Source organism: Bifidobacterium sp. UTCIF-38 (assembly GCF_006454495.1).
Taxonomy (GTDB): Bacteria; Actinomycetota; Actinomycetes; order Actinomycetales; family Bifidobacteriaceae; genus Bifidobacterium; species Bifidobacterium callitrichos.
Genome location: NZ_JFAL01000022.1, coordinates 1 through 57,671 on the forward strand (window position 1 = coordinate 1; position 57,671 = coordinate 57,671).

The 57,671-nt window shown below is 63.5% G+C and carries 50 protein-coding genes, 1 tRNA gene and 1 pseudogene; 28 read left to right on the forward strand and 24 right to left on the reverse strand.

The features are described 5' to 3' along the window. The first annotated feature begins 112 nt into the window (after window positions 1-112). The 4 genes from dnaG (at window position 113) to BW11_RS07250 (ending at window position 5,716) form a co-directional block, all read left to right on the forward strand. Complete coding sequence (dnaG, locus tag BW11_RS07235) at window positions 113-2,218, forward strand: DNA primase (RefSeq protein ID WP_140445159.1); 2,106 nt, start codon at window positions 113-115, stop codon at window positions 2,216-2,218. A gap of 160 nt (window positions 2,219-2,378) precedes the next feature. Beyond that, window positions 2,379-3,254, forward strand: a complete 876-nt coding sequence (gene pdxS / locus BW11_RS07240; protein ID WP_140445158.1) for a pyridoxal 5'-phosphate synthase lyase subunit PdxS — start codon at window positions 2,379-2,381, stop codon at window positions 3,252-3,254. Window positions 3,255-3,273: 19 nt separating this feature from the next. Beyond that, complete coding sequence (gene pdxT, locus BW11_RS07245) at window positions 3,274-3,912, forward strand: pyridoxal 5'-phosphate synthase glutaminase subunit PdxT (RefSeq protein WP_140445157.1); 639 nt, start codon at window positions 3,274-3,276, stop codon at window positions 3,910-3,912. Window positions 3,913-4,099: 187 nt separating this feature from the next. Beyond that, entirely contained in the window at window positions 4,100-5,716 is a 1,617-nt protein-coding gene (locus BW11_RS07250; protein WP_140445156.1) for a PLP-dependent aminotransferase family protein, read from the forward strand. Between the two features lie 62 nt (window positions 5,717-5,778). Here the strand turns inward: BW11_RS07250 and phnX are convergent, their stop codons facing one another. From phnX to BW11_RS07270, 4 genes are all read right to left on the reverse strand, one after another. After that, complete coding sequence (gene phnX / locus BW11_RS07255; RefSeq protein ID WP_140445155.1) at window positions 5,779-6,561, reverse strand: phosphonoacetaldehyde hydrolase; 783 nt, start codon at window positions 6,559-6,561, stop codon at window positions 5,779-5,781. A 33-nt stretch (window positions 6,562-6,594) separates the two neighbouring features. After that, on the reverse strand, window positions 6,595-7,803 hold the full coding sequence (gene phnW / locus BW11_RS07260) for a 2-aminoethylphosphonate--pyruvate transaminase (RefSeq protein ID WP_140445154.1): 1,209 nt from the start codon (window positions 7,801-7,803) through the stop codon (window positions 6,595-6,597). A 265-nt stretch (window positions 7,804-8,068) separates the two neighbouring features. After that, a complete protein-coding gene (locus BW11_RS07265; RefSeq protein ID WP_219846736.1) occupies window positions 8,069-10,933 on the reverse strand; it encodes an extracellular solute-binding protein in 2,865 nt (954 codons plus the stop codon). Between the two features lie 5 nt (window positions 10,934-10,938). Next, window positions 10,939-11,739 (reverse strand): ABC transporter ATP-binding protein, encoded by an 801-nt coding sequence (locus tag BW11_RS07270; protein ID WP_107043869.1) that lies wholly within the window; start codon window positions 11,737-11,739, stop codon window positions 10,939-10,941. A gap of 582 nt (window positions 11,740-12,321) precedes the next feature. Here BW11_RS07270 and BW11_RS07275 point away from each other — a divergent pair. From BW11_RS07275 to BW11_RS07310, 8 genes are all read left to right on the forward strand, one after another. Next, window positions 12,322-12,567, forward strand: coding sequence for a type II toxin-antitoxin system RelB/DinJ family antitoxin (locus BW11_RS07275; protein WP_107041492.1), 246 nt, complete (start codon window positions 12,322-12,324; stop codon window positions 12,565-12,567). Then, the gene (locus tag BW11_RS07280; protein ID WP_140445153.1) at window positions 12,554-12,877 is read left to right on the forward strand and encodes a type II toxin-antitoxin system PemK/MazF family toxin; all 324 of its coding nucleotides are present in this window, start codon (window positions 12,554-12,556) and stop codon (window positions 12,875-12,877) included. The genes BW11_RS07275 and BW11_RS07280 overlap by 14 nt, the downstream gene beginning before the upstream one ends. Window positions 12,878-12,946: 69 nt before the next feature. Continuing rightward, complete coding sequence (locus BW11_RS07285) at window positions 12,947-13,162, forward strand: hypothetical protein (protein ID WP_140445152.1); 216 nt, start codon at window positions 12,947-12,949, stop codon at window positions 13,160-13,162. A 140-nt stretch (window positions 13,163-13,302) separates the two neighbouring features. Continuing rightward, entirely contained in the window at window positions 13,303-14,172 is an 870-nt protein-coding gene (locus BW11_RS07290; RefSeq protein ID WP_043166870.1) for a MurR/RpiR family transcriptional regulator, read from the forward strand. 74 nt (window positions 14,173-14,246) lie between these two features. After that, a tRNA-Arg gene (locus BW11_RS07295) sits at window positions 14,247-14,320 on the forward strand. Window positions 14,321-14,565: 245 nt separating this feature from the next. Beyond that, entirely contained in the window at window positions 14,566-15,267 is a 702-nt protein-coding gene (locus tag BW11_RS07300) for an ABC transporter ATP-binding protein (protein WP_258184588.1), read from the forward strand. Window positions 15,268-15,421: 154 nt separating this feature from the next. Next, a complete protein-coding gene (locus BW11_RS07305) occupies window positions 15,422-16,708 on the forward strand; it encodes a CARDB domain-containing protein (protein ID WP_258184592.1) in 1,287 nt (428 codons plus the stop codon). Next, the gene (locus BW11_RS07310; protein ID WP_140445151.1) at window positions 16,705-18,252 is read left to right on the forward strand and encodes an ABC transporter permease; all 1,548 of its coding nucleotides are present in this window, start codon (window positions 16,705-16,707) and stop codon (window positions 18,250-18,252) included. Before BW11_RS07305 ends, BW11_RS07310 begins: the two co-directional genes overlap by 4 nt. Here the strand turns inward: BW11_RS07310 and BW11_RS07315 are convergent. After that, a complete protein-coding gene (locus BW11_RS07315; RefSeq protein WP_375137649.1) occupies window positions 18,236-20,254 on the reverse strand; it encodes a 1-deoxy-D-xylulose-5-phosphate synthase in 2,019 nt (672 codons plus the stop codon). The two genes, BW11_RS07310 and BW11_RS07315, sit on opposite strands and share 17 nt — an antisense overlap. A 436-nt stretch (window positions 20,255-20,690) precedes the next feature. On the opposite strand from BW11_RS07315, the gene BW11_RS07320 reads away from it, so the two are divergent. The 4 genes from BW11_RS07320 (at window position 20,691) to BW11_RS07335 (ending at window position 23,881) form a co-directional block, all read left to right on the forward strand. Further along, entirely contained in the window at window positions 20,691-21,683 is a 993-nt protein-coding gene (locus BW11_RS07320) for a zinc-binding dehydrogenase (RefSeq protein WP_140445149.1), read from the forward strand. A 71-nt stretch (window positions 21,684-21,754) separates the two neighbouring features. Further along, window positions 21,755-22,252, forward strand: a complete 498-nt coding sequence (gene purE, locus BW11_RS07325) for a 5-(carboxyamino)imidazole ribonucleotide mutase (protein WP_043167070.1) — start codon at window positions 21,755-21,757, stop codon at window positions 22,250-22,252. Continuing rightward, on the forward strand, window positions 22,236-23,477 hold the full coding sequence (purK, locus tag BW11_RS07330) for a 5-(carboxyamino)imidazole ribonucleotide synthase (protein WP_258184586.1): 1,242 nt from the start codon (window positions 22,236-22,238) through the stop codon (window positions 23,475-23,477). Before purE ends, purK begins: the two co-directional genes overlap by 17 nt. Window positions 23,478-23,485: 8 nt before the next feature. Further along, window positions 23,486-23,881 (forward strand): Fur family transcriptional regulator, encoded by a 396-nt coding sequence (locus tag BW11_RS07335; protein WP_043167072.1) that lies wholly within the window; start codon window positions 23,486-23,488, stop codon window positions 23,879-23,881. Between the two features lie 96 nt (window positions 23,882-23,977). On the opposite strand, the gene BW11_RS07340 is transcribed toward BW11_RS07335, so the two are convergent. Both BW11_RS07340 and BW11_RS07345 read right to left on the reverse strand, forming a co-directional pair. Continuing rightward, a complete protein-coding gene (locus tag BW11_RS07340; protein ID WP_140445148.1) occupies window positions 23,978-24,679 on the reverse strand; it encodes a DUF4143 domain-containing protein in 702 nt (233 codons plus the stop codon). A 44-nt stretch (window positions 24,680-24,723) separates the two neighbouring features. Then, window positions 24,724-25,071, reverse strand: coding sequence for a lectin-C (locus tag BW11_RS07345; RefSeq protein ID WP_181162536.1), 348 nt, complete (start codon window positions 25,069-25,071; stop codon window positions 24,724-24,726). A 275-nt stretch (window positions 25,072-25,346) separates the two neighbouring features. Between BW11_RS07345 and BW11_RS12050 the strand changes: the two are divergent. Further along, window positions 25,347-25,476, forward strand: a pseudogene (locus BW11_RS12050) (sortase); the annotation flags it as partial. A gap of 282 nt (window positions 25,477-25,758) precedes the next feature. On the opposite strand, the gene BW11_RS07355 reads toward BW11_RS12050, so the two are convergent. Then, complete coding sequence (locus BW11_RS07355; RefSeq protein ID WP_107041517.1) at window positions 25,759-26,262, reverse strand: Fur family transcriptional regulator; 504 nt, start codon at window positions 26,260-26,262, stop codon at window positions 25,759-25,761. A gap of 478 nt (window positions 26,263-26,740) precedes the next feature. Between BW11_RS07355 and BW11_RS07360 the strand changes: the two genes are divergently transcribed. Genes BW11_RS07360 through BW11_RS07380 form a run of 5 tightly spaced genes read left to right on the forward strand, consistent with a single transcriptional unit; the run spans window position 26,741 to window position 33,383 of the window. Beyond that, on the forward strand, window positions 26,741-28,510 hold the full coding sequence (locus tag BW11_RS07360) for an ABC transporter ATP-binding protein (protein ID WP_258184585.1): 1,770 nt from the start codon (window positions 26,741-26,743) through the stop codon (window positions 28,508-28,510). Then, window positions 28,507-30,441, forward strand: coding sequence for an ABC transporter ATP-binding protein (locus BW11_RS07365; protein WP_140445146.1), 1,935 nt, complete (start codon window positions 28,507-28,509; stop codon window positions 30,439-30,441). The genes BW11_RS07360 and BW11_RS07365 overlap by 4 nt, the downstream gene beginning before the upstream one ends. A 26-nt stretch (window positions 30,442-30,467) precedes the next feature. Next, window positions 30,468-31,100 carry an MptD family putative ECF transporter S component gene (locus BW11_RS07370; RefSeq protein WP_140445145.1) on the forward strand — a complete coding sequence of 211 codons (633 nt, stop codon included), beginning with the start codon at window positions 30,468-30,470 and terminating at the stop codon, window positions 31,098-31,100. Between the two features lie 4 nt (window positions 31,101-31,104). After that, window positions 31,105-31,875, forward strand: coding sequence for an energy-coupling factor transporter transmembrane component T (locus tag BW11_RS07375; protein ID WP_107041508.1), 771 nt, complete (start codon window positions 31,105-31,107; stop codon window positions 31,873-31,875). Then, window positions 31,872-33,383, forward strand: a complete 1,512-nt coding sequence (locus BW11_RS07380; protein WP_219846735.1) for an ABC transporter ATP-binding protein — start codon at window positions 31,872-31,874, stop codon at window positions 33,381-33,383. Before BW11_RS07375 ends, BW11_RS07380 begins: the two co-directional genes overlap by 4 nt. A 3-nt stretch (window positions 33,384-33,386) precedes the next feature. Here BW11_RS07380 and BW11_RS07385 read toward each other — a convergent pair whose 3' ends face one another. The 8 genes from BW11_RS07385 to rpmB form a co-directional block, all read right to left on the reverse strand. Continuing rightward, complete coding sequence (locus tag BW11_RS07385; protein ID WP_308810578.1) at window positions 33,387-34,319, reverse strand: TIGR03943 family putative permease subunit; 933 nt, start codon at window positions 34,317-34,319, stop codon at window positions 33,387-33,389. 45 nt (window positions 34,320-34,364) lie between these two features. Further along, complete coding sequence (locus BW11_RS07390) at window positions 34,365-36,032, reverse strand: metal ABC transporter solute-binding protein, Zn/Mn family (protein ID WP_140445143.1); 1,668 nt, start codon at window positions 36,030-36,032, stop codon at window positions 34,365-34,367. An 86-nt stretch (window positions 36,033-36,118) separates the two neighbouring features. Then, window positions 36,119-36,286: a 50S ribosomal protein L32 gene (gene rpmF / locus BW11_RS07395; protein ID WP_140445142.1), complete on the reverse strand. Its 168-nt coding sequence runs from the start codon at window positions 36,284-36,286 to the stop codon at window positions 36,119-36,121. Continuing rightward, the gene (gene ykgO / locus BW11_RS07400) at window positions 36,286-36,408 is read right to left on the reverse strand and encodes a type B 50S ribosomal protein L36 (protein ID WP_043167076.1); all 123 of its coding nucleotides are present in this window, start codon (window positions 36,406-36,408) and stop codon (window positions 36,286-36,288) included. The genes rpmF and ykgO overlap by 1 nt, the downstream gene beginning before the upstream one ends. A gap of 32 nt (window positions 36,409-36,440) precedes the next feature. Then, complete coding sequence (locus tag BW11_RS07405; RefSeq protein WP_107041511.1) at window positions 36,441-36,698, reverse strand: type B 50S ribosomal protein L31; 258 nt, start codon at window positions 36,696-36,698, stop codon at window positions 36,441-36,443. 73 nt (window positions 36,699-36,771) lie between these two features. Beyond that, a complete protein-coding gene (gene rpsN / locus BW11_RS07410) occupies window positions 36,772-37,077 on the reverse strand; it encodes a 30S ribosomal protein S14 (RefSeq protein ID WP_043167078.1) in 306 nt (101 codons plus the stop codon). A gap of 201 nt (window positions 37,078-37,278) precedes the next feature. Then, the gene (gene rpmG, locus BW11_RS07415) at window positions 37,279-37,449 is read right to left on the reverse strand and encodes a 50S ribosomal protein L33 (RefSeq protein ID WP_140445141.1); all 171 of its coding nucleotides are present in this window, start codon (window positions 37,447-37,449) and stop codon (window positions 37,279-37,281) included. Between the two features lie 62 nt (window positions 37,450-37,511). Further along, window positions 37,512-37,751 (reverse strand): 50S ribosomal protein L28, encoded by a 240-nt coding sequence (gene rpmB / locus BW11_RS07420; RefSeq protein ID WP_043167117.1) that lies wholly within the window; start codon window positions 37,749-37,751, stop codon window positions 37,512-37,514. A gap of 8 nt (window positions 37,752-37,759) precedes the next feature. Between rpmB and BW11_RS07425 the strand changes: the two genes are divergently transcribed. From BW11_RS07425 to BW11_RS07435, 3 genes are all read left to right on the forward strand, one after another. Beyond that, window positions 37,760-38,593 carry a hypothetical protein gene (locus BW11_RS07425; RefSeq protein WP_258184584.1) on the forward strand — a complete coding sequence of 278 codons (834 nt, stop codon included), beginning with the start codon at window positions 37,760-37,762 and terminating at the stop codon, window positions 38,591-38,593. Between the two features lie 219 nt (window positions 38,594-38,812). Then, on the forward strand, window positions 38,813-39,751 hold the full coding sequence (locus tag BW11_RS07430; RefSeq protein WP_140445140.1) for a metal ABC transporter solute-binding protein: 939 nt from the start codon (window positions 38,813-38,815) through the stop codon (window positions 39,749-39,751). Window positions 39,752-40,096: 345 nt separating this feature from the next. Continuing rightward, window positions 40,097-42,142, forward strand: a complete 2,046-nt coding sequence (locus BW11_RS07435) for an LTA synthase family protein (RefSeq protein WP_258184591.1) — start codon at window positions 40,097-40,099, stop codon at window positions 42,140-42,142. 221 nt (window positions 42,143-42,363) lie between these two features. Here the strand turns inward: BW11_RS07435 and purD are convergent, their stop codons facing one another. The 3 genes from purD to purF form a co-directional block, all read right to left on the reverse strand. Next, window positions 42,364-43,635, reverse strand: coding sequence for a phosphoribosylamine--glycine ligase (gene purD / locus BW11_RS07440; RefSeq protein ID WP_140445138.1), 1,272 nt, complete (start codon window positions 43,633-43,635; stop codon window positions 42,364-42,366). A gap of 119 nt (window positions 43,636-43,754) precedes the next feature. Then, window positions 43,755-44,801, reverse strand: a complete 1,047-nt coding sequence (purM, locus tag BW11_RS07445; RefSeq protein WP_140445137.1) for a phosphoribosylformylglycinamidine cyclo-ligase — start codon at window positions 44,799-44,801, stop codon at window positions 43,755-43,757. Between the two features lie 70 nt (window positions 44,802-44,871). Then, complete coding sequence (gene purF / locus BW11_RS07450) at window positions 44,872-46,422, reverse strand: amidophosphoribosyltransferase (protein WP_052119266.1); 1,551 nt, start codon at window positions 46,420-46,422, stop codon at window positions 44,872-44,874. A gap of 307 nt (window positions 46,423-46,729) precedes the next feature. Between purF and BW11_RS07455 the strand changes: the two genes are divergently transcribed. Together BW11_RS07455 and BW11_RS07460 are read left to right on the forward strand one after the other, a co-directional pair. Then, on the forward strand, window positions 46,730-48,427 hold the full coding sequence (locus BW11_RS07455; RefSeq protein ID WP_140445136.1) for a type VI secretion protein ImpB: 1,698 nt from the start codon (window positions 46,730-46,732) through the stop codon (window positions 48,425-48,427). After that, window positions 48,414-48,632 carry a hypothetical protein gene (locus BW11_RS07460; RefSeq protein WP_043167092.1) on the forward strand — a complete coding sequence of 73 codons (219 nt, stop codon included), beginning with the start codon at window positions 48,414-48,416 and terminating at the stop codon, window positions 48,630-48,632. The genes BW11_RS07455 and BW11_RS07460 overlap by 14 nt, the downstream gene beginning before the upstream one ends. Before the next feature lie 39 nt (window positions 48,633-48,671). On the opposite strand, the gene BW11_RS07465 is transcribed toward BW11_RS07460, so the two are convergent. Then, window positions 48,672-49,649, reverse strand: a complete 978-nt coding sequence (locus tag BW11_RS07465; RefSeq protein WP_140445135.1) for an aldo/keto reductase family protein — start codon at window positions 49,647-49,649, stop codon at window positions 48,672-48,674. A gap of 171 nt (window positions 49,650-49,820) precedes the next feature. On the opposite strand from BW11_RS07465, the gene BW11_RS07470 reads away from it, so the two are divergent. Continuing rightward, window positions 49,821-50,918, forward strand: coding sequence for a type II toxin-antitoxin system HipA family toxin (locus tag BW11_RS07470; protein WP_258184590.1), 1,098 nt, complete (start codon window positions 49,821-49,823; stop codon window positions 50,916-50,918). Here the strand turns inward: BW11_RS07470 and BW11_RS07475 are convergent. The 4 genes from BW11_RS07475 to BW11_RS07490 all read right to left on the reverse strand — a co-directional run bounded on the left by BW11_RS07475 (window position 50,899) and on the right by BW11_RS07490 (window position 57,434). Beyond that, complete coding sequence (locus BW11_RS07475; RefSeq protein ID WP_375137648.1) at window positions 50,899-51,426, reverse strand: DNA-deoxyinosine glycosylase; 528 nt, start codon at window positions 51,424-51,426, stop codon at window positions 50,899-50,901. The genes BW11_RS07470 and BW11_RS07475 overlap by 20 nt on opposite strands. A gap of 271 nt (window positions 51,427-51,697) precedes the next feature. Beyond that, window positions 51,698-55,459, reverse strand: coding sequence for a phosphoribosylformylglycinamidine synthase (locus BW11_RS07480; protein WP_140445133.1), 3,762 nt, complete (start codon window positions 55,457-55,459; stop codon window positions 51,698-51,700). Window positions 55,460-55,612: 153 nt separating this feature from the next. Further along, window positions 55,613-56,365, reverse strand: coding sequence for a phosphoribosylaminoimidazolesuccinocarboxamide synthase (gene purC / locus BW11_RS07485; RefSeq protein ID WP_140445132.1), 753 nt, complete (start codon window positions 56,363-56,365; stop codon window positions 55,613-55,615). Window positions 56,366-56,465: 100 nt separating this feature from the next. Further along, window positions 56,466-57,434, reverse strand: coding sequence for a sugar-binding transcriptional regulator (locus tag BW11_RS07490; protein ID WP_140445131.1), 969 nt, complete (start codon window positions 57,432-57,434; stop codon window positions 56,466-56,468). Window positions 57,435-57,671: the final 237 nt, after the last annotated feature.

Sequence of the window (57,671 nt, forward strand, 5' to 3'; positions counted from 1 at the left end):
ATGCACGACTGTAAGCTTGGCCAAACGGCCTTGAGTGTGTCGTGTATCGCATATCCCACTCCCCCGCCGGCCGGCTGAAACCAAGCCTTACGGTGAGGTAAGGTAGGAAGCTATGGCCGGAATGATCAAGAAGGAAGACGTGGAGAAGGTGCGCGCAGCCGCGGACCTGTACGACATCGTATCGGCCAGCGTCTCGCTGAAGCCCTCGGGCACCGGCAACTACGTCGGCCTGTGTCCGTTCCACGACGAGAAGACCGGCAGCTTCAACGTGCGCCCGGCGCTCGGCGTATGGCACTGCTTCGGCTGCGGTCTCGGCGGCGACGTGTTCAAATTCGTCGAACAGCAGGAGAACATCGACTTCCGCGAGGCCGTGCAGCTGCTCGCGGACAAGTACCACATCGAACTGCACTACGAGAACTCCGGCGCCGGCAGGCCCGAGCATTCCGGTTCGAAGCGTGCCCGTCTCATCGAGGCGAACGAGGAGGCGCAGCGCTTCTTCGTCTCGCAGATCATGACCAAGGAGGCGCTCGCCGCGCGCAAGCTGCTCGGCGGCCGCACGTTCAGCCAGGCCGACTGCGAGCGTTTCGGCTGCGGGTACGCGCCGCAGGGCTGGGACAATCTCGTGCGCCATCTGGCATCGAAGGGATTCACGCAGCAGGAGATGCTCGACGCGGGGCTCGCCCGTCAGGGCCAGCGCGGCATCTACGACTACTTCCGCGGGCGCGTCACATGGCCGATCCGCGATTCGACCGGGCGCACGCTCGGTTTCGGCGCGCGCAAGCTGTATGAGGACGATCAGATCGCCGCGAAGTACATCAACACGCCGGATACGGCGCTCTACCGCAAGACGCAGGTGCTGTACGGCATCGATCTGGCGAAGAAGGCGATCGTCAAGAAGCGTCAGGTCGTCATCGTCGAGGGCTATACGGATGTGATGGCGATGCATCTGGCCGGGGTCGACACGGCGATCGCGACCTGCGGCACCGCGTTCGGCGCCGAACACGCGAAGATCGTGCGTCGTCTGATCGCCGACGATTCGCTCGGCGCGGTCCAGCTGGTCGGCCCGCTGAAGGTCGAGGGTCAGCCGTTGAGCTCGCGCATCGTGTTCACGTTCGACGGCGACGCGGCCGGGCAGAAGGCGGCGCTGCATGCGTTCGGCCTTGATTCGGCGTTCCTCACGCAGACGTTCGTCGCCGTCGCGGACGACAATCTCGACCCGTGCGATCTGCGCATCGAACGCGGAGACGAGGCGGTGCGCTCGCTGGTGGCGAATGCGAAGCCCCTGTATGATTTCGTCATCGACTCGGCGATCGGCCGGTTCGACACCACGTACACGACCGGTCAGATGGGCGCGGTCAAGGCGGTGGCTCCGCTGGTCGCGCAGATCCGGGACCGTTCGCTGCTCGACATGTACACGCGCAAGACCACGCGTCGCATCGGCGTGGATCTGGACGTGATGCGCCGCGAGGTGAACATGGCGCGCCGCCAGCTGCACGTGCGCGATGACGATGCGTACGCGCAGCGCCGCAGGTTCGGCGATCAACCCGGAACGTTCGGACGCGGGGAGTCGCGTCTCGAGCCGGGGGAGAACCCGTATGCCAATCCCGCCCGCCGGCGTGAGCTCGAGCATCGCGACGCGACCGAGCAGACGTATTTCCGTATCGACGATGCGGTGTTCATCGCCGAACAGCAGTTCATGGCGATGCTGATCCAGGTGCCGCGCGCCATCGACGCGAACTGGTTCGGCGCGCTGACGCTTGCGAACTTCATGACGCCGGTGTTCCGCACGTTGTATCAGGCGATCGCCGCGGCCGGGGGATTGCCGTCCAACGACACCCCGCAGGGCCTGTGGATGCACAATCTGACCAAGGCGGGCGGACCGATGCTCGAACCGGTCATCAACGAGCTGGCCGTGATGCCTCTTCCGCTGCCGCCCTCGGGACGCGCGGGCGCGGGGTCCGGTTCGGATGCGTCGGGTGACGTCGATTCCGCCGACGCCCAGTTGCGCCCGCCGACCAAGGCCGAGACGCAGTACGCCAACGAGCTGCTCGCCAAGTTGCTCGACATGGGCCTGATGCGCCGCATCGGCGCCGCCCGCCGGCGGATGGCGATGCTTCCGGACGGCGAGGAGAAGATCGCGCTGCTGGGTGAGATCACCAAGCTCGAAACCTCCCGTAAGGATCTCCAGGCCCAGGTCTACGGCAACACCGTCGACTGAAGCGCATGGCAGCATCGCGATTGGATGGGTGAGGAACTTGCCGATTGGCCCCATCCAAATTGGACTGGCTTGGATGGCCGCATGGTCCTGCGATCGATAATGAACGCGACGGAACGAACCAACGATCGTTCGCACATTATCACACACGAAGGGAACACTCATGACGCAGGATCGTGCGGAACTCAATCGTAATCTGGCCCAGATGCTCAAGGGCGGCGTGATCATGGACGTGACCACGCCCGAACAGGCGAGGATCGCCCAGGACGCCGGCGCATGCGCCGTCATGGCTTTGGAGCGCATCCCGGCCGACATCCGTGCCGCCGGCGGCGTGAGCCGCATGTCCGACCCGGCCATGATCAAGGGCATTCAGGAGGCCGTGTCCATCCCGGTCATGGCCAAGGTGCGCATCGGCCACATCGCCGAGGCCCGCATCCTGCAGGCCATCGACATCGACTACATCGACGAGTCCGAGGTGCTCTCCCCGGCCGACGACGTCTACCACATCGACAAGCGCCAGTTCGACGTGCCGTTCGTGTGCGGCGCGAAGAACCTCGGCGAGGCCCTGCGCCGCATCGCCGAAGGCGCCGCGATGATCCGTACCAAGGGCGAGCCCGGCACCGGCGACGTGATCCAGGCCGTGCGCCACATGCGCACGATGAACAAGCAGATCCACGAGCTCGTCTCCCTGCGCGACGACGAGGTGTATGAGGAGGCCAAGCAGCTCTCCGTGCCGTATGACCTCGCCAAGTACGTGCACGACAACGGCCGTCTGCCCGTCGTCAACTTCGCCGCCGGCGGCGTGGCCACCCCGGCCGACGCGGCCCTGATGATGGAGCTCGGCGCCGAGGGCGTGTTCGTCGGCTCCGGCATCTTCAAGTCCGGCGACCCGGCCAAGCGCGCCGCCGCCATCGTCAAGGCGACCGCCAACTGGCAGGACGCCGACCTGCTCGCCAAGCTCTCCGAGAACCTCGGCGAGGCCATGGTCGGCATCAACGAGGACGAGATCAAGACCATCATGGCCGCCCGAGGCGAGTGACGGGGGAGCGGAAGACAGCATGGTCGTAGCCGTTGAATACATCTCCAAGGAGGAGTCCGACGACGCCGAACACGCGAAGCATGGCGTGACCGGCATCCTCGCCGTGCAGGGCGCGTTCGCCGAACACGCCGCCGTGCTGGACAGGCTCGGCGCCCCGTGGAAGCTCCTGCGCGCCGCCGAGGACTTCGACGAGTCCATCGACCGGGTGATCCTGCCCGGCGGCGAATCCACCACGCAGGGCAAGCTGCTGCGTTCGACCGGCCTGTTCGAGCCGATCGCCGAGCACATCAAGGCCGGCAAGCCGGTGTTCGGCACCTGTGCTGGCATGATCCTGCTTGCGAAGAAGCTCGACAATGATCCGAACGTCTACTTCGGCGCGCTCGACGCCGTCGTGCGCCGCAACGCGTACGGCCGCCAGCTTGGCAGCTTCCAGACGACCGCCGACTTCGGCGCCCCGGACGACCCGCAGCGCATCGCCGACTTCCCGCTCGTGTTCATCCGAGGGCCCTTCGTCGTCTCGGTCGGCCCCGCGGCAGAAGTCGAGACGGAGGTCGACGGGCATCCGGTCGCGTTGCGGCAGGGCAACATCCTCGCCACCGCGTTCCACCCCGAGCTCACCGACGACACCCGCATCCACGAGCTGTTCCTCTCGCTCTAGCCCTGTTCCCCGTTCCTCATTTCGTCCGATCCTATAGAAACGGACGAAAAACGGGGATGAGGGGTCCTCGTTTCATCCGTTCCTATAGGATCGGACGTGATAGAGGCCCGAATGGGGTGGTATTTCGCCCGATCCTATAGGAACGGACGTTGGCGCGAAGACCGGATATCCAGAAAGGTGGGATGCGATGCGATTGACCGTTGACCGGCATTCGGGCATGCCGATGTACCGGCAGCTTGCGGCCCAGCTGCGCGAGTCGATCGTCTCCGGTGCGCTCGCCGAAGGCTACCGGCTCCCGCCCGAACGCGAGCTCGCAACACGCCTCGAGGTCAATCGCACCACCGTGCTGCAGGCGTACCAGCAGCTGAAGGACGAGGGGCTCATCGCCTCGAAGGTTGGCAAGGGCACCTTCGTGCTGCCGGCTGCGCCTGCTGCATCTGTGGCACCGGGCATGACGGCCGCATCCATTCCACCCGCATCCGTCGATGCCATCGGTACGACTGCGCTGCCCGCAAGTCCGGCGTCGACGCGGGGGACCGGTCCGGTCGCCGATGCCGGCAGTGCATCCGCCGAACCGTCGGCCATCCGACCGCCGTGGTCGATCCTGTTCTCCGACTACTCCAACCGGTTCACCTACCACGACATCGCCGAGGCGGATCGCGCCCAGCGGGGTGGCAGCGGCGGCAGAGGGGAAGGAACCGGACCGCATCCGATCGACTTCGCCACCGGCTCGCCGAATCCGGCCGACATCCCCGACGATCTGCTGCGGTCGGTGAGTCTCGAGGCGTTCTCCTCGCACGAGTTCGACGGCCAGCCCGAATCCCCGATCGAGGGGTTCGACGAGCTGCGCGACCTGCTTGCGAAACACATGCGCGATCGCGGCGTCGGCTGCGACGCGCGCAACGTCATGGTCCTGTCCGGCTCCGAACAGGGCATCGACCTGATCGTGCGCGCGTTCGTCAATCCCGGCGACTGCGTGCTCGTCGAACAATCCACGTTCTTCCCCGCGCTGCAGACCTTCCGCTCGGCGGACGCGCGCATCATCGGCGTACCCGTCGACGGGGACGGCATGCGCACCGACCTGTTGGAGGGCTACTGCGCCCGATTCCATCCGAAACTCATCTACACGATCCCCACGTTCCACAATCCCACCGGTACGACGATGCCGATCGAACGCCGACGCACGCTCGTCGACGTGGCCCGACGCTACCAGTGCCTCATCGTCGAGGATGACGCGTACGGCGATCTGTGGTACGGGCAGGGTCCCCGTCCCATCCCGCTCGCCGGCATGGAGAACACCGGCTATGTGATGTATCTGTCCACGTTCTCCAAGACCGTCACGTCGGGCCTGCGCACCGGATGGGTCGTGGCCGATCCGCACGTCATCGCGCGACTTGCGGCCCTGCGTCGCATGGTCGACCAGCATACGAGCACGTCCTCGCAGCGCATCTGCCTGGAGCTGCTCAAGGAGGGTCGCATCGCGGGGCATGTCGCGTCCCGCGCCTCCGCATACCGCACGCGACGGGATGTGATCCTCGATGCGCTGGAACGGTACATGCCCCACGGCATGCGATGGACGCGACCGCAGGGCGGATACTACATATGGGCAACCTTGCCAAGCGGCGTGCGGGCGCTTGACCTGCTTGCCCGATGCCGCGCGAAGGGCGTCACGTTCATGCCCGGTGGCGTCTTCGACGTCGACGAGAGCGACGACGCCCATATCCGACTCAACATGGTCCGCCCGGATGCGGCCGACCTCGAGACCGGCATTCGGGCGATCGGCGAATCGCTGAACGCAATGTAGCCCGGGGCTGCCGGATGAATGCTCCGGGAGCCCCGGGCTACATCGACATATGTCGGATATGTTCAGGCGATCTGCTTGAGCAGGGTCGGCAGCTCGGCCATCGAGTCGATGACCGCGTCGGCGCCGGCGGCGACGAACGCGTCACGCGCCGCCGCGCGCGCCTTGGCCTTGTCCTGATCGGACAGCGCCTCGAACTCGTCCTGGCTCAGCGCCATCTGCGAGCTGCCCTCGGTCACGCCCACCGTGAACACGCCGGCGTTCTTGCCCTCGCGAATGTCGGAGAGCGTGTCGCCGACCTTGACGGCGCGGCGCACGTCGCTCACGCCGAGCTTCTCGAGGTTCCTGAAGACCATGTACGGGTAGGGGCGGCCGAAGCCGTTCGTACCGTCCGGGCTGATCCAGAAGTCCGGAGCGTAGCCGTTCTCGGCGGCCTTCGGCACGACGATCTCCATCATCTTGTCGGTGTAACCGGTGGTCGAGCCGATCTTCAGCCCCTCGGCGCGCAGCTCGGCGACGGCCTCGATCACGCCCGGCTTCGGATCGGCGAAGCCATCGAGGATCGACAGCAGCTTCGGCTCGAAGTGCGCGTACACGGCGTCGGTGTCGGCGTCGGTCGGTGCGGCGCCGTGCTTGTCCTCCCATGCGCGGGCGATGCGGTCCATGTGCAGCATGGTGTTGATGTGGTCGTGCTTGAGCATGCCCATCGGCTTGCGGGTCTCGGCCATCGTCGGCTCGACGCCGAACTCCTTGAACGCCTCCTGGAACGCCTTGACGGGGGCGAAGCAGCCGTAGTCCACGGTCGTGCCGGCCCAATCGAAGATGACGGCCTCAAAACGGTTGGTCATAATGGAATCTCCTTGACTGCGAACTCGAAAGAATCAGGCGGTGAGCTTGACGTTTGCCGGGGCGGCGGCCTTGATCGGCTCGCCGGCGGCGTCCATCGCGGCGATGGCGGCCGGCACGGAATCGAGACCGGTCGCGGCGGCGAGCAGACCGCGCTCGCCCATGTACAGGGCCAGCAGCTCGGTGACCTTCTCGATGTCGTCGGTGTAGATCTCGCCGATGTTGCCGAGGCGGAAGGTCTCCTCGTCGGTCAGCTTGCCCGGGTAGATCGCGTAGCCGCGCTCCTTGATGAACTCGTACATGTCGTGGAAGTCGAACTGCGTGCCCTCCGGGTAGAGGAACGTGGTGATGATCGGGCCTTGGTGGTCCTTGAGGAACACACGGAAACCGAGCGCCTTCATACGGGCGATGAGCAGGTGGTTGTTCAGGGCGTAACGGGCGGAGCGGGCCGGGATACCGCCTTCGGCGAACATCTCGTCGAGGGCCTTGGAGAAGGCGAGCACCACGTGGGTGGGGGAGGTGTAGCGCCACTTGCCGTTGGCCTTCTCGAGGGTGTTCCACTGGTCCCACAGGTCGAGGGAGAGCGAGCGGGCCTTGCCCTTGGAAGCCTCGAGCTTGGCCTTGTCGCAGATGATGAAGCTGAAGCCGGGCACGCCCTGGATGCACTTGTTGGCGGAGGAGACGAGGAAGTCGATGCCCCAGTCGGCGACCGGGATGTCGACGCCGCCGAAGGAGCTCATCGCATCGACCATGAACGTGCAGCCGTGCGCCTTGGCGACGGCGGCCACGGCCTTGATGTCGTTGAGCAGGCCGGAGGTGGTCTCGGAGTGGATCATCGAGACGTGGGTGATGGACGGGTCGGCGTCCAGGTACTCGGCCACGCGCTCGGCGCTCGGGATGCGGTCGTACGGCTCGGCGTACTGCGTGTAGGCGATGCCGGCGTGCTCGCAGATCTTGACCTGACGGTCGCCGTACGCGCCGTTGGTGCACAGCAGGACCTTCTCGTCCTTGCCGATCACGGAGGTCAGCACGCTTTCGACGCCGAAGGTGCCGGAGCCCTGCATGAGCACGACGGTGTGGGCGCCGTCGTCGGCGTGGGCGAGCTCGAGCAGCTGGTGGCGGATCTTCTGGGTGATCTGCTGGTAGTCCTCGTCCCAGGTGCAGTGGTCGAAGAGCATCTCCTCCTTGACGGTGCGGGTGGTGGTCAGCGGGCCGGGGGTCAGCAGCTTGTATTCGTTCGCCATGATGGTGGTTTCCTTTCCTTGTCGATGTCCTTCGCTTCTCGTCGTGGAATCGGGGGAGCGGGGTGTTGTTTGTCGTGATCTTGGTTGTTGCGATATTCAGTTATGAAGCTTGGGTTTGTGAAGCGTTGAAGCGCTGAAAATGTGTCCGAATATGGCTTCCGCCCGCAGAGTGTAATCACGAAGAGAGTTTTTGAAAATTTCTACGTAGATTTCGCCCTGCGGGCGGAGTGTCGAATCTAGTTTGCTAGTTGCGTTTGCTTTGCGTTTACTCGCCCTGCGCGATCCGCTTGCATTCGGACGAGAAGTCCTGATGCTGCTGAAGCAGGTCGACGGTCAGCGGCTTGGGGAACGACTTGGAGCGCTTGGAGGCGTTCGCAGGAGCCTTCTCGCCCTCGTACAGCGGGGTCGGGTAGGTCTGGAGCAGCTCCTTGCGGCCCTTGTCGATGATGATTCCGGCCATCTTCTGCGCCTTCGGGTTGGTGGCGTTGCCCTTGTCGAGCACGGCCACCGACTCGGTGAGCGAGTAGTTGCCTTCGGTCGGGTCGACGTAGTCGATCGGCAGGCCCTTCTTCTTGTCCGCGACCGCCTGGTGGCGCAGGCCGAAGCCGATCGCCACCTCCTTGGCGCGCACGGCCTTGAGCGGGCCGGAGCCGGACTGTTCAAGGTGCGGACCGGCGTTGCGGTAGATGTCGGTGAGAATCTGCTTGCCCTTCTCGCCGGTGCCGTAGGCGTCGACGATGGCCTGAATCATCAGCCAGCCGGTGGAGGAGCCCTCCATGTCCGGCACGGAGATGAGTCCCTTGTATTCGGGCTTGGCGAGGTCCGCGTAGCTCTTCGGGGCCTCGACGCCGGCGGCCTTGAGGGCCTCGGTGTTGATGATGATGGCGCCCTCCTGCGCGGTGGTCGGGGAGCGGTAGGCCGGGGCCTTCGAGTTCTCCGTGTCGCCGAGCAGCTTGGTGTGCACGTCGGTCAGGTTCGCGAACATGTGGTTGCGCTCCTGTGCGGAGTCGACGTAGTAGGAGCTCATCGTCAGCATGTCGGCCTCGAGGGCCTTGCCTTCGGCCAGCATCTTGCCGCCGAGCTCGGAGGTGCCGAACTCCTGGATGATGTACTGGTCCTTGTAGCCGTTGTCGTCGAGCGCGTGCTCGAAGGCGGTGACGGCCTCCTCGTCGGCGTTCGTGTAGATGACGACCTTGCCGCCGGCTGCGGCCGCGGAGGTCGAGACCGCGCCGAAGGTGACGAGCAGCGCCACGCACACCGCCGAGGCGATGCCGGTGAGCAGGCCCTTGGCCTTGCGGTTGCCGTCGTTCGGCAGCTGGAAGGTGGCCGCTGCGGTCGTCAGCTGGCTGCTGGGCCTGACGGTGCTGAACGAGGCTGCGACCTGCGGGGTCTTCACGGCGGCGCGCTCCTTGGCCTTCGCCTTCGCGCGCTCCTTGGAGCGGTCGCGGGTGAACAGGGCGATCAGGCCCTTGACCACGAGGTTGACGACGAGGATGAGCAGCGAGAGCACGAACACGTCGTCGAACTTGGCGATGTGCTGCAGGGCGGAGATCTTCGTGGTGATGACCTGCGTGCGGGCGCCGGTGAGGAACACGACCGCGGAGATCGTGACCATCGCGTTGACGAAGTAGTAGCCGAAGATCTGCAGCAGCGTCGGCCACGCGTTCGGGGTGACCACGCGGATCAGCGTCTTGATCCAGTTGTCGCCCATGAGCTTGGCGGTGGTCTCCCATCCCGCGTTCATCTTGGTCAGGGAGTCCTTGATCATCTGGTACGGGGTGGCGAAGTAGTGCACGATGTTCGCGATGATCAGGATCCAGAACGTGTTCTGCAGCGGGGAGCCGGAGAAGGCGAACAGGAAGGCGATGCCGAGCACCATGCCCGGGACCGTGTTGATGATCGCGGAGATCGCGTCGACCGAGCGGCGGGCCCAGCCGGGCAGCTTCGAGCGGGAGGTCACGAGGCCGGCGGCGTAGACGAACACGCATCCGAAGATGGCGGTCATCGCGGCCACGTACAGCGAGTTGACGAACACCTGCGTCAGCTGGGAGTCGACGAACAGGTTCGCGATGTGCGAGAAGGTGAAGCCGAGGTGGTCAGGCCATTCCTGAACGAACGGGATGAGCAGGATCACGAGGAACACGGAGAGCACGCACACGAGGGTCACCACGGACAGGATGCCGCAGATCCAGTCGCGCTTCTTGCCCTTGGGCAGGTCGACCTGACTGATCTGCTTGTAGCGGATCGCGAAGCGCTCGAGCACGGTCATCAGGATGATCGAGATGATCGAGGGGATGAGCATGAACACTGCGATCACGGCGCCGCGGTTGAAGTTCGGGATCGAGCCGAGCATCTGGTTGAACAGCGTCATGGCCAGCACGTCGTACTCGCCGCCGACGGAGGTCGGGATGCCGTAGTCGGTGAACGCGAGGAAGAACGACTGGATGAATGCGACGGCCATCGTGCCGACCAGCGGGCGCAGCACGGTGTTGAGGAACGTGGTGATCGGCTTGTCGCCCATGATGTGGGAGACGATGATGAACTTCTTGTCGACGAACTGGAAGCTGTTGTTGATCAGCAGGAAGCAGGTCGGCAGCGTGTAGATCACGTAGCCGATCAGCAGGCCGTTGAAGCCGTAGATGTCGAACAGCGGGTGGCCGATGAGCTGCGTGATCAGGCCGTTCTTGCCGAACGAGTAGATGATCGCGAAGCCGTAGGTGATGGTCGGCAGGAGCATCGGCAGCTGCGCGAGCAGGGCGATGGCCTTCTTGAGGCCGCGCGGCACGTTCGTGCAGTTGATGGTGTAGGACAGCAGGAACGCGAGGACCACGGCGACGAGCGCGGAGACCGCGGCCACGGTCAGCGAGTTGGTGATCGACCGCCCGAATTCGGGCCTGGAGAGGATCGTTGTGTAGTTCTCGAGGGTGGCGGCCCCGCCGGCGGTGGTGAACGAGCGGATGATCACGAGGATCATCGGCACGACGAGGAAGCCGAGGAAGCACACCGCCACGATCACGAGGAGGGTCCACAGCTCGGTCTGCTTCGGCTTGGACGGCCGGGATTCGTAGTTGTGGATCTCGGGGCGGATGTTGGGCAGCTGCTTGCCCGCCTGGATGGATTCAGCCGACATGGATCTCAGGCCTCCTGACCTGCGGCGGCGAGCTGGGCGTTGGCCTTGGCCGCGTCCTGATCGCCCTCGTTGAACAGGGTGTAGATGTTGTTGCGCTTGACTTCGAGCTGGTGGAGGATGAACTTCCTGACGAAGTCGGACGCCGGGTGCTCGATGATGTTCTCCGGGCTGTCGTACTGCGCGACCTTGCCCTGGTTGATGATGAGGACCTTGTCGCTCATCGTGCAGGCCTCCTCCGGATCGTGGGTGACCATGATCGTGGTGAGGTTGTACTGTTCGACGATCTGCTTGATCTTGGCCTTGATGGACTCCTTGATCACGCCGTCCAGGGCGGACAGCGGCTCGTCGAGGAGCAGCAGCTTCGGCTTCATCACCAGCGTGCGGGCGAGCGCCACGCGCTGCTTCTGACCGCCGGAGAGCTCGTCGATGTGCTTGTTCAGGTGCTCCTCGAGGCCGAGCAGGGAGATCATCTCCTTGATCTCCTTCTCGGAGGAGATGCCAGGGTTGTTGCGCAGACCGTAGGTGATGTTCTCGTAGGCGGTGAGGTTCGGGAAGAGGGCGTAGTCCTGGAACACGATGTTGAAGCCGCGCTTCTCCATCGGCACGTGGGTCAGGTCCTCGCCGTTGTAGATCAGCTTGCCGCTCGTCGGCTCGGTGATGCCGAGGATGATGTTGAGCAGCGTGGTCTTGCCGCCGCCGGAGGGTCCGAGGATGGACATGATCTTGCCGTTGTCGAGTTCCAGGCTGATGCCGTTCAGGACGTGGGTGTCGCCGAACGACTTGGTGATGTTCTTGAGTTCGAGCATATTCTTCGACTGCCTCTCATCATGCGGCCCGTTGTTCGGGCCCGCTCTATGGTGTGGCTCCGTTCCCGCGTGGCCGGATCGGATTGATCGGTCCCACGGGTTCATCGCCGTGATCGATGTTCAGTTGTTGTTCAGTTATGCAGGTATGCACTGTGTGTCAGCACTGTGTTGTCACGGCTAGAGACTGCTCGCCGTCGCGCCCCGCGTTCGGTCGTGTCCGTTCGGTCGTGTCCGTTCGGTCGTTGCCGTCCGCCGTGCGCAATTTCCATGATGGTTCCGTTTCGGCGCCGCTCTGCCGCATACCGGGGAAACCTGACTGAAAGTACGGTGAACAGCGAGTGAAACTACCTTTGGCGGATGTAGTCCACGTAGTTTTGGGACGATGCGATGTGCGTATTGTGCATGTGAGCGCGGTCACATAGCGGTTTGCGGTGTCCTCTTTGACTTGCTGCGACTGTGTGCTACGTAGTTTACGGTTTCCTGATGTCGGTGATGGACTGCGTCGCATGACTGGTTGTTAAGCTCAATTGCATTGAATGCAATTTGGTATAAAATGATACTAAATAAAAATAAGGAGTTAGCATGAGCATGCAGATTGCCACTCGCGTTGACGATGATCAGGCGGCGCTTTTCAGGGAGACCACCAAGCGGCTCGGCATTACCCCGGCCGATGCGCTGCGCATGTTCATCAGCGCGTTCAATGATTACCGCGGTTTCCCTTATGCGGTGCGTGTGCCCCGTGAGGAGGCCGAGCCGTTCGCCTCCGAGCGGGAGGCCACTGACTATGCCAGCGAACTCGCGTTGAGGATGTCCGATGAGGCGCGGTGAGATCTGGACTCTTCATGCGGACGGATATGCGAGCAAACTCAGACCGGTCGTCATCGTGCAGAGTGACGCGGTCGACAGGTTCGATTCCGTGGTCACCTGCCTGCTGACGTCGTATGACTCGTCTGAGATCGGCACGAGAGTGCGTCTGGAGCCCACGGCCGAGAACGGTCTCAACAAGACCAGCTACGTGATGACGGACAAGATCGTCACGGTGAACCGCAAGCTGCTCGGCTATCGCTTCGGCGTCGTGGGCGACGTTGCCATGCGCGAAGTCGATCGGCAGTTGGCGGTGGTGCTTGGCTTGGGATAACGGTGTGGGGCGTCCGTTCCCGATCCGGCTCTTACGTGTGGTGTAACGTTTACGGGCTACTCGTCCTGGGTGGTCGACGCCGTCACCCGATACGCGGTGACGTACTGGCGTCTGACCGACCTGCCGGTCGGTGGCACCACCGTCGACATCTACTACTACTACGATTTATTGGGTGACCGATACGGACACGGTTCCGGACTCACCGTTCTCATCGATGGTCGTACACTCCACGATGACTCCGACCATCCCTCGATCACCGTCTCACTGCCTGCCTACGTGCAGTGATGCGGAACGTAGTCGACCCACGGAAAAGTTAACGGACGGTTCACTTGGAAGTCGGCTGATATCACCCGTCGACACACCCATTCCGGTTAGGCTACGACAGTGTAGAGCATCATAGGCGTGACGTTGTAGGAGATGGGACCGTGCAGTCTTCGGTGGGAATCCGCGAGCGTATCGATCACGTATACCCTTCGCTTCGCCCGGCCGAACGGGCCGTCGCGCGTTACATCCGCGATCATATCGAGGAGGCGGCGGGATTGACCGTCGGCCAGCTCGCGGAGGCGACGCACGTAAGCCAGCCCACGGTCATCCGCTTCTCGCGCAAACTCGGTTTCGGCGGCTATCGCGAACTGCGATACGTGCTGCGCCATCCCGAGGCGGAACATCAGGTGACGTTCGATCCGCTCGAAGGATTCGACCTCAACCCGTGGGACAGCCCCGAGGATGTGCCGGCCAAGGCCGCCGCTGGGGCCGCCTCGCTCATCGAGGAACTTCGCCGTTGCCTCGATGTCAAGGCGTTCCGCAAGGCGACGGCGCTGCTGGCCGACGCGCATGCCATTGATATCTATGGTGTCGAGAACTCGCTGGTCCCGGCTACCGATCTGTTCACCAAGCTGATGTATCTGGGGCTCGATTGTCGCCTCAACACGGACGCCTACCTGCAGCAGATCGGAGCGGGGCACCTGCGTGATCAGGATGTGGCCATTGCGTTCTCGCATTCCGGCTCATCCGCGGACACCGTCAAAGCGTTGCGTCTGGCCAAATCCGCCGGCGCCCGTACCATCGCCGTGACCAACCATATCGGCTCGCCCCTTGCCGGGTCCGCCGACGTCACGCTGATCACCGGTTCGAGTACGCAGACCATCTACGGCAATGCGATCTTCTCGCGCGTGGCCCACATCGCGCTCGTCGACATGCTGTACATGGGCGTGATCCTTTCCGATTACGGTCGATTCTCCACGGCGCTCGACCAGTCCGGTCGCATGATCGCCGACCGTGAATACCGCAGCTGACCTGTAATCTGTAGGTGATCTGTAGGTCGCCGATTCGTGTCGTTCCACCCCGGCTATTACAATGTCACGAGTTTGGCCCCGTAGCTCAGCTGGATAGAGCAACTGACTTCTAATCTGTAGGTCGCCGGTTCGAGCCCGGCCGGGGTCACCGGCAAAGCCCTTGGAATCACTGTGTTCCAAGGGCTTTTTTCATTCTTTTAATCGGATTGCTTCGATTACTTCGGGATTGCTTCGGGACAACATCGGACAACATCGGCAACTGTTTTTTCCGGAAACACCCCTAAGGGTGTAAGGGGTGCAAGAGCATCCTTCACGCTATAGACTGACCGTAAGTGTGCGCGACGAGAGATGCGCCGATGTCCGCCAATGGCGACGAATGCAAGGAGAAGGGTCATGCCACCATCACATCCGATGATCGAGGTGCGGCATCTGCGCAAGGAATATCCCACCGCGGATGAGACCGTAGTCGCGCTTGAGGATGTCAACCTCGCCATTCCCCGCGGCCAGATCTGCTGCATCTACGGCGAATCCGGCTCCGGCAAATCCACGCTGCTCAACCAGCTCGCAGGCATGGAGAAGCCCACGCGCGGAGGCGTGCGCATCGGGGGAGTGGTCGTCTCCGCACTAGATGAGAACGAACTCGCCGCCTTCCGTCAGCGTCATCTGGGATTCGTGTTCCAGTCGTACAACCTGCTGCCGAACCTCAACGCCGTCGAGAACGTCGCGATGCCGCTCATGTTCCGAGGCGTGCCGAAGGAACGGCGTGAGGCGGCCGCGCGCGGCATCCTCAAGCGCGTCGGCCTCGGCAAACGACTCACGCACTATCCGACGCAGATGTCCGGCGGCCAGCAGCAGCGCGTCGGCATCGCCCGCGCGTTCGTCGCCAGACCCGAGGTGGTGTTCGCCGACGAACCGACCGGCAACCTCGACTCGAAGACCAAGGTCGACGTGATGGAGATGATCTGCTCGTTTGCACGCGACCTCAACCAGACCATCGTGCTGGTCACGCACGACGACAACATGGCGCAGTACGCCGACCGCATCGTCACCCTGCTTGATGGACGGGTCGTCGATGATCGACTCACCGGAAACTGACCGAATACGGAAACACAGGCACACGAAGCCAAGGAAGCAACCAAGGAAGCAACCAAGGAAGAAGGAGAGACACACCATGACCACACGAGGAACGAAGGGCCCGGACTCCGGAGCCGCAGTGCCGATGGCGTCGGCATCACGTTCGGGCGCACGCATGCCGCGCACGCTGATCGCCCTGCTCATGACGCTCGCCATGGCGCTCATGCTCGCCGCCTCCCCGCTGGCGCCCGCGGTGCGCATCGCCCATGCGGAAGGCACGAACGTCGCCGCCGGACAGACGGCGTCCGGCAGCTCTGGTGCCGCCTCGGGAACCTCCGGAGCCTCGGGCGGTGAATCCACCACGCCGATCGCCGGGCCGGTGCCCAACGTCATCATCACCAACTTCACATACGGCGAGGGATCGGTCGCGGTCGGCAGCGACTTCACGCTTTCGTTCACGTTCCAGAACAAGGGCAAGGTGGCGGTGAGCAACATGGTCGTCACCGTGGACGGTGGTGAGAACTTCGCCATCGCCGGCGGCACGAACACGTTCTACTTCGACGCGCTCTACGCCGGCCGTTCGGCCACGCAGAGCGTGCCGATGCAGGCACTGCCGGCCGCGAAGAGCGGCGCGCAGGGCGTGACCGTGAGCTTCCGCTACGAGTACGTGGACTCCGGCTCGCGCTCCTCCAGCTCCTCCGACATCAGGATCTCCGTACCGGTCTCCCAGCCCGACCGGTTCCAGCTCGACGCCCCCGTGCCGCCCGAGGACGCGACCGTCGGCAACGAGACCACCATCACGATGAACTACGTGAACAAGGGCAAGGGCGACATCGCCAACGTCGAGGCGTCGATCGAGGGCGACGGATTCGACACCACGGCCAAGACCCAGTACATCGGCAACGTCGCCTCCGGCGCGAACGGTTCGATCGGCTTCGCGTTCACACCCACGCAGTCCGGCGAGCTCCAGGCCAAACTGCACATCGCCTATGAGGACTCCGACGGCAAGGCACAGTCCAAGGACTTCCCGGTGACCGTGAACGTCGCCGACGCCGCCCCCATGCCCGACGACACGGCGATGGCCGTTGACGAACAGTCGCAGCAGGGCATGCCCGCATGGGCGTGGGCGGCCATCGCCGTGGCCGTGATCGTCGTGGTCGTCCTCATCGTCGTGCTCGTGCGCCGCCGTCGCAAGAAGAAGGCGAAGAAGAACGAGATCGACGAGGAGTGGGATGAGTGGAACAAGCCCGACGGCGACGGCACGACGGGCCCGTCCGACCACGCCGACGGCGTTCCCGGCTCGTCTGCGACAACGGCGCCGACCGTCCCCGTTCCGGCACCGTCCGCCGCCGACCCCGAGGCGACCAGGCTGATCGCCACGCCGCAGACCCCGACGTCCGCCGCAGAGGGACAGTCTGCCGATCAGGCTCAGGCGCGCCGCGCTCGCAGGGGTCGCGCATGAGTTTCGCCGACATCCTCAGACTGTGCGTGCAGAACCTGTTCCGCCGCAAGTCGCGTACGATCCTCACCGTCCTCGGCGTGATCGTCGGATGCTGCTCGATCGTGCTCATGGTCTCGTTCGGCCAGGGCATCACCGAGCAGAACGAGCGAAGCCTCAAGGCGATGGGTGATCTGTCGGTCGTCACCGTGTACACGTCCGGTGGCGGCGGTGGCATGGGCATGATGGGCGGCATGGGCGGCGCCTCGTCGTCCTTCGCCGGGTCCGGCTCGGTCAAGCTCGACGACAAGGCGGTCGAATCCTTCCGGAGCCTCTACGGCGTCGAAGGGGTCACCCCGGTCAGGAACCTGCAGTACAACGCCACCGCCAAGGCCGGTGCCGGCGGACGCTACATCTACGACAGCATCCAGATCATGGGCATCGATATGAGCCAGCTCGACACGATGGGTTACACCCTCGAAGGGGGCGAGAAGCCCGTCGGCGACGATCAGATCCTCGCCGGCGAGAACGTGGCCTATGGCTTCATGGACTCGCTGCACAACGGTTCGCAGCGAACCCGTTACGACGACGGCTCCTGCGTCTTCAACGAGTCCACCGGACAGTGCGAGACGCCCGAAGGCGAGCAGCCGTTCTTCAACCCGCTCACCACGCCGCTCACGCTCGTCACCGGAGCCGACTATCAGGGCGATCCGTACGTGCAGCGATTGTACGGCGGCGGTTCGGGCGCGTCCGGCGCGTCCGGCGCGTCCGGCGCGGCGTCCCAGTCGCAGAACGTCACCGTCGATCTCAAGGTCACCGGCGTGCTGAAGGGCGACTACAACAAGGGCTACGCCACCAGCGACGGACTGGTCATGGACCTGAAGACCATGCAGGACCTCATCAAGAAGATCGACCCGTCCGCCGCCTCCAAGTCCGTCACCTACGATCAGGTGCTCGTCAAGGCCGCAGACCTGTCCCAGGTGCCTGAAGTCGAATCGCAGCTCAAGTCGATGGGCTACGAGACGTCGTCGTACGAGGACCTGCGCAAGTCGATGGAGGAGGGCACGCGTGTCATCCAGCTGATTCTCGGTGGCATCGGCGCGGTGTCGCTGCTCGTCGCCGCCATCGGCATCGCCAACACGATGGTCATGTCGGTGTCCGAGCGCACGCGCGAGATCGGCATCATGAAGGCGCTCGGCTGCTACGTGCGCGACATCCGCGTCATGTTCCTGACCGAGGCCGGTGCGATCGGCTTCTTCGGAGGAGTGATCGGCGCCGCGCTGAGCGCGTTCGTCTCGCTGGGCATCAACGTGGGCGGCATGTGGCTGTCCAGCATGTCGTCCTCCTCGTCCGACGGCTCAGGGTCAGGCGGCGGCGCGTCGTTCGGCACGATGGTCTGGCAGGCGATCGTCGGAGGCGAGGACGTGACCCGCTACTCGGTCATTCCGTGGTGGCTGTACCTGTTCGCGATCCTCTTCGCGACCTGCGTTGGCCTGCTGTTCGGATTCGGACCGGCCAACAAGGCCGTGAAGATCCCCGCGCTGGACGCCATCAAGAACGACCAGTAGACGCCAGCGCCTCGCGGATGCGCGCGGTGATGTTCCCGACGGTCAGGCCGTAGCGTTCGTTCAGTTCGGCGAGCGGGATTCGGTCGGTGAACTCCTTGTCCGCGCCGAAGTTGAGGACGCGCGGGGAGTGCGGATCCCGGGCGGGATCGGATTGCGGCGCGCGGTGATTCGCGTAGTACGCGGTCACCTTCTCGCCCCAGCCGCCCTCGAGCTGCCCGTCCTCCAACGTGACGACGAGCCGGTGATCCGCACGCAGCGATTCCAGCGTCACCGTGTCGAGTGAAGTGCACTGGCGTGGGTCGATGAGCGTCGCGTCGATGAGCGTGTCCGCGTGGGCCAGCGCGTCGACCGCCGCTTCGGCCAGCGGATGAGTGTTGCCAAGCGCGATGATCGCCACGTCGGCTCCCTGATGGTCGATACGGTATCGCAGCATCTGCGCGGCATCGCCCGCCTCCGCAGTCGCGGATTCGCCGCGCAGCACCTCCTCGGGCGTCATCTCACGCCCCATCGCCCGCTCGCGCTCGAGGATCGCCTGACCGGGCACACGGATCACCACAGGGCCTTCCGGCGCCCCTTCCGCTCCCGTCGCGCCACCCGGCGTGGTCGCCCATGCGAGATCGGCCAGATAGTCGCGCGTCGAGGTCGGCACGAGCATCGTCACGCCGGGGATGTTCGCGAACATCGTCACGTCGTACGCGCCCGAATGCGTGTTGTCCGAACCGGACAGGCCGCCGAGGAAGTCGAGGACCGTCATGCGTGAGCGGTTGAGGCTCATCTCCTGGAAGAACTGGTCGTACGCGCGCTGGAAGAACGACGCGGTCGTCGCCACCACCGGCGTGCCGCCCGCCTTGGCGATGCCCGCGGCGAACGTCACCGCATGCGCCTCGGTGATGCCGGTATCCACGTAATGCGCGCCGGCGCGCTCGCGGAACTCGTGCGTGATGCCGTTCGAGCCCGGCGTCGCGGGGGAGATGACCACCAGCCCCGGCTCGGCGGGGAAACGGCGCTCCAGTGCGGCCATCGCGAGCTTGCCGTAATGCTTGCGCGGATCGTCCGGACGCCCGATCGCCTTGTCCGGCGTCTGCCAATGCGACGCCTCGCACTGTCCCTCGTGCGGCTCGTGGTCGGACAGGTTGCAGTGGTCCGAATGCCACGGCTCGACGTGCGCGAGGTTGAAGGTCTCATTGACGCCGGTATCGGTCGCATGCGCGACCTCGCGGCTGCCGTCGTCGCCGGATTCGAGCCCCGCGCCCTTGAGCGTGTGGATGTGCACGACCACCGGGTGATCGATGTCCCTGACCTCCCCGAACGCGGCGACCAGCGCGTCCACGTCGTTGCCGTCCGCCACATAGCGGTAGTCCAGCCCGAACGTGTTGAAGATGTTCGGCTGCGCGGTGCCGTTCGATTCGCGCAGCCGCGCCAGCGGTCCGTACATGCCGCCGAAATCGCCCGCGATCGACATTTCGTTGTCGTTGAACACGATGATGAGGTTGCCGCCCTGCTCGGCCGCGTTGTTGAGCCCCTCGAACGCGATGCCGGAGCTGAGCGACCCGTCGCCGATCACCGCGATCACGTTGCCGATGCCGGCGTCGTCGTGGTTCGCCGCGGCCCGCATGTCGCGCGTCTTCGCCAATCCGCACGCCAGCGAGATCGACGTGCCGGTGTGACCGAGCACGAACTGGTCATGGACACTCTCGTCCGGGTTCGTGAATCCCGTCACTTCGTCGAAGTGCGACGGGTCGAGATACGCCTGCGCGCGTCCGGTGAGCATCTTGTGCACATAGCTCTGGTGCGAGACGTCGAAGACGATACGGTCATACGGCGAATCGAAGACGCGATGCAGCGCGACCGTCGCCTCCACCATGCCGAGATTCGATCCGATGTGGCCGCCGTGCGCATGCCCGTACGCGATCAGCGTGGAACGGATCTCGCCGCACAGCTCATGCAGCTCGCTATGGGACAGCGCCTTGACGTCGTCGGGGCCGATGATGCGGGACAGCACGTCGCAGCGCCCGGCGACCGCCGCATCGGGCCCTCCGCCAAGTCCGCCGTTGGCATCATCCACCGTACCGGTCATATCCATCCCCATACCTACCGTGCGCCCTTCCTCTCGAATGTCTTCCGAGGGCAACAGCCTAGACGATTCCCTCCGGCATTACACGGACGCATCGCAATGCGCCCAACATCTTCGTATATACATACACCCGCCGCATGTCTGGGCTGTCTGAATCGTTTGGACCGTCTGGACCCGTACATGGATCGAAACGGATCCTTACACGGCATCGCGATCGGACGTGAGACAATGAAACGGCAGGGTGCGGCACCGAAGTCGCGCCGCACGCCGGAGTCATGCCCCCCATGCGTCCCGTGTGCGGACATGCCGATCCGCCGCGCGATCGAAGGGCAAAGCCGAACGCACTCGAACGAAAGGAACGCCGATGAAGGCCGTATACGCCGCCACCGTGGACAACGACAACCCGCTCTCCGCACTCGCCGTGGGCGATATGCCAGCCCCCGAACCCAGACCGTACTGGTCCACGATCTCGGTCAAGGCCGTGACCGTCAACCACCACGACCTGTGGAGTCTCAAGGGCGTGGGACTCGCCGCCGAACAGACCCCGATGATCCTCGGCACCGACGCGGCCGGCGTCCTCGATGAGGACATCCCCGTGCGACACGGGCTCAAGGCCGGCAGCGAGGTCGTGCTCTACACGTTCGTCGGCACCGACGGCGCCGGCGTCATGCCGGGGGAGCGGCGCACGATCCTGTCGGAGAAGTACGCCGGCACGATGGCCGAGAAAACGCAGGTGCCCAGCGCCAACGTGTTCGCCAAGCCGGCGAACCTCACCATGGTCGAGGCCGCTGCGCTCGGCACCAGCTGGCTGACCGCCTACTCGCTCGTCTTCACCGCCGCAGGAGTCAAGCCCGGCGACACGATCCTCGTGCAGGGTGCGGGCGGCGGCGTCTCCACCGCGGCGATCCAGCTCGCGCACGCCGCCGGACTCGAGGTGTTCGTCACCTCACGTTCCGCGGACAAGCGCGAGAAGGCGCTCGCGCTCGGCGCCGACGCCGCGTTCGAGACGGGCGCGCGGCTGCCGCGCAAGGTCGACGCCGTCATCGAATCGGTCGGCGCCGCCACATGGTCGCATTCGGTGAAGTCCGTGCGCCCCGGCGGCACGATCGCCATCTGCGGGGCGACCACCGGCGACCAGCCCGGCGCCGAACTGACCCGCGTGTTCTTCCAGGACATCCGCGTGCAGGGCAACACGATGGGCTCGCGCGAGGACTTCGCCCGCCTCCTGCGCTTCGTCGAGCACGCCGACCTGCACCCGGTCGTCGACTCGACCTTCGACGGCCTCGAATCCGCCCCCGAGGCGTTCGCGCGAGTGGTCGGCGGCGACATCTTCGGCAAGGTCGCGATCAGCCTGTAGGGCGCTTCCGCGCGGACCGCATAGAGGAGTACAGTAAGACCGTATTCTCAATAACGCGGAGGTAAATGATAATGACGGACACCAAGCCCGAAGTCGCCGTCGTCATGGGCTCTTCCAGTGACTGGGAGACCATGAAGCGCGCCTGTGACATCCTCGACCAGTTCGGAGTCGCCTACTTCAAGCAGGTGATCTCCGCGCATCGCACGCCGGAGCTCATGGCCGACTTCGCGCACAACGCGCGCAAGAACGGTCTCAAGGTCATCATCGCCGGAGCCGGCGGCGCCGCCCACCTGCCCGGCATGATCGCCGCACAGACCACCCTGCCCGTCATCGGCGTGCCGGTGCGTTCCCACGCGCTGTCCGGCTGGGACTCCCTGCTCTCCATCGTGCAGATGCCCGGCGGCATTCCGGTCGCCACCACCGCCGTCGGCAACTCCGGCGCCACCAACGCGGGCCTCTTGGCCGTGCAGATGCTCTCCGCATTCGACGAGGGGCTCGCCGCCAAGCTCGAGGACTACCGCAACGAACTCAAGGAGAAGGTGGCCGAATCCAATGCCCAGCTTGTTTGAGGAAACCCACGGCGCCACGCAGATGCTCCAGCCGGGCGCGACGATCGGCATCATCGGCGGCGGCCAGCTCGGCCGCATGATGGCGCTGTCCGCCAAGTACATGGGCTTCCGCATCGGCGTGCTCGACCCCACCCCGGACTGCCCGACCGCGCAGGTCGCCGACTTCCAGGTCGTCGGCGAATACGACGACAAGACCGCCATCCACGATCTCGCCGAGAAGTCCGACGTCCTGACCTACGAGTTCGAGAACGTCGACGCCGAATCGATCGACGAGGTGCGCCATCTGGTCGCCGCCCCGCAGGGCACCGACCTGCTGCGCGTCACGCAGGACCGCATCAACGAGAAGACGTTCATCAACAAGCACGGCATCGAGACCGCTCCGTGGCGCGAGGTCAACGACTTCGACGAGCTCGAGGCCGCCATCGACGACCTCCACTACCCGTGCGTGCTCAAGACCCGCTCCGGCGGCTACGACGGCCACGGCCAGCATGTGCTCAGGAACGACATGGATCTGGAGAAGATCCGCGCCCGCGGCGATCGCGGCGGCGGCTTCCCCCCGTCCATTCTCGAAGGCTTCGTCGACTTCGCGTTCGAGGCGTCGATCCTCGTGTCCGGCAACGGCAAGGACTACGTCACCTTCCCGATCGTGCGCAACGACCACCGCAACAACATCCTGCATATGACCATCGCCCCGGCCGAGGTCTCGCCCGAAATCGCGAAGACCGCGCACGAGATGGCGCTGGCGCTCGCGAAGGGCTTCGAACTGGCCGGCACGCTCGCCATCGAGCTGTTCGTCACCAAGGACAACCGCGTCATCGTCAACGAGCTCGCCCCGCGCCCGCACAACTCCGGCCACTACACCATCGAGGCGTGCTCGATCGACCAGTTCGACGCGCACATCCGCGGCATCGCCGGATGGCCGCTCATCCAGCCGAAGCTGCTGAGCCCGGCCGTCATGGTCAACGTGCTCGGCCAGCACGTCCTGCCCACGCGCGCGCAGATCGCCACGCATCCCGAGTGGAACGTGCACGACTACGGCAAGGCGCAGCTGCGCCACAACCGCAAGATGGGCCACATCACCGTCCTGACGGACGACACGGCCCGCACGGTCGCCGAGCTCGAGGCCACCGGCTGCTGGGATGATCTTCAAGCTTATGCGCGCCCGTTCGTCAAGCCCGTGCCCGCTGGTGCTCCGGCCGCCGGGAAATCCGGGAAAGAGGCGTGACGGTTCGCATGGTTGAACACATCGAACGTCAGACCAAACAGAAGGACGCGATCCGAGCCGCGCTCGCCGACTGCGACGAGTTCATCTCCGCGCAGGACCTGCACCGTCGGCTTGAGGATTCGGGATTGCGGATCGGGCTGGCCACCGTGTACCGGCAGCTCAACGCGCTCGCCGACTCCGGCGCCGCCGACACGATCCGCCTCGACGGCCAGCAGCTGTTCCGCCTGTGCGGCGACGACGGGCATCACCATCATCTGGTGTGCCGCAAGTGCGGGCGGACCGTCGAGATAGACCCGCCGAGCGAGGCATGGCTGCGCAAGGTGGCCGAGGGCCACGGCTTCACCGTCGAAAGCCACACGCTGGAGGTCTTCGGCCTGTGCCCCGAGTGCCAGCGGGAGCAGTAAGCGACGGTCAGATAGCGGCATTAAACAGCGAGGCCTCGGCCATATGGTCGAGGCCTCGCTTATGTGGTGTGCAGTGCGGATTCGGACGATACGCGATTATGGCTCCTCGATGATGATGTGCTCGGGCTGCGGCTTTTCGATGAACATCGTCATATACCAAGGCATGTAGGTGATGGCCGGTTGATCGTCGTCGACGGATACGTTGTCTGCGCACAGCACGATCGCTTGGCCCAGCCCCCATTCCCTGACCGCCAGCAGATTGTTCAGGGCCGCATGCCTCGTGTAGCCCTTGCCTGATTTCGCTTCGATGGGAATGACCTGTCCGTTTTGCTCGATGAGAAAATCCGCTTCGCCAATCCGGGCGCGGTCGTAATAGTAAGGCTCGAGCCCATGGGCGAGCAATTCCTGGGCTATCAGATTCTCCAGAAAGCTGCCCCAGTTGATGCCGGCATCACCGGTAAGCAGTTCGCGGCGCGCGTCTCCCATACCGAATGCGCTCAGCAGGCCGACATCCGCCATGAACACCTTCATCAGGCTCCGGTGCTCGTTGATCTTCAGAGGGCTGACCGGTTCGGTCACGTTGCGGCAGGGAATGACCACGCCGGCGTCCGCGAGCCACCTGAAATCGCTGGCGTAGCGTTCCATGCGTGCGCTTTTGGACAGGTCGGCGAGAACGAACCGCTTGTTCTTCTTGTCGAGCTGAGAGGGGATCGCGTCGAAGATGGAGCGGATGTGCATCTTGGTGGCGGCGTATTTGGCGATGTCCTGACGGTACAGATCGAGAATGCCGCGCTGCACACTCCCCACTTTCGTCGAAGCCGTTTCGTGGCTTGTGCCCGAGATCAGGCGGCGAGCTCGGCTTTGAGCTCCTTGAGATCGGCGAGGATCTCCTCGTGGCACTTCTCGTTGGTGTCGAAGGCGAGGTGGCAGAAGGCGCACTCGTGGCCTTCGCGGTTCTCGTGGCAGGCGTGGATGCAGGCCTTGCCCTCGCACTGCTCGTCGGAGCCGTGCATGCAGTCGTTGTCGTCGCAGCAGTCACCGGTCAGGCAGCAGCCGCAGCATCCGCATGCGGCAACGCCGTGCTCGTGCTTGGTGACATCGAACTTGGCCAGCGTGTCCTTGCAGACGGCGAAGGTGCCTTCTTCGGTGACGATCTCGTAGGCGTGCTGGTCGATGGTCTTGATGGTCATTGTTTTTCCTTTCAGTGTTTGTTCGTCTGCGACTATAGGGCTGCAGGTGGCAGCGGCGAAAGTTAGTGAAAGTGATTATCAGGCCCATTGGTGCCGTCTTCTCGTGCGTCCGTTGCCCAGCCGGGCCTCTCGGCTGGCGCTCTGGGTGCCGCCACCCCATGCATTCCGGCACACCGCCCGGCCAGTTCTTCCGTCCGGTGCGTCGAGCGCCTCCGCCACCGTGAGCCCAGACACGTCGAATTTGACAATAATGAGAATCGTTATCATAATGTGTGCTGACGATAATTAATCCCGATGATGTATCAAAGCTGCTGATTCTGCCGGGTGAGGACCGCGTCACGTTGATGACCTGCACGCCCTACGGAGTGAATACGCAACGATTGCTGGTATCCGGAATCAGAGTGCGCGGCATTGCGAAGCGAAGTTCGGGCATCTTAGGGGAGCGTGGTGTCTTGGCGGGATTTGGCGTTTTTGCCGCCGTTGGCACGGTCGGCATAACATGTGTGGTCGTGCAAGTGCGTGGGCGTCGAGTATGCGAAAACGTGCAAATGAGACATGGACGGCGATAGGCGTCGGTGTGGGTACAGGTGTTGGTCTGGTTCCGACGCAAATGGGACTTTTATCGTCGGTGTTGGGACAAATTTTGACCCAGTGCCGACGCTGGAGGCCAGTAGCGTCGGTGTCGAGTCACGATTCGGCGGGCTGCCGACGATTATCGTCGTCTGGCGTCGTCAACGGTTTATTCTTTGGAGCGGTGCCGACGCTGAGTGATGGTTCAATGTCATGCTTCGCCGCGCACTTGGGGCACAGGCCGAAAATCTCCAGTTCGTGGGCGATGTCCTGATACTTCAGTCGCTTGGCGGCGTTGTCAATCCACTGCTCAAGCCCCGGAATCTCGATTTCGATGGTCCGCCCGCATTCGCGGCACACGATGTGATGATGGTGATGTTGGTCCGAGCATTCGCGGTAGAAGGCCTCACCATTGACGTGGATTACGTCGAGCTCGCCTTGAGAGGCCATCATCTGCAGATTGCGGTAGGCGGTGGCCGTGCCGATGCGCGTGCCGCGCTCGCGCAGGATATCGGTGATTTCCTGTGCCGTGGCGAATCGGGACAGTTCCGCCAAAACCTGGGTGATGAGGAGTCGGGGCCGCGTCACACGCCGGGTGGTCGCGGTTTGCTCGATACTCATGACGTTCTGCCCCTTTCCGGTAATAAATGATACTCATTATCGTTATTAAAGCAAACTCGGTGAGTCGTCATCAGTTTGTCCAGCATCGCGTCTATCAATGATATTGATATTCGTTATCAGAATAGACGTAGAAAGAGGCATATTGACTGCGGACGAAGTGTGCGGAAAACCGGGCATAGTGGCCGAATGATTTCGGCCGATGTGCCGGCTGCGTGCCGAATCGCGGACCAAACATTGTAAGCGTTTTCCAGAAAAAGAACGGTCTTGTTCTTCATGAAATTAGTCAATACCGTGGTTGGCGATAGCCATGAATCACGGCGCAGTAGCGCATGCCAATCGACATGGCTGGCGGAGAAAGGGAAGCATAATGACGGATACTGGTCCGGTCGTAGAACAAACGGCGGCAAACAGGAAAAACAAAGCCAAACAACGATCCTCGATTGCGCAGCTGCTGGACTACGCAGGTTCATACAAAGCGTTGACCATATTCGGCTGCGCGCTGTCCGCAGTGCATGCGGTGCTGGACATGCTGGTGCTCATCTGCATCTGGTTCGTGGTGCGTGACCTGCTGGCCGTGGCCCCCGACTGGAGCCGCGCAGCCAACGTAGGCCGCTACGCCTGGTGGGCCATGGGATTCGCCGCCACGGCGCTCGTCATCTACTTCTTTGCCTTGGCCTGCACCCACTTGAGCGCGTTCCGCACCACCTCGAACATTCGCAAGGCATGCATGCGCCACGTGATGAGCCTGCCGCTCGGCTGGTTCGACTCGCATCCCAGCGGCGAGACTCGCCGCATCATCGACGGCTCGGTCGAGGAGACGCATGCCGTGATGGCGCATCGATTGCCGGACCTGGCCGCCGCAATCACCACGCCGGTGGCGTTCATCGTCGTCTCCTTCATTTTCGACTGGCGCATGGGAATCGCCTGCATCATCCCGATCATCCTCTCCGCCGTGCTCATGGGCATCATGATGGGCACCGGTGCCGGCGCGAATTTCATGGAACGCTACCAGAAAGCGCTTGACACCATGAACAAGTCGGCCGTCGAATACGTGCGCGGCATCCCCGTGGTCAAAACCTTCCAGCAAACCGTGTATTCCTTCCGCGCCTTCAACCAGACCATCAACGAATACCGGCAGATGGCGTTCCGCTACTCGAAGTTCTGCCAACCGGCGCAGGTCGCGCAGCTGGTGGCCATCAACGGCACCTTCGCGCTGCTGGTGCCGCTGTCGATCGTCATCGCCTCGAACGCCGGCGATTTCCGCGGATTCCTGGCCGATTTCCTGTTCTACTGCCTGTTCAGCACCATCACGGTGCCGATGATGACCAAGGTCATGTACTCCACGCAGTCCTTCATGCAAGCCGACGATGCGATGCGCCGACTGAACGGCATTCTCTCCGCCGAGCCGCTGCCGCAACCCGACGCCGCGCATGTCGGCAAGCCCCAAGACAACAGCGTGGAATTCCGCGACGTGACCTTCTCCTATGACGGTGCCGATCGTCCCGCCCTCAACCGCCTGAGCTTTACTGTGCCGCAAGGTTCCACCGTGGCAATGGTAGGCCCTTCGGGCTCCGGCAAGACCACGGCCGCCAGCTTGGTGCCCAGGTTTTGGGATCCGCAATCCGGTGCGGTGCTCATCGGCGGCGCGGACGTGCGCAGCATCCCCGAAACCGAACTTATGAAACACGTGGCGTTCGTCTTCCAGAACGATCACCTGTTCGCCGAATCGCTGATGGATAACATCCGCCACGCCCGGCCCGAAGCCACGCGCGAGGAGGTGCTGGCCGCCGCGCACGCCGCCCAATGCGACGACATCATCGCCAAGTTCCCCGACGGACTGGACACGATGATCGGCACCGGCGGCGTATATCTGTCCGGCGGTGAGACGCAGCGCATCGCCTTGGCCCGGGCCATCTGCAAGGACGCGCCGATCATCGTGCTCGACGAGGCCACCGCATTCGCCGACCCGGACAACGAGGTGCGCATCCAGAAAGCCTTCGAGCAGCTTGCCAAAGGACGTACCGTGCTGATGATCGCTCACAGGCTTACCACCGTGCGCGATGCCGACAACATCATCGTGCTCGACCACGGGCAGGTGGTCCAGCAAGGCACCCACGACCAGTTGATTTCCACGAACGGACTGTACGCGCGCATGTGGCGCGACTATGAGACTTCGGTGACCTGGACCGTCGCGGCGGGCGATGCCGCGAACGCCGACGCCGAGACCAGCAAGGAGGTGCAGCGATGAGCACGCGCGACACGAAAACCGCCATTGACCGGTCCATCGACGAAGCGATCAAAACCGCCGCAGTGGGTGGCACCGATACGGCGACGCCGACCATCGACTACCGGCAATTGGTCGGCAGGCCCGCGAAACCGGGCAGCTTCCGCGACCGATTCGTCCTGACCCAAACCGGCGGCAAGGCACTGGTTTCCGGCGCCATCGCCTGCGCGGTCGGCAACTTCAGTCTCATGCTGTCCATGGGCGTGATCTATCTGGCTGTGAACCGCTACGTGAACCATCTGAGCGACCCCGGCGCGCCATTGCCTGAATTCTGGCCATTCGTAGCCATGAGCATCGCAGTGCTCATCGTCATGTTCCTTGCGCAATGGTGGCAATACGATTCCACCTATAACGAAATCTACGGCGAATCCGCGCGCACCAGATTGTCGTTGGCCGAAAAACTGCGCATGCTGCCGATGTCGTTCTTCTCCCGGCGCAGCATCGCGGACCTGACCACCGCCGTACTCACCGACTGCGCGTCGCTTGAGCAGCTGTTCTCGCACGTCATGCCGGAACTGTTCGGCACCACGGTCTCCACCATCGTGGTATCGGTCGTGCTGTTCATCTACGACTGGCGCATGGCGCTCGCCATGATCTGGGTGCTGCCCATCGCCGTTCTGCTGCTGCTGCTCAGCCGCAAGCTGCAGCAATCGCTGACCAGCGCCTTTACCAAGGCGCGCCTGTCCGTGGCTTCCGGCATTCAGGAAAGCCTGGAATGCGCGGCCCAGCTGCGCGCCAGCGGTCAGACGGACCGCTATCTGGAAGGTCTGGATCGCAAGATCGACGCCGCCGAACATGCGCAGGTCCGCAGCGAACTGATTCCGGGAACTATCGTTTCCGGTGCGCAGATCCTGCTCACGGTCGGCAAGGCCTCGATCATTCTGGTCGGTGCGAACCTCATCGCTGCCGGCGAGACCGACTTCGTGACCTACATGATGTTCCTGCTGTGCGCGGCCCTGATCTACGCGCCCATCGCCGTGATCTTCGAATCGATCGCCGAACTCATGGAAGTGGATATGCATGCCGCACGTCTGCGTGAAATCCACCGCGAACCGGTGCAGCAGGGCTGTGAGCGGTTTGAGCCGAACGGTCACGATATCACCTTTGCGCACGTCACGTTCTCCTATGAGGGCGATGCGGATGGCGCAAGCAAGGTCAGCGCGGATGCCGTTGATTCCTCGACCGATGAGGACGCCGTACTGTCCGACGTGTCGTTCACCGCGCGTCAAGGCGAGGTCACCGCACTCGTCGGCCCGTCCGGCGGCGGCAAGTCCACGGTGACGAAACTTGCCGCTCGCTTCTGGGACGCCGATTCCGGTACGGTCACGGTCGGCGGCGTGGACGTATCCGGCGTGGCGCCGGAAACCCTGCTTACCGATTACGCGATCGTTTTCCAGGATGTGGTGCTCTTCAACGACACGATCCGTGAGAACATCCGACTGGGACGCCGCGGCGCCAGCGACGCCGAAGTGCTCGCCGCAGCGCAGGCAGCGAACTGCGACGAATTCGTCTCGTTGTTGCCCGACGGATACGACACGGTCATCGGCGAGAACGGTTCGACCTTGTCCGGAGGCGAACGCCAACGCATCTCCATTGCCCGCGCGCTGCTCAAGAACGCGCCGATCGTGCTCCTGGACGAAGCCACCGCCTCGTTGGACGTGGAGAACGAAACCAAGGTGCAGGGCGCGCTCTCCCGCTTGTTGCGCGACAAGACCGTGCTGGTCATCGCCCACCGCATGCGCACGGTGCTGAACGCCGACAAGATCGTGGTGCTCGACGGAGGCCACGTCGTGGAGGAAGGCACGCCGGCCCAGCTTATCACCGCCGGCGGCGAATTCGCCCACATGGTCGCCCTCCAGTCCGACGCCCAATCCTGGACCCTCCACAAGCAGTGAATTCAACCAACAGAAAGAAGCCACAGATGACCCAGTCATCAACCTCAACAACTCCAACCACATCCCAGCCGCACGCCCCCAAGCGCAGCCTCGGCCTCAAGCCCAAGGACTGGATCTCCGTCGGCGTGTACGCCGTCATCTACATCGTGCTCGGCTATGCCGTCGCCATGCTTGGATACATTCCAGTGCTCATGCCGTTCTCCGGCGTATTCATCGGCATCGTATGTCAGACCCCGGTGATGCTGATGGCCCTGAAGGTGCGTCACATCGGCGTATTCACCGTGTTCGGCATCATCACCGCCCTGCTCATGGGCCCCGGCCAGATTCCCACGATGGTATGCGCCGTGATCGTCGGCATCCTCGCCGACCTGATCTGCCACTTCGGCAGCTTCACAAACCGGAACCTGCTGATTCTGGCCGTCGGTGTGTTCAACATCTGGAGCTACGGCAAGTACATCCCGTTCTTCTTCACCCGTGACGCATACCTCGCCCAACTGGCCAAAGGATACGGCCAAAGCTACGTGGACCAGGTCTCCGGTCTGTTCCCGATGTGGATGGCGTGGCTGATGCCCGTCCTGCTGTTCGTCTCCGGCGTAATCGGCGGCTGGATCGCCTCGAAACTGCTTGCCAAGCACTTCGAAAAGGCTGGTCTGGTCTGAGCTGATGGGTGGAACTCAACCGGAATCCGCAGCAGTTTCAGGTATCGGCGTCCAGCCGTATCGGGGCTGGCTGCGCTGTGATCCGCGCACCAAGATTACGCTGGTGTTCACGGTCGGCTGCTTCTGCGTGACGCTGATGGGCGGTGATTCGCCCTCGGTGTACGTGATGCGACTGCTGCTGTCCCTGACGCCGATCCCGTTGCTGCTGCTGACCCGGCATATCGGGGCCGGTATCGGCTACGCGCTGTGCGTGGTCGGATTCACCGCGCTCGCGCGCTTCGCCCTGCCGCTGCTGACCGGTGAGGTCAGCTGGCTGCTCTACGCCAGCATCGGCATGATGACGCAGATCCTGCCCGGTGCGATGATCGCCTACTGGATGCTGGCCACCACTACAGCCAGCGAATTGATCGCTGCCCTGCAGCGGATGCACGTGCCGTTGGCCATCACGGTGCCGATTGCCGTGATGTTCCGGTTCTTCCCCGTGGTGGTGGATGAGCAGCGTTCCATCAACGACGCGATGCGCATGCGCGGCGTGCGGTTCGGCGGCGGCAAGATGTCGCAGATGCTCGAATATCGCGTAGTGCCGTTGATGACCAATTCGGTGCGAATCGCCGACGAGCTAACCCAATCCGCACTGACCCGCGGCCTGGGATATGCCGACCGGCGAACCAGCATCGCGCGAGTCGGTTTTCGTTTGACCGATGCGGTGCTGCTTGCCCTGTGCGTGGCCTGTTTTGCAGTCTGGGGCCTAAGTGTGGTGGGAGTGCTGCCATGAGCATGATTCAGTTCAAAGACGTGACCTTTTCCTATGGCAGCGAGGATGGCGATACCGATGCCGGCAGTGGCAGCGGTAGTATCGCGCCCGGTGTAAGCCATCTTGACCTCACTGTGGAACAGGGGCAGACCGTGCTACTGTGCGGAGACTCGGGCTGCGGCAAGACCACGGTGACCCGGCTGATCAACGGCCTGATTCCACACTATTTCGAGGGCACGCTGTCCGGCCAGATACAGGTGGACGGGCTTGACATCGCGACTACCGAACTGGCCGAAATCGGCCGACACGTGGGCTCGGTGTTCCAGAACCCCAAAAGCCAGTTCTTCACCCTTGACGTGACAGGTGAACTGGCGTTCGGCTGCGAGAACTTCGTCATGCCGCCCGACGAGATTCGTGCCGACATCGCCCGCGAAGCCCGCCGATTCGGCATCACCGAACTGCTGGGCCGACCGCTCGCCGACCTGTCCGGCGGGCAGAAACAGAAAGTTGCCTGCGCGTCCGTATGCACTGCCGGACCTGACGTGCTCGTATTCGATGAGCCGTCCAGCAACCTCGACGCCTCGGCCATCAGCGAACTCGCCAAGGCCATCGGCCTGCTCAAAGCCCAGGGCAAGACCATCGTGATCGCCGAACATCGGCTGTATTGGCTGGCCGATCTGGTGGATCAGGTGTGCTACATGCATGAGGGCCGCATCGAACGGACGATGAATGCCGAACAGTTCCTGGCGTTGTCTGACACCGAACGGCTGGAGATGGGATTGCGTCCAATCAGCGTTGCGCAGATCGCCGACAGTGTGGGAGATCCGAAACTTTCCGACAGCCAGTACATCGTATCCGGATTCCGGTATAGGTACCGCCATCAGCGGCATGATTCACTGGACATCGAGCAGACCGTGATTCCCGCTGGCCGGGCCACGGCCGTGACCGGGCTCAACGGGGCTGGCAAATCCACGTTCGCACGGTGCCTGCAGGGATTGGACTGCCGGTGCAAAGGCGATCTGATCGCACCGGGTGGCGCACGGTTGAACCACGAGGCGCGTCTGGATGATTGCTTCACCGTGATGCAGGACGTCAATTGCGAGCTGTTCGCCGAATCCGTGCTGGACGAAATCGAACTCGCCCAGCCGGTCGAAAACAAGGACGCTGCACTGGACGTGCTACGCCGGCTCGACTTGGACCAGTTCGCCGACCGACACCCGCTCTCCCTGTCCGGTGGGCAGAAGCAGCGCGTCGCCATCGCGGCCGCTCTGGCTTCCGAACGGCGCATCGTCATTCTGGACGAGCCGACCAGCGGACTTGACCTGCGCCACATGCGGCAGGTCGCCGACATCGTGCGCTCGCTGACCGTCGCAGGGCGGACCGTCGTCATCGTCACGCACGACCCTGAATTCGCCATCGCCTCCTGCGACGTCAACATCGGCATCGAACAGGGGCGGGCGGTCGAATCCTATGCATTGGACGTGGCCGGGCGCAGCCGGCTGGCCCGCAAACTTACGGCATCCGTCTGAAAGCTACTGCCAGTAGAAGTAGCCGTTCGGGGCGGTTGCGGCTTTACTGACCGACTGGACCCGCAATATCAGCCCCTGGCGCTCGTGGCCGGCGGAACCGTATCTACCCTGCTTGATGACGGCGTCAACGCTGACCCAGTCGTGGTTGTGCAGAGTGCCGGTTTTGCCAGAGCTGGCCATGAATCCGAACGGGGACATGTCGAGAATGCAGCAGGACATGAACTGGCGTGACAGTTCGAACTCGTCCGCATCGAACGTGCGCGACTTGCTCACAAACCCGGTGACCCGCACATGGTAGTCGACGTAACGCTGCGGATTATGGTCGATTTGTTCAAACCATGAGCCGAACTCATCATCGCTAATCGTGATGGTTTTCTTCGCTGCATCGAGTCCGTGCAGTTGCGAGGCTCCCTCGGGCTTGTGTGAACTGCGCGGGATAGCGATGGCACGGCCACCGGCGTACTCGTCGAAGCCGCCGCTGCCGCTGATGGGCTGGAACGGCACGGCGATCAGCAGTGCCGGAATGATCAGTGCCACCAACAACCGCAATGACGCACGCAATGACGCACGCTCCGTGGTATGAAACAGACCGAGCCATGCTGCAATCGTCAACACAAATAGCAGCACCGCGCCAAAGATCAGGAAAGCGAGCATGGCGGAGACCGGCAGTACGCCGGTCATGCTGGCGGCGATCACCGCATCGGACGTGGAGCACAGCGAGCATAGGAATGCGAGTCCCATTGCTACCAGAATCAGCACTATGGCGCTGGCGTCATCGAGTCTGTTCGATTCGCTGGTCAGTGACGACAATCCGGTGCGCATGATGGAGGCGATAATCGTACCGAACAGCAGAATCGGCATCATTCGCATGAAGTCATCGTGCGTATGCCGAAGAGCCGGAAATATGCGTGTTCCCCGCATACCGACGATACGCATCGATATGCGGGGAACTTTGCACCAATGATTGCTTGGGATGGAGGATTAGTGAGCCAGCATTTCGGTGGCCACTTCCTCCTTGCTCATGGACGCCGGGTAGTAGGTGGGCCAGTTGTCCATCTCCTTCAGGGTCTCCTCCTGCGAGGAGTCACCCATGAAGATGTGGAAGTGGGCGGACTTGCCCGGTGCGATACCGTGATCGGAGAACTGCACGACCTTCGGCGCGCCCTCTGGCACGTCGCCGATGGCGGTGAACAGGAAGCGCACGCCGCGGTTGCCCTTCGCGTAGTCGAGGATCCTGAATCCGTCGTACTTGTAGGTCGCGGTCGCGGTCTTGCCGCCGCGGGTGAAGCTCATCTGGTTGCCCGTGATGACGATCTTCTCTACGTCGGTCTTGTATCCGGTGTCGTAGTACTGCTTGTACTCCTCGGCGGTCATGTCGCCCTTCTTGGCCTTCGCCTCCATCACCGTGTCGAGCGTGCCGTCCTTGAGGAACGGGTACACCGACTGCCATTCGCCCTCGTAATCGGACAGGGTGCGGTCCTTGACGTCCTGCGTGAGGAAGAAGCCGTTCGTGGTGTCGGTCGCCAGCGCCTGCTTGGCGATCAGGGTGAGCCATCCGAGCAACGTCTTCTGGTTCTCGGGCAACTGCTCGGTGGCGGAGATGATCGTCTTGTTGCTGGAGATCGCGGCTTCGTTGAGCTTCTTGGCGAAGCCGCCCATCTCCTGCGGGTTGACGACGAGGATGTCCACATCGTCGCCGGCCACGGTGTCCATCGCGCTCTTCAGATCGGCCGCGGAGGGCTCGGCCTCGCTGTTCATCGCGTTGGTGTAGGTTTCGGGGGTCTTGTCGGTCGCACCGATGTAATCAAGCAGGTAGCTGATGATCGACTCGGTCGCCACGTAGTTGCGTTCGACTCCCGCGGCGCGGCCCTTGTTCACGAGGGCGACGAAGTCGGCGTATTCACCGTTCCACTCGTTGAAGTGACGCTGCACGGTGGCGGCGGTCTTCGAGTTCTCTCCGGCCTCGGCGACGTAGGCGTCGTTGATCGCCTCGGCGGCCTTCAGCACGGCTTCGGGGCTGAACCACACGTGGGGGTTCGTGGAGCCGTGGTGATGGTGGTGATGACCTTCCTCGCCTTCGCCGCCCTCTTCGTGCTCGTGGGAGTGCTCCTCGGTGGCGGTGATGCCCATGAGGTCGCCCACGTTGACGATGCGCTGCCTGTTCTCGTCCAGCTGCGCCTTCTCGGCCCAGCCGTCGTATCCGGCGCCGTTGAGCACGACCACATCGGCCTTGGCGAGCTTGGCCAGGTCGGCGGCGGTCGCCTCATAGTCGTGCGGATCGGCGGAGGTCGAGTTGATCAGCGAGGTGACTTCGGCACAGGAGCCGCCGAGTTGCTTGGCAAGCGAACCCCACTGATTCACCGAGGCGACCACCGTGAATGTCGTGTCGCAGGAGTCCTTGGCGCCGGCCGACGCTGCGGTCGCGTTACCTCCGGCTCCGTTCGAGGATGCCTCGTTTGGCCGCAGGAACGCCACGGCTCCCGCGATGAGCCCGGCGAGCAGCGCGCCGACGATGAACGCGACGATGACGTTGACCGTGCCGTTGCGGCGTGCGGTTCCGTCGACGGCCGGGGCGGTGTCCGTCTGGATGTTGTGATTGGTGTTGTGATTGGTGTTAGGGCCCGGCTGACTGGTGTTCTGATCGGTCATGTCGGTCCTTCTTTCTACTTGTTTCTCTGGTTCTTTGATTTCTCTGATTGGTGTTGTTGGGAAACCGTGCGGACGAGGCTTTGCCCTTACGGTTTCACGTATCCTTTGCGCACGGCTGCGGCGAGGTTCTGCGGAACCTGTACCGTCTCGCCTTCGGGGGTCGTCACCGTGGCGAGCTGCGGTGCCTGCGCCTTCCACTGGGATCGGCGTGTGCGCGTGTTCGCGCGTGACTTCCTTACTTTCGGCAGTGCCATCAGCCTTGCCTCGCTTTCCATCGGGGGTTCTTCTTGTTGATGACGTACAGATGCCCGCGCCTGCGCACGATGACGGAGCCGTCCTTGCGCGCCAGCGAGCGAATCGATGCCTTGACTTTCATATGTGTTCCTATTGGGTTGGTGGTGGATGCGGTTATTTCCGTCCGTACCGTGCGTTGAATTTCTGCACCTGTCCTGCCGTGTCGAGCACGACGTTCCTGCCGGTGTAGAACGGATGGCTGTATCTGGAGACCTCCACGTTCACCAGCGGATAGGTGTTGCCGTCCTCCCACTCGATGGTGGGCAGGCTTGCCGCCTTGGCCGCCAGTGTGGATCGCGTGAGGAAATACTTGTCGGCGGAGCGGTCGTAGAAGACCACGTGATCATATATGGGATGGATTCCCTGTTTCATGTCATATCTTTCGTTGTTGTGCTGGTGTATCCGAAGCTGCCGGGCGAGCCTTCGCTCGCGGTCGTGCGGCGGATCACCAGCTGGATTTGGTGACGCCGGGCAGTTCGCCCTTGTGCGCCTTTTCGCGCAGGTTGATGCGCGACAGCCCGAATTTGCGGTTGAAGCCGCGGGGGCGGCCGTCGATGGAATCGCGGTTGCGCAGTCTGGTGGGGCTGGCGTCACGCGGCAGGGCGTGTAGCTTGCGCATCGCCTCGGCGCGTTCCTCGGCCGTCAGGTGCGGGTCGACGCTGTCGTGCTTGTACTGCGCGCGTCGCTCCGCGAACTTGGCGACCATGCGCTCGCGTTGCAGTTGTCGGTTGATTTTGCTGGTTTTGGCCACTGTGATGCTCCTCGGGAATGGGTGGATTCATTTCTTAGGCAGATTTTTCGTTACTTAGGCACCTTGCCGTCGTGTCACGCACGGCCGATGGCTGTATTCGTGCGGTTTTGCGTATGCGTTCCACGGCGGATGTGCCTAGGAAACGCAGAATCTGCCTAAGAAACGACGGCGTGGCGGATATGGAGACGGGATGGGGTCTTCTTATCGGGTTTCCCGGAAGACGACTCGCCTGCGTGCCACCGGATCGAACTTCAGCAGTTCGAGTCGGTCCGGCGTGTTGCGTCGGTTCTTGCGGGTCGTGTAGGTGAAGCCGGTCCCCGCCGTTGACTTAAGGGTGATGACCGGTCGGATCTCCGATGATTTGCTTGACATGGTTGTCGCTTTCGTTGGTGTGGTTCTGCGGACGTGATCGTCGGTTGGTTGCCGTCGCGGGTTCAGCGTCCGTGTGACGCGCGGCGTTCGATGCGTGCCAGGGCCGCTTCGATGCCGATGCGGTCGATGGTCTTCATGCCTTTCGCGCTGACCGTCAGTGTGACGTAGCGCCCCTGCGAGGGAACCCAATACCGCTTGGATTGCAGGTTCGGGCTGAAGGTTCTGCGGGTTTTCCTATGCGAATGGGACACGGTGTTGCCTGTGGAGGCATGCGTGCCCAGCAGTTGACATTGTTTGGGCATGTCCACGAGTGTACCATAATGATAATCATTATCAACAAACGTGTGTCGTGAAAGGAAAACGCATGATTCATCCATCGCTGGGATATGGGGAAAACGAGGCCGGAAACGTCGAAGGCTTCACTCCGGTGGTGTTGCTCACCGGCGCCGACAGGCTGAGTCTTGACGCGGCGGTCTTCTCGCTGGTCGACTCGCATCCATCGGTCTGTTCCATCGTCTACGACGTGCGTCCGGACGAAGCCGCCGAATCTGGGATCGTTCTCGTGCGCAGCGTCTCGTACGCGGGTGTGGATGGCGTCCGGATCGGCGGGTCGGAGACGTTGCCTGTGGACGACTGCTGCCTGTCGTGCTCGGTCAAGCATGACGCCGGTCGGACGCTTGGGCAATTGCGCGACCGTACCGACGCGTTCCTGATCGTCCTGCCCGTCGGCATGGAGGCGGTGCCGGTGATGCAGTATCTCGAGGACTCCTTCCGGCTGGACGCATGGGGCGAGGCGATGCGTGTCGCCGCTATCGCCGATGTCGTCGGATTGGATGAATTCGAGGAGCGGTTCTTCGATGACGATCGCCTGTGCATGTATGGCGTGGGGGAAGAGGGTGTCTTCGACGATCGTTCCACGGGTGCCGTGGTCGTACGTCTGATTCACGAGGCCTCGCATGTGCTGCAGCTTCCCGTGGTCGGCGCCGGCTGCCTCACGCGCCATGTCGATGCGGTCGGCGAATGCCGCTGCCGCGAGATCGTCCGCGCCGTGGCGGCTCGCGGTGCCGTGGTGTACGAGGATGCGCACGATGTGTCGCTCGATGATCTGGTGGTGAGGTCGGAGGACGTCGTCGAGTCGGTCTGACGGCGTGTTCTCCTATAGGACTCCTATGGGACACGCCGATTACTAACGCAAATGATAATAATTCTCAATACGTGTTATGCTGTCGTGTTGGTGACCGGTTGAGGGAAGACCGAACGGCCTGTCTCAGGCCTCAGGGGTCCTTGGACCCTAGGCCTCCAGGCCCCAGTCTGGACCGATCGCGAAAGATGTCATTGCAGGTGCAATAGAGAGGAACGCATCATGACTGTCATGTCCAAAGCCAAGCGCGCGCTCGCGCTCGTCGTCGCTTCCGCCGCACTGTTCTCGGTGGCGGCATGCGGATCCGGATCATCCGCCTCCGCCGGAAACGCGGCCGACTCCGCCAAGTCCGATGCCGCCGCGAGCGGCAGGATCGAGGTCGTCGCCTCGATCAACCAGTGGGGCTCGCTCGCCCGCGACCTCGGCGGCGACCACGTCGAGGTCACCAACATCATGACCAAGACCGATGTGGAGGCCCACGACTACGAGCCCACCGCGCAGGACGTCGCCAAGTTCGGCTCCGCGAAGGTGGCCGTCGTCAACGGCGCCGACTACGACCCGTGGGCGTCGAAGGCCGCCGAATCCACCGACGCCACGCTGGTGGACGCCGCCGAGACCGCCGGCATCAAGGAGGGCGACAACCCGCACGTGTGGTTCTCCGCCGATGTGCGCGATTCCACCGCCGACGCGATCACCGCCGCCTACCAGAAGGCCGATCCCGACAACAAGGACGCCTACGCGGAGCTCAACAAGCAGTGGCATGACAAGGAGGACGAGCTCGAGAGCAAGATCAAGGAGACCTCGGCCAAGACCAAGGACCTGCCGTACGCCGCCACCGAATCGGTCGCCTGGTATCTGGCCGACGACCTCGGCATGAAGGACGCCACGCCGACCGGATACGCGCAGGCGTCGGCCAACGAGAGCGAACCGTCCGCAGCCGACATCAAGGCGTTCCAGGACGCGCTGAAGGACGGCAAGTCCATCAAGGCGCTGGTCTTCAACTCGCAGGAGGCCAACTCCACCACCGATCAGATCACCTCCGCAGCCAAGGAGGGGAACGTGCCGGTCATCGAACTGACCGAGCAGATGCCGCAGGAATACGATGATCTGCTCGACTGGATGAGCGCGCTCGTCGACGATTTCGCCTCCGCCGTGAAGTAGTGAGGTAATTGCGGAAGAGCGGATCGGGAAGGGGCCGCAGCCGAATATCAGGGGAAGGCCCGCATGAATCAGGGTGTCTCGGGGATGGCCCGAGGCACCCTTTCCGTTAGAGTGAATGGTTGAGAAAACGTGTGGAAACCGTTAGCTCTTTGGCTTTTCCAAGGTTAACGGAAGACAATATGCGACTGGACAACAGGTGAACCATGCCGTGCGGCGTCGTCGCACGGTTCCGTCATGCCATGTGGGGGCATGACCACATACACATATGAACGGCCATGAACGGAAACGGCAACCGAACGTAGGAGTGGAACGGGCAGTATGAAGCAGCAATCGGACGCGGAAACGATGGGTGACATGACGCGTGGGAGCAACGTCGCGGGCGCAGGGCTCCGTTCCAGGGAGTTCCCCGGCTGGTTGTACGGCGTGCTGTTCATCCTCTTCGACATCGCCGCCGTGGCGATCCTCGAGGTCGGCGTGAGTCTCGGCGCCTCCTCCCGCGTGACGCTTTCCAGCCCGGACGTCGGCTGGGACTTCGTCGGCAAGATGTTCAACGTGCACGGTCCGAACTTCGTCTTCCTGCTCAACGTCCTGCTGGTCGGCGTGCTGTATCTGGCGCTGCTCATGCTGTTCAACCGGTTCTGGATCGCGACTCCGGTGCTCGTTGCGGCCGCCATCGTCGTCGCGGTCATCGAGCATTTCAAGATCTCGATCCGATACGAGGCGATCCTGCCGTCCGACCTGAACTTCCTCAAGGCGGACGCCGGCAACCTCATGGGATTCATGCCGGCCGGCGCGCATTGGACGATCCTGCTGGCCATCGCGGTGTTCGCGGTGTTCGTCGGGCTGTTCGTGTTCCTCAATCGAATCGACGCTCGTCGAGGCCGTATGTTCCGCGGTTCGGACCGTCAATCGAAGTCGATCAACGCGATCGCGCGACTGCTGCTCATCCTCGTGCCCGGCCTGTTCTTCGGCCTGTACGCGATGCAGGTGAGCACCGTCGGCTCATGGGCGAAGAGCCTTGCCACCGTGATGGGCGACAAGCCCTCGATGTGGGATTCCGTCTACGACGCGCAGCGCAACGGCCCGCTCGTCGCGTTCATGCGTCAGGTCAATCCGAAGGCGATGGACAAGCCGTCCGATTATTCCGAGGAGACGATGAAGCAGGTCGTCGCGCGCTACGAGAAGGCCGCGAAACAGATCAACGCCTCCCGCAAGTCCAGTCTGACCGATTCGACCGTGATCTACGTGCTGTCCGAATCGTTCTCCGACACCTCCCGTGTGCCCGGGCTTAAGGTCAACAAGGATTCGATGCCGAAGATCCGTGCGATCAAGGAGGGCACCACCTCCGGGCTCATGCTCTCGTCCGGCTACGGCGGTGGCACCGCGAACCTCGAGTACATGGGCCTGACCGGCCTGTCGATGGCGAACTTCGACTCGTCCCTGACCAGCCCCTACCAGCAGCTCGTGCCCGGCGAGCACTGGACGCCGACCATCAACCAGATGTGGGGCGCCGCGAAGAACTCGATCGGTCTGCACCCGTACGAGTCGTCGATGTACTCGCGGGCCACGAATTACAAGAAGTTCGGCTTCTCGCACTTCTACACGCTCACCGGACCGGACGTCATCTCCCATCAGGATAGGATCGACGACAGTCCGTACGTCTCCGACGCCGCCACCTACCAGAGCACGCTGGAGGAGGTCGAGAAGACCGACTCCAACCAGTTCCTGCAGGTCATCACCATGCAGAACCACATGCCCTACCACGAGTGGTACAAGGACAACGACTTCACCGCCGAATCCACCACCGGCGAGCCGCTCGGCAAGGACGAGCAGGAGTCGATCGAAACGTACCAGAAGGGCCAGGCGATCACCGACGAGGCCACCGCCGACTTCCTCGACAAGCTCGACAAGCTCGACAAGCCGGTCACCGTGGTCTTCTACGGCGATCACCTGCCCGGCATCTACTCGTCCGCCAGCGAGGACGACAACAACTCTCTTGCCCTGCATCTGACCGACTACTTCATCTGGTCGAACAAGGCGTCCGATTCGCAGGGCGTGAAGATCAACAACGCGGCCTACTCCTCGCCGAACTTCTTCGTGGCGCAGGCGGCCGAGCACATGGACGCGAAGGTCTCGCCCTATCTGGCGTTCCTGACCGAGATGCATGAGAAGATCGCCGCGATGGAACCGCCGGTCGTCAACAAGATCCAGGGCTGGGACCGCATCCCCGAAGGCCAGTCGATCTACCTCGACCACGCCGGCAACCCGATGGCGGAGAGTGATTTCGATGAGGAGACCAAGCAGCTCCTCGCCGACTACAAGCTCATCCAATACGACATCACCGACGGCAACAACTACCTGAAGGACACCGATTTCATGAGCCTGCCGTGACGGTTGCCGCATGCGCACGCAGCGGGAACCACGTTGTGGCACGCCACCTCCGCAAGGAACATCCGTGATGCCCTCGCGATGGCATCGCCCGGTGCCTTGAACCGTAAATTCGACGACAAACGGGGTTTGCGGACTGTGTCACAAGTCCGCAAACCCCGTTTGTCGTCATCCGCCTGTTACCGCCCATACCGTCATGGTCTCCGGCGGTCAGCGCTCCATCATCACGCGTTCAGTGCCTTGGCGCCGATGTCGTGGCGGTAGAACATGCCCGTCGTGTCGAGTGCGTCGATGATCGCGTAGACCTTGTCCTGCGCGGCCTTGATGTCCGCGGCGGTGGTCTCGACGAGGAGCACGCGTCCGGAGGAGGCGACGAGCCCACCGTCCTCGCCGCGCGAGACGCCGGCGTAGTAGACGTGCGAGGAGTCGTCGACCGGGATGGACGGGATGGACGCGCCCTTGACGACGTGCGTCGGATAGCCGTCGGCGGCGAGCACGACGCCGAGCGTGGCGTTCTCGTCGTCCCAAGTGAACTCGGGGGATTCCCCGACGAGAATGTCGGCGATGCCGCGTCCCAGATCGGAGGTGAGCTTCGGCAGGACGACCTCGGTTTCGGGATCGCCGAAGCGGGCGTTGAACTCGATGACCTTCGGGCCGTCGGCGGTGGCGATGAGACCTGCGTACAGGATGCCGGTGAACGGCGTGCCCTCCTCGGCCATGGCTTCGACGGTGGGGCGCACGATCGTCTCGATCGCCTGATCGACGACCTCCTGCGGGATCTGCGGCACCGGGCTGTAGGCGCCCATGCCGCCGGTGTTCGGTCCCTTGTCGCCGTCGTAGGCGCGCTTGTGATCCTGGGAGATCGGCATCGGCCAGAACCTGGTGCCGCTGACGAAGCTCATCAGGGAGAACTCCTGACCTTCGAGGAAGTCCTCGATGACGACCTTCGCACCGGCGGAGCCGAAACGATGATCGATGAAGATGTCGTCGAGCGCGGCGACGGCGGTGTCCTCGTCCATGGCGACGGTGACGCCCTTGCCTGCGGCCAGACCGTCGGCCTTGACGACGATCGGAGCGCCGTGCTCGCGCACGTAGGAGACGGCCGGCTCGAGCGCGTCGAAGGTCGCATACTTCGCGGTGGGGATGCCGTGGCGCTCCATGAGCTGCTTGGCGAAGTCCTTGGAACCCTCGATCTGGGCGGCGGCCTTGTTCGGTCCGAACGCCTTGAGTCCGGCGGCGGCGAAGTCGTCGACGATTCCTTCGATGAGCGGCACCTCCGGGCCGACGAACGCCCAGTCGTAGTCGTTGTCCTTCATGAATTCGATCAGCGCCGCGTGGTTCGACTGGTCGATGTGCGTGGTGCGGATGCCGTCGAGCTCCATGCCCGGGTTGCCGGGGGCGACGGTCACCTCCTCGACGCTTCCGCCGCGCTGAAGCGCGTGGGCGATGGCGTGCTCGCGCGCGCCGGAGCCGATGACGAGAACCTTCTGTCCCATGGTGATGTCCTTGTGTCCTTTCCGATGCTTCAATGCGATGAGGCTCCTCCTCTACGGGGGAACCTCATCGAAAACGTTGTGTGAATGCCGTCATCCGCGAACCGGAGGCTCCGGATGCGTCACAGACCCTTGTGTAGCTGCACGCGGGTGCCGTCGATGTCCTTGACGATCCTGCCGACGGTGTAGTGGCGCTCGTTCTCCGCGTCGAGCAGACGCTCGACCTCGGCGACCTTGCTCGGTTCGACGACAAGGACCATGCCGATGCCCATGTTGAAGATGTTGTACATCTCGAGCTCGTCCACCTCGCCCAGCTTCTGCAGCAGGCGGAAGATCGGCGGCACGTCCCAGCTGGTGATGTCGAACGCGGCGGCCAGACCCTCGGGGATGATGCGCGGCACCTTCTCGACGAACGCGCCGCCGGTGATGTGCGCGACGCCGTGCAGCAGGTCGTCGCCGGCGAAGAGCGGCTTCAAGGGCTTGGCGTAGATGCGGGTGGGCTTCAAAATCTCCTCTCCCAGCGTCTCGCCGCCCAGCTCCTCGGGCTTGGAGTCGACGGTCAGGTCGTGGTCCTTGAACAGGATCTTGCGCACCAGCGAGTAGCCGTTGGAGTGGATGCCGGAGGAGGGCAGGCCGATGAGCACGTCACCTTCGGCGATCTTCGTGCCGTCGATGATCTTGGACTTCTCGACCACGCCGACCGTGAAACCGGCCAGGTCGTACTCGTCGGCGTCGTACATGTCGGGCATCTCGGCGGTCTCGCCGCCGACCAGCGCGGCGCCGGCGTCGACGCAGCCGTCGGCCACGCCCTTGACGACCTGCTCGAGCAGAGCCGGATCGTTCTTGCCGCAGGCGATGTAGTCGAGGAAGAACAGCGGCTCGGCGCCCTGGGCGAGGATGTCGTTGACGCACATGGCCACGCAGTCCTGGCCGATGGTGTCGTGCTTGTTCATCATCTTGGCGACCATGAGCTTGGTTCCCACTCCGTCGGTTCCGGAGACCAGCACCGGCTCCTTGTAACCGAGGGAGGCGAGGTCGAACAGGCCGCCGAAGCCGCCGATTCCGCCGGCGCCCGGACGGGCGGTGCGTGCGACGTGCGACTTGATGCGGTTGACGACTTCGTATCCGGCTTCGACGCTTACGCCGGCGTTCTCATATGCTTTTGGCATGTTGGGGTTGGCCTTTCTTGAGGGTTCTCTGAAGGGTTCTCTGGAAATCTGGTATTCGATCCGGTGCTCGCTAGACGAGGGCGTCCTCGGGCTCGTCGCCGTGCTTGGCGTCCTCGACGGGCGGCTGCACGGTGTTGTACTCGTTGCCGATGTACTTGCTCTTGTACAGCGCGAACTCGGGCAGGCGCACACGGTCCTCCGGCGTGAGGGACTTGAGGAAGTCGGCCTCGTAGTCGTCGAGCGCGGTGGGGTAGTCGCCGTTGAAGTAGGCGACGCACAGGCCGCCGTACGGAGCGTCGGCGTTGAGTCCGATCGATTCGATCAGACCGTCGAGCGACAGGAACGCGAGCGAGTCGGCACCGATGTACTGGCGGATCTCCTCCACTGACTTGTGTCCGGCGATGAGCTCGCGGGTGGTGGAGATGTCGATGCCGTAGAAGCACGGGTACTTGAGCGGCGGGGAGCTGATGCGCATGTGCACCTCGGCCGCACCGGCCTCCTTGAGCAGCTGGACGATGCGCTTGGAGGTGGTGCCGCGCACGATCGAATCGTCGATGACGACGACGCGCTTGCCCTTGACCACGCCGCGCACGGCGGACAGCTTCATGCGCACGCCCTGCTCGCGCAGCTCCTGCGTCGGCTGGATGAACGTGCGGGCCACGTACTGGTTCTTGATCAGGCCCATCTCGTTGGGTAGTCCGGACGCCTCGGCGTAGCCGGATGCGGCCGACAGCGAGGAGTTCGGCACGCCGATGACCATGTCCGCGTCGACGCCGGCCTCGGCGGCGAGCCTCGCGCCCATGCGCTTGCGGGCGGAGTGGACGTTGACGCCGTAGATATCGGAGTCGGGGCGGGCGAAGTAGATGAACTCCATCGAGCAGATCGCCAGCTGCGTGTTGTTGGTGTACTGCACGATGCGGTAGCCGTGCTCGTTGACCACGACAATCTCGCCCGGACGGATGTTGCGCACGAGTTCGGCGCCGACGACGTCGAGCGCGCAGGTCTCGGAGGCCAGCACGTAGGCGCCGTTCTTCATCTTGCCGAGGGAGAGCGGGCGGAAGCCGTTCGGATCGAGCGCGCCGATCATCGCGTTCTCGGTCATCAGCAGGTAGGCGAAGCCGCCGTGGACCGTGTTGAGCGCCTCCTTGAGCTTGTCCATGAAGGTGCGCTGCAGGGAGCGGCGGATGAGGTGCATGAGCACCTCCGTATCCGAATTGGAGTGGAAGATGGCGCCTTCGTCCTCGAGCTTGCGGCGCAGGGACGGGCAGTTGGTGAGGTTGCCGTTGTGGCACAGGGCCACGTCCCCGTCGTGGAAGCGGAAGATGAACGGCTGGATGTTGTCCGTGGTGCCGGATCCGGCGGTTGCGTACCGCACGTGGCCGATGGCGCGGTCGCCCTTGAGACGCTGGATCTCGCGCTCGTCTCCGAAGACCTGGGTCAGCAGACCCAGTCCGCGGTGTCCGATGAGGTGACCGTGATCGTTCGATACGATACCGGCGCCCTCCTGTCCGCGATGCTGCAAAGCGTGGAGTCCGAAGTAGGTGAGTCGAGCGGCGTCGGGGTGTCCCCATACGCCGAAGATGCCACATTCCTCATGAATGTCTTCGAGTTCAGCCGACAAGCCAAAGCTCCTTCTCAAACTGGGGGTTCACTAAGTGTTTACCCTACCAATTACCGGCTACATCGGGTGCGTTCCGCGCATCGCCGCCGCGGCCCATCGCCGATTCTTGTCATAGGTTCCCCCGTTTCTCCTCACCGCGTTTCCGGTGCATTCCGTTGTGTTCCTTCCCGACACGTCCCGACACGCCAGAGTCGAACAAATGTTCGACTTTTTGGTATGCTGGGGTGAGCATCGTTTCGATGTTGGTTTCCTGTCGGGCCGGCCCTCGAACAGCGCCGGCCCGCTTGTTCTCATGTGAAAGCGGGTGATGGCGATGGGTGGCGTCTCCGATGAGTCCGGCCGCGTCTACATCGCCATCGATCTGAAGTCCTTCTACGCCTCGGTCGAATGCGCCGCTCGCCACCTCGACCCGCTGACCACCCATCTGGTCGTGGCGGACGAGACGCGCACCGACAAGACCATATGCTTGGCCGTATCGCCCTCGCTCAAGGCGTACGGCATTCCCGGGCGCGATCGCCTCTTCGCCGTCAAACAGAGGCTTGCGCAGGTCAACGCGGAACGGATGCTCAAGGCGCCGGGGCATCGTTTCGTCGGTGAATCGTGGGATGCGACCGAACTCGCGCGTCATCCCGAATTCAAGGCGTCGATGATCATCGCCATGCCCCGCATGGCCAGATATCTGCAGGTCAGCGCGGACATCTACGCGATCTACCTCGAATATGCGGCCCCCGAACACATCCACGTCTATTCGGTGGATGAGGTCTTCATCGACGCCACGCCGTATCTGCGATCCTCCGGTCGCACGCCCCACGAGATGGCCCGGACCATCGTCGCGGAGATTCTGGAGAGGACTGGCATCACGGCCACCGCCGGCATCGGCACCAATCTGTACCTCGCCAAGATCGCGATGGACATCGTCGCCAAGCACATGCCTGCCGACGACGACGGCGTGCGCGTGGCGGAACTCGACGAGGCGAGCTACCGGCGTCTGCTGTGGGGGCATCGACCGCTCACCGACTTCTGGCGCGTCGGGCGGGGGTACGCGCGGAAGCTCGAGAAGGCCGGTCTCATGACGATGGGAGACATCGCGCGGTGCTCGCTTGGCCGTGCCTCCGACTACTACAACGAGGAACTGCTCTACCGCATGTTCGGCGTCAATGCCGAACTGCTCATCGACCACGCATGGGGGTGGGAGCCATGCACGATCGCCGACATCAAGGCGTACGAGCCGGATACGCACAGCACCAGCATCGGCCAGGTGCTCACCGGCCCGGCGGATCACGCCACCGCACTGCTGATCGTCAAGGAGATGGCCGACGCGCTCGCCCTCGACCTGACCGGCAAGGGGGTGGCCGCCAACCGCATCATGCTCGCCGTCGGATACGACTCCGGTAGTCTTGACCCGAATCGGCTCGACGACGACGTCGAACCTCGTCTCCGGCGGCTCGCCGAACGTGCATCGACGGACTATCGGGGCCCATGCTCCATCGACCGGTATGGGCGCAGAGTGCCCAAGCCCGTCTCCGGGGAGATCGGACTGGGGGAATACACCGCCTCAGCCGAGCGCATACGCCGGTCGATGACCGCGCTGTTCAGGCGCATCGTCGATCCCGGTCTGCTGGTCCGACGTCTTACGGTGATCGCCGTCGACCTCGCCTCGCCCGTCGATCTTGCTGCGGGAAAGCGGTATGAGCAGCTTGACCTGTTCTCGGACGTGGATGGAGATGGGAGCGCTTCGGTCGGCTTGGTCGGTTCGATCGGTAACTTCACGGAGAGAGCCGGCGGGGATTCCCGTGAAAGCGGTGATTCCGGGACCGCCGACGGTACGCCGACACTCCGTCCCGAACGCGCCGATCGCATCGAGGACATGCAGCGTGCGATGCTCGCCATCAAACACAGGTATGGGCGCAATGCCGTCGTCAAGGCGATGGACATGGAACCCGGCGCCACCGGGATCGAACGCAACAAGCAGATCGGAGGGCATCGCGCCAATGGCTTTGACTGAAACCCATCGGTACGACGACATCATCGCACTGCCTCATCACGTCTCCCGGAGGCATCCGCCGATGTCGAGACGCAACCGGGCCGCGCAGTTCATGCCCTTCGCGGCGCTCACCGGCTATGACCGGCTCATCGCCGATACGGCGAAACGCGCCGAAGCCGACATTGCCAAGGCCGAAGCCCAAGGCGATGACGATTTCGGCGCGTGATCGGATATGCCATGCATCGGGACATCGCAGAATGAGTGCTCAGCCGACGTGGCGCTCGAAGCGGTGGAATCCGGTGATCGCGTCGATCTCGGCCATCGCGTCGGCCGGGATCACGAAGCCCGCGGCCTTGAGATTGCTCTCCAGCTGACTCGGCTTGCTGGCGCCGTTGATCACGCAGCTGATCTCCGGGTGCTGCAGGATCCACGCCATCGACAGCACCGGCAGGTTCGTGCCGAGTTCCTCGGCGACCTTGCGCAGACGTTCGACCTTGTCGAGGTTCTCGTCGGTGAGCAGGTCGTTGATCTGGTGGTCAGGCTGCCACGTGGCGCGCGAACCGGCCGGAAGCGGCTGGCCCTTGCGGTACTTGCCGGTCAGCAGGCCCTGGGCGAGCGGCGAGAACGTGGTGATGCCGATGCCGAGCTTGCGGCAGGTGCCCATGATCTCGTGCTCGATGTAGCGGTCCTGCAGGTTGTACTGCGGCTGGACCACGGTGATCGGGTACAGGTTGTAGCGCTCGACGATGCGCTGGGCCTCCTCGAGGCGCGCGGATCCCCACTCCTCGGACACGCCGTAGTAGAGAATCTTGCCCTGGGAGACGAGGTCGCTCAGTGCGCGAAGCGTCTCGGTCAGATCGGTCGTCGTGTCGAAGCGGTGGCAGTAGTAGAGATCGAGATAGTCGAGCTGCATGTTCCTCAGCGTCTGGTCGATGCTCTCGAAGATGTGCTTGCGGCTCAGACCGCGGTCGTTGACGCCGGGGCCGGTGGGGAAGTAGACCTTGGAGGAGATGACCAGCTCCTTGCGCGGGTACGCCTTGAGCGTCTCGCCGAGGAAGCGCTCGGCGTCACCGCCCGAGTAAGCGTCCGCGCAGTCGTAGAAGTTGACGCCGGACTCATAGGCGAGACGCACGATGTCTCGCGCCGTGTCCAGCTGCGCGTCGTTCGTCAGCTGGGTGACCCAGCTTCCCAGTGCGACCTCGCTGACCTTCAGTCCGGACTTGCCTACATTGCGGTACTTCATTGATGCTCCTTCGTTTGCAGCTCCTGCGGTTCCGCGTTCCACGCGCCGATCGAGTATCTCCATCGCAACCGGCCGTGAACGCTAACACGTCCATGGAAACACCTCAACCACACTTGAACGCAAACCCACACCGCGCCACCGTGCGTGTCGCAAGGCGCCGTTGGGACAATGATGACCGTGGGATGGCTCACGATGGCTCCGTCCCGCACATTGGCATTCGCCTACGACCATGATTGGCTGACTGCCGGATTCAGCATCAGCCCTCTGTCGCTGCCACTGCGATCCGGCGTGTTCGTGGCCAAGCGAGACCCGCTCAACGGCATGTTCGGGGTGTTCGACGACAGCATGCCGAATGGTTGGGGAGAATTGCTGACCGATCGCATGCTACGGAAACGCGGTATTGATCCGTTCTCGGTCGGCCCGTTGACCCGATTGTCGATCGTGGGCACCGGCGGCATGGGAGCGCTTGAGTACGAGCCGGCCGCATCGATGGATGACAGCGTATTCCCGACGGATCTGGACGACATAGCAGCGGAATGCGCCAGCCTGTTGGAAACGGATTTTTCGGATGGTCTGGACACACTGTTCGCCCTCGGCGGTTCGTCCGGAGGCGCACGTCCCAAGATCCTGACGGAAATTGACGGCGAGGAATGGATCATCAAATTCCCGTCCTCCATGGATCCCGCGAATATCGGCGAACAGGAGTATGCGATCTCCCGATTGGCGGTCGCTTGCGGCATCGACATGCCGGAAACACGGCTGTTCCCATCGAAGCGGTGCGCCGGGTATTTCGGTACTCGGCGGTTCGACCGAGTGGGTGGGCCGAACCGTCCACGAACGAAGATCCATATGGTTTCGGCCGGAGGATTGTTGGAGACCTCCCACCGTCTCGCCAACCTCGATTACGGTCTGCTGATGCGGCTGACCATGCGCCTGTGCGACAGCGTGGAGGACTGCGAGCGTCTCTACAGGCTGATGTGCTTCAATGTATTCATCGGCAACCGGGATGATCATGCCAAGAACTTCTCATACCTGTATGACCGAGACAAAGGGGAGTGGCATCTGTCTCCCGGCTACGATCTGACCGAAAACCCCGGAATCAACGGCGAACATACCACCGCCGTGAACGGCAAAGGGCGGGGAATCACGATTGATGATCTGACGATGGTCGGCACACGCGCCGGCATCGCCCGTGCGCGGTGCATCTCCATAGCCAAGGACATCCGTGAACGTGTGGCCGATGCGGGATTCATGGCAAGTATGGGATGAACGCCTCACGGTAGACGGCGATGAGGCGGTCGAGACTCATCGAGGCGTTGGCCGGGCTGGTCGAGGGCAGCGGCGTCATTGGCACGTCGATGCCGTTCGCCATCAACGTCGGCGCGATGAGACGGCGATACAGCTGCGCGGCCTTGGCGCCGGTCGTGATTATGCGAGCGATCGGCGCGGCGGCGAGGATCGACGTCGGATCGTTCGGCACGGCGTTGCGGATGCTCGCGTCGGACGCGCCCATGATGTCGCACGAGGCGATCACATCCCACAACGCGACGTGATGCCGCAGGGCGAACCCGCGACGCGACTGCGGCGTATCGCCCGCGATGTCCGTCGGATCGGCCGGATCGGCGAATACCGCCTCCATCACCGGCCAGAACCGGTTGCGCGGATGCATGTAGTAGAACGACTCCTCGCGCGATTTCGGGCTTGGCATCGACCCCAGCACCAGCACGCGCGATGTGCCGTCCCACACCGGTCCGAATCCATGTTCCACATGTTTCACACGTTGTTCCACGAGGTTGTCCATTGTTGTCATGTCTTTCACGGACGTACGAGCACGGTCGGGGAGCCGGAGTGAAGATCGACGACCCGTGTCGGCTCGCCGCCCGAAACCATGCATGCTCATACGGTTCGTGCGTCCGTCCTCCGCCAGTCGCGGCGTGTTCTATGAGCGAACGGACGCGGATGAGCGAATAAGAGGCCGGTTTCCGCCAGAATGATGTGTCATCTGGCGGAAACCGGCCTCTTATGTCATGCGTCGATTATCGGTGGCCTCAGGCGGCGAAGTATTCGACGCCGGCCTCGAAGATCGGCTGGTACTTGTCGCCGGGGACGTTGACGTACAGACCGCTGCCGGAGCGCTCCGAGTGACCCATCTTGCCGAACACGCGGCCGTCCGGGCTGGTGATGCCCTCGATCGCGAGCATCGAGCCGTTCGGGTTCACCGCGAGATCCATGCCGGGCACGCCGGACTCGTCCACGTACTGCGTGGCGATCTGGCCGTTGGCCCTGAGCCGCGCCAGCACCTCGTCGGAGGCGACGAAACGGCCCTCGCCGTGAGAAATGGCGACCGTGTGCACGTCGCCGACCGAGGTCTTCGCGAGCCACGGGGACAGGTCGGAGGCCACGCGCGTGCGCACGAGACGGCTCTGGTGACGGCCGATCGTGTTGAACGTCAGCGTCGGGCAGTCGGCGTTCATGTCGACGATGTCGCCGAACGGCACCAGACCCAGCTTGATGAGCGCCTGGAAGCCGTTGCAGATGCCCAGCATCAGGCCGTCGCGGTTCTTCAGCAGGTCGCGCACCGCCTCGGTGACGGCCGGGGCGCGGAAGAACGCGGTGATGAACTTGGCGGAGCCGTCCGGCTCGTCGCCGCCGGAGAAGCCGCCCGGGATCATCACGATCTGGCTCTTGTTGATCTCCTCGACCAGCTTGGCGGTGGATTCGGCCACGGCCTCGGGCGTCAGGTTGTTGACGATCAGCGTCGAGACCTCGGCGCCGGCGCGTTCGAACGCGGCCGCGGAGTCATACTCGCAGTTGTTGCCGGGGAACACGGGGATGATCACGCGCGGCTTGGCCACGCCGGCACCCGTGTACACGGTCTTCTTCGCGCCGTCGGCCTCATGATCCGCCACGTGGAAGTCGACCGTCTCGACGGTCTCGCCCTTCTCGGCACCGTAGGAACGGTACGGGAACACGGATTCGATGCCGCCCTCCCACGCGTTCTGCAGTTCGGCGAGGTCGATGGCCTCGCCGCCGGCGACGAACTCGTACGCGGAGGAGGTCACGCCGATCTCGCCCACCTCGACGAGGTTGGAGACGGCCGGGATCTTCTCGTTGTCCTTGAGCTCGACGATGAACGAGCCGTACGCCGGAGCGAACAGGTCGTCGATCGCGATGTCGTCGTTCAGGGTCAGGCCGATGCCGTTGCCCACCGTCATCTTGAACAGCGCCTCGGCGGTGCCGCCATAGCCCGGCGTGGACACGGCCAGCACGGTGCCGAAGTCGGTGAGCTCCTCGATCAGCCCGAACGCGTCGAGCAGGGAGTCCTTGTCCGGCGTCAGACCGTCGGCGAGGTAGCGCGGCGCGATGCGCACGACGCGGTGTCCGGCGCCCTTGAACTCGGGGGAGGTGGCGCGCTTCATGTTGCCCACGGCCACGGCGAAGGAGATCAGCGTCGGCGGCACGTCGAGCGCCTCGAACGAGCCGGACATGGAGTCCTTGCCGCCGATCGCGCCGGCGCCGAGGTCGATCTGCGCCATCAGGGCACCCAGCACGGCGGCCGTCGGCTTGCCCCAGCGCTCCGGCTCGTCACGCAGCTTCTCGAAGTACTCCTGGAAGCTCAGGTATGCCTTCTCATGCTCGAAGCCTGCGGCGACCAGCTTGGCGAGCGATTCGACGACGGACAGGTATGCGCCGGTGAACTGGTTCCTCTCCATGATGTACGGGTTGAAGCCCCATGCCATCGCCGAGGCGGTGGTGGTCTCGCCGAACACCGGGAACTTGGCGACCATCGCCTCGTTCGGGGTGAGCTGCCTCGTGCCGCCGAACGGCATGAGCACGGTGCCCGCGCCGATCGTCGAGTCGAAGCGCTCGGACAGGCCCTTGTTGGACGCCACGTTGAGGTCGGTCACCAGGGCATGCATGCGCTCGTTGAGCGAGCCGGAGCGCCATGCGGCCGGCACCTCGTACGCCTGCTGCGCCTCGACGTGCACGGCCTGATGCTTCGGAGCGCCATTGGAGGCGAGGAACTCGCGCTTGAGGTTGACGATCTCGTCGCCGTTCCAGGTCATCACCATGCGCGGATCCTCGGTGACGGTGGCGATCACCGTCGCCTCGAGGTTCTCCTCACGGGCGTAGCCCAGGAACTCGTCGACGTCCTCGGCCGCGACGTCGACGGCCATGCGCTCCTGCGATTCGGAGATGGCCAGCTCGGTGCCGTCGAGACCCTCGTACTTCTTCGGCACGGTGTTGAGGTCCACGTACAGGCCGTCGGCCAGCTCGCCGACCGCCACGGACACGCCGCCGGCGCCGAAGTCGTTGCAGCGCTTGATCAGACGGCAGGCATCGCCGCGGCGGAACAGACGCTGCAGCTTGCGCTCGACCGGCGCGTTGCCCTTCTGCACCTCGGCGCCGTCGAGCTCGAGCGATTCGACGTTGTGCGCCTTCGAGGCGCCGGTCGCACCACCGATGCCGTCACGGCCGGTACGGCCGCCCAAGAGGATGATCCTGTCGCCGGGGGCGGGGGTTTCGCGGCGGACGTGGTCGGCCGGGGTGGCGGCCACGACCGCACCCACCTCCATGCGCTTGGCCACGTAGCCCGGGTGATAGATCTCGTTGACTTGGCCGGTGGCCAGTCCGATCTGGTTGCCGTAGGACGAGTATCCGGCGGCGGCGGTCGTCACGAGCTTTCGCTGGGGGAGCTTGCCCTCGAGCGTTTCGGAGACCGGTACGGTCGGATCGGCGGCGCCGGTCACGCGCATCGCCTGATACACGTAGGAGCGGCCGGACAGAGGATCGCGGATGCAGCCGCCGATGCAGGTGGCCGCGCCACCGAACGGTTCGATCTCCGTGGGGTGGTTGTGCGTCTCGTTCTTGAACAGGAACAGCCAGTCCTGCATCTCGCCGTTGACGTCGACCTTCACCTTGACGGTGCAGGCGTTGATCTCCTCGCTTTCGTCGAGGCCGGTGAGGATTCCGTTCTTCCTGAGCCATTTCGCGCCGATCGTGCCCATGTCCATCAGGCACACGGGCTTGTTCTCGCGGCCGAGCTCGCGGCGCAGCTCCAGATAGCGCTCGAACGCGTTCCTAACCATATCGTCGTCGATCGCGACGTCGGTCAGGCGGGTGCCGAACGTGGTGTGGCGGCAGTGGTCGGACCAGTAGGTGTCGATCACCTTGATCTCGGTGATCGTGGGCTCGCGGCCCTCCTCGGCGAAGTACTTCTGGCAGAACTCGAGATCGGCCAGATCCATGGCGAGTCCGCGCTCGTCGATGAAGTGCTGTCCGGCCTCGGCGTCCATCTCGTTGAATCCGGCGATGACCTCGACCTTGCCCGGGGTGGGCACCTTGGTCTTCAGCGTCTCCTTGACGCCGAGATCTGCCTCGCGCGCCTCGACCGGGTTGATGACGTAGCGCTTGATCGCCTCGACGTCCGCGTCCGTCAGATCGCCCTCGAGGGCGTACAGCTTCGCGGAACGCACGGTCGGGCGCTCGCCCTGCGAGATCAGCTGAATGCATTCGGCGGCGGAGTCGGCGCGCTGGTCGAACTGGCCGGGCAGGAACTCGGTGGCGAACACCGAGGCCTTGCCGAAGTCCGGCAGGTCGGCGTACACGTCATCGACCTGCGGCTCGCTGAACACGGTGGGCGTGACCTTGTCGAACAGGGCCTTGTCGATGCCCTCCACGTCATAACGGTTGACGATGCGGATCCGCTTGAGGCCGGCGATGCCGAGAATGGTTTTGAGCTCGGTGTCCAGCTGCTGGGCCTCGACGTCGAAGCCGGGCTTCTTCTCCACGTACACGCGGAAAACCATGGGATTCCTTTCCACTGAAAGTTACTCGAAAACAGTGTTGCGAAGATGGAAGAACCGTAAGGGGTTCTGTGCGCAATCGAAACTGGCTCCCGTCGTCGGACCCGTACGCCCTGCAAGGCGTGACGATTCCATCAACGGGAGCCAGTGTACGGGTCACTCGGCGCGTTCGATGCCCTCGGCCTCGGCCAGCTTGAGCAGGCGACCGTAGATCTCCTCGTACGCGGGGATGATGTTGCCCAGATCGCGGCGGAACAGATCCTTGTCGAGGTGCTCGATCTTGCCGCTCTTGTCCTTGAGATCCCACAGGCGGCAGGTGTCCGGGGTGATCTCGTCGGCGAGCAGGATGGTGCCGTCGGAGGTCTTGCCCTCCTCGATCTTGAAGTCCACGAGCTGGACGTCGATCTTGGAGAAGATGTCCTTGAGGCCATCGTTCACGGCGCGGGCGATGCGGGAGATCTCGGCGAGCTCCTCCTCGGTGGCCAGTCCCAGCGCCACGATGCCGTCGTCGTTGATGAACGGGTCGTTCAGCGGATCGGACTTCAGGCAGAACTCGAGGATCGGCTTCTTGAGCGGGGTGCCCTCTTCGACGCCGTAGCGCTTGGCGAAGGAACCGGCGGCGGTGTTGCGCATGATGATCTCGAGCGGGAACATGTCCATCTTCTTCACCAGCTGCTCGGTGTCGGAAATGCGCTTGATGAAGTGGCTGTCCACTCCGCGGGCCTTGAGCAGGTCGAAGATGACGGAGGTGATGTGGTTGTTCAGGTTGCCCTTGCCGGCGATCTGTTCCTTCTTCTCGCCGTTGAACGCAGTCGCCTGGTTCATGTATTTGACCCAGAGCACATCCGGGTCATCGGTCGCGTACATCTTCTTGGCTTTGCCCTGGTAGAGCATGTCCAGTTTTTCCATTATCGCCTTCCAAATCGTGCTTGTGAAGCGGCATTTCTGGGTGAACTAACGGTAAAAGGGTAGCAATCGGCGGTGACACTGCGGGGGGTGCGCCGCGGGCTTACGCGAGCAGCGCCTCGGCCGTCGACTGGTCGGTGACGAGCGCGGAGATGAGCCCTCCGATCAGGCACGCGCGGATGGCCGGCGTCTTGACCGATCCCCATGCCACGCCGATGACCAGCGGGATGCGGTGGAGGCATTCGATGTCGATCGAGATCGTCCGCTCGCACAGGTCGGTCGTGACGTGCCGCCCCTGCGCGTCGATGTGGTGGCCGCAGATGTGGCCGACCACGCCGTGGGCGTGCAGGTCTGCCGCCTTGCGCTGGTCGATGTATGCGTCGAAGATATGCCCGGAGCGTTCCGTGGTGACCGCGCCGACGCCGACGATCGCCACGTCCGCGCCGCCGCCCAAAGCCAGCGCGGTCGCGATCTGCGGTTCCTGACGCATCGCGCGGGCAAGCTCCGGACTCGACAGGATCATCGGCGCGGGCAGTATCGTGAACGTGCCGCCGATGCGCTGGGCGAGCATGCGGCAGATATCGGGGGAGTCGGTCATCGGATTGTCGGGGCTCAGGGTGCCGAGCATCTGCGCGACGTTCGATTTGGGCCAGTCGCACACCGGTACCTCACGCACGGTGGCGGCCACCGCATTGCCGTTCGACACGGTGATCAGCGAGTCGGGAGCGCACGTCTCGGCGAACAGCGCGGCCGCGTAGCGGGGCACGATCGTTCTCGGGTCCTCGCCGGGCCGCACCTCGGCCACGCGCGCGTGCCTCAGGCCGTACCTGCGTTTGAGCCCATCCTCTAGGGAGCGCATGCGTTCGAGCGTGTGCCCGATCGTGATGTGCACGATGCCGCTTTCACGCGACTCCTTGAGCAGTCGGGAGACGGTCGGCCGGGAGTAGCCGATCTCCTTGGCGATTTCGGACTGGGTCTTGTCGTCCAGATAGTAGGCGCGGGCCACCTTGAGCATCAGATCGATGTGCTTGCGGGAGGTGGAAGTCGCCATCATGACGTCATCGTTGAACATATGTTCATGTTAGCTCCAATAGCATGGATTGGGCAAGATGATATTTGAGTTGTTTTTCCTTGCGATTCCAGTATTTGTTGGTTGCTTGTATGGATGAACGATTGTGTCTATGAACATCTGTTCATTGGTGTCATGGTTATTCTGGCGTGTCGCACATAGATTGATAACCGTCAGCCGAACCAAGGGGAAACCCAAGGCGAGAAGAACCGGTGCCTCACAGCGGAAGACACCGCAGCA

What these genes read in the sequence shown, in the direction of transcription:
- dnaG (WP_140445159.1), top strand. Translation starts at nt 113, where the DNA reads ATGGCCGGAATGATCAAGAAGGAAGACGTGGAGAAGGTGCGCGCAGCC.
- pdxS (WP_140445158.1), top strand. Translation starts at nt 2,379, where the DNA reads ATGACGCAGGATCGTGCGGAACTCAATCGTAATCTGGCCCAGATGCTC.
- pdxT (WP_140445157.1), top strand. Translation starts at nt 3,274, where the DNA reads ATGGTCGTAGCCGTTGAATACATCTCCAAGGAGGAGTCCGACGACGCC.
- BW11_RS07250 (WP_140445156.1), top strand. Translation starts at nt 4,100, where the DNA reads ATGCGATTGACCGTTGACCGGCATTCGGGCATGCCGATGTACCGGCAG.
- phnX (WP_140445155.1), bottom strand. Translation starts at nt 6,561, where the DNA reads ATGACCAACCGTTTTGAGGCCGTCATCTTCGATTGGGCCGGCACGACC.
- phnW (WP_140445154.1), bottom strand. Translation starts at nt 7,803, where the DNA reads ATGGCGAACGAATACAAGCTGCTGACCCCCGGCCCGCTGACCACCACC.
- BW11_RS07265 (WP_219846736.1), bottom strand. Translation starts at nt 10,933, where the DNA reads ATGTCGGCTGAATCCATCCAGGCGGGCAAGCAGCTGCCCAACATCCGC.
- BW11_RS07270 (WP_107043869.1), bottom strand. Translation starts at nt 11,739, where the DNA reads ATGCTCGAACTCAAGAACATCACCAAGTCGTTCGGCGACACCCACGTC.
- BW11_RS07275 (WP_107041492.1), top strand. Translation starts at nt 12,322, where the DNA reads ATGAGCATGCAGATTGCCACTCGCGTTGACGATGATCAGGCGGCGCTT.
- BW11_RS07280 (WP_140445153.1), top strand. Translation starts at nt 12,554, where the DNA reads ATGAGGCGCGGTGAGATCTGGACTCTTCATGCGGACGGATATGCGAGC.
- BW11_RS07300 (WP_258184588.1), top strand. Translation starts at nt 14,566, where the DNA reads ATGCCACCATCACATCCGATGATCGAGGTGCGGCATCTGCGCAAGGAA.
- BW11_RS07305 (WP_258184592.1), top strand. Translation starts at nt 15,422, where the DNA reads ATGCCGCGCACGCTGATCGCCCTGCTCATGACGCTCGCCATGGCGCTC.
- BW11_RS07310 (WP_140445151.1), top strand. Translation starts at nt 16,705, where the DNA reads ATGAGTTTCGCCGACATCCTCAGACTGTGCGTGCAGAACCTGTTCCGC.
- BW11_RS07320 (WP_140445149.1), top strand. Translation starts at nt 20,691, where the DNA reads ATGAAGGCCGTATACGCCGCCACCGTGGACAACGACAACCCGCTCTCC.
- purE (WP_043167070.1), top strand. Translation starts at nt 21,755, where the DNA reads ATGACGGACACCAAGCCCGAAGTCGCCGTCGTCATGGGCTCTTCCAGT.
- purK (WP_258184586.1), top strand. Translation starts at nt 22,236, where the DNA reads ATGCCCAGCTTGTTTGAGGAAACCCACGGCGCCACGCAGATGCTCCAG.
- BW11_RS07335 (WP_043167072.1), top strand. Translation starts at nt 23,486, where the DNA reads ATGGTTGAACACATCGAACGTCAGACCAAACAGAAGGACGCGATCCGA.
- BW11_RS07345 (WP_181162536.1), bottom strand. Translation starts at nt 25,071, where the DNA reads ATGACCATCAAGACCATCGACCAGCACGCCTACGAGATCGTCACCGAA.
- BW11_RS07355 (WP_107041517.1), bottom strand. Translation starts at nt 26,262, where the DNA reads ATGAGTATCGAGCAAACCGCGACCACCCGGCGTGTGACGCGGCCCCGA.
- BW11_RS07365 (WP_140445146.1), top strand. Translation starts at nt 28,507, where the DNA reads ATGAGCACGCGCGACACGAAAACCGCCATTGACCGGTCCATCGACGAA.
- BW11_RS07370 (WP_140445145.1), top strand. Translation starts at nt 30,468, where the DNA reads ATGACCCAGTCATCAACCTCAACAACTCCAACCACATCCCAGCCGCAC.
- BW11_RS07375 (WP_107041508.1), top strand. Translation starts at nt 31,105, where the DNA reads ATGGGTGGAACTCAACCGGAATCCGCAGCAGTTTCAGGTATCGGCGTC.
- BW11_RS07380 (WP_219846735.1), top strand. Translation starts at nt 31,872, where the DNA reads ATGAGCATGATTCAGTTCAAAGACGTGACCTTTTCCTATGGCAGCGAG.
- BW11_RS07385 (WP_308810578.1), bottom strand. Translation starts at nt 34,319, where the DNA reads ATGCGTATCGTCGGTATGCGGGGAACACGCATATTTCCGGCTCTTCGG.
- BW11_RS07390 (WP_140445143.1), bottom strand. Translation starts at nt 36,032, where the DNA reads ATGACCGATCAGAACACCAGTCAGCCGGGCCCTAACACCAATCACAAC.
- rpmF (WP_140445142.1), bottom strand. Translation starts at nt 36,286, where the DNA reads ATGGCACTGCCGAAAGTAAGGAAGTCACGCGCGAACACGCGCACACGC.
- ykgO (WP_043167076.1), bottom strand. Translation starts at nt 36,408, where the DNA reads ATGAAAGTCAAGGCATCGATTCGCTCGCTGGCGCGCAAGGACGGCTCC.
- BW11_RS07405 (WP_107041511.1), bottom strand. Translation starts at nt 36,698, where the DNA reads ATGAAACAGGGAATCCATCCCATATATGATCACGTGGTCTTCTACGAC.
- rpmG (WP_140445141.1), bottom strand. Translation starts at nt 37,449, where the DNA reads ATGTCAAGCAAATCATCGGAGATCCGACCGGTCATCACCCTTAAGTCA.
- rpmB (WP_043167117.1), bottom strand. Translation starts at nt 37,751, where the DNA reads ATGCCCAAACAATGTCAACTGCTGGGCACGCATGCCTCCACAGGCAAC.
- BW11_RS07430 (WP_140445140.1), top strand. Translation starts at nt 38,813, where the DNA reads ATGACTGTCATGTCCAAAGCCAAGCGCGCGCTCGCGCTCGTCGTCGCT.
- BW11_RS07435 (WP_258184591.1), top strand. Translation starts at nt 40,097, where the DNA reads ATGGGTGACATGACGCGTGGGAGCAACGTCGCGGGCGCAGGGCTCCGT.
- purD (WP_140445138.1), bottom strand. Translation starts at nt 43,635, where the DNA reads ATGGGACAGAAGGTTCTCGTCATCGGCTCCGGCGCGCGCGAGCACGCC.
- purM (WP_140445137.1), bottom strand. Translation starts at nt 44,801, where the DNA reads ATGCCAAAAGCATATGAGAACGCCGGCGTAAGCGTCGAAGCCGGATAC.
- BW11_RS07455 (WP_140445136.1), top strand. Translation starts at nt 46,730, where the DNA reads ATGGCGATGGGTGGCGTCTCCGATGAGTCCGGCCGCGTCTACATCGCC.
- BW11_RS07460 (WP_043167092.1), top strand. Translation starts at nt 48,414, where the DNA reads ATGGCTTTGACTGAAACCCATCGGTACGACGACATCATCGCACTGCCT.
- BW11_RS07465 (WP_140445135.1), bottom strand. Translation starts at nt 49,649, where the DNA reads ATGAAGTACCGCAATGTAGGCAAGTCCGGACTGAAGGTCAGCGAGGTC.
- BW11_RS07470 (WP_258184590.1), top strand. Translation starts at nt 49,821, where the DNA reads ATGACCGTGGGATGGCTCACGATGGCTCCGTCCCGCACATTGGCATTC.
- BW11_RS07480 (WP_140445133.1), bottom strand. Translation starts at nt 55,459, where the DNA reads ATGGTTTTCCGCGTGTACGTGGAGAAGAAGCCCGGCTTCGACGTCGAG.
- purC (WP_140445132.1), bottom strand. Translation starts at nt 56,365, where the DNA reads ATGGAAAAACTGGACATGCTCTACCAGGGCAAAGCCAAGAAGATGTAC.
- BW11_RS07490 (WP_140445131.1), bottom strand. Translation starts at nt 57,434, where the DNA reads ATGTTCAACGATGACGTCATGATGGCGACTTCCACCTCCCGCAAGCAC.